Source organism: Pedobacter jeongneungensis, from assembly GCF_000633455.1.
GTDB lineage: Bacteria > Bacteroidota > Bacteroidia > Sphingobacteriales > Sphingobacteriaceae > Pedobacter > Pedobacter jeongneungensis_A.
This window is the reverse complement of sequence record NZ_AYMG01000027.1, coordinates 57,193-98,407: the sequence shown is the minus strand read 5'-3', so window position 1 is coordinate 98,407 and position 41,215 is coordinate 57,193. Positions and strand designations below refer to the sequence as shown.

Sequence of the window (41,215 nt, the reverse complement as noted above, 5' to 3'; positions counted from 1 at the left end):
AGCGCTTTTTTTGTTTGAGTTGCTCACGCTCGTTTCCAGACGAGTGTGTAATAGCACGGCATTTTATTTCAGTCAATGAGATACCAATGATAGGTTAGTTATTCAACTGCCCCATAATATTAGGGTAATCGGTAAGCACACCATCTACACCTAAATCCATAAAATATTTAAGCTCCTTAACCGTATTTACTGTCCAGGGGATAATTTTGATACCCATCGCATGGCAGCGGTCTACCAGGCCTTTACCAACCAATACCGAATAAGGACTATAAATGGTTGGTTTAAATCCTAATTTCTCAATATAATCTTCAAAAGGTTCTTTCTCGTCAATCAGTAACGAAGTTTGTATTTTAGGGTATTTCTCATGCAGGTACTGAAGCGTGCGCATATCAAACGATTCGATAATTACCCTTTTGCTTAACTTTTTGGCATTAATGACCTCCATAATCAGGTCTACAAACTCTGCAGGCTCAGGGTGGAATTCGTTATCTCCATTTTTAATCGTTTTTGTTTCGATACTGTACACTGGTTTAGCCAGTTTGTGTTCTTTCACATAGGCCTCTGTTGCGTCTATTGTTTCAGAGAGCAGGGGTTTGTAAGCCTTAAATTTCATCTGTCCCGGAAAACGGCTGTGCACCTTACTACCTACATCGAACTTTTTAACCTGCTCATAATCCATTTTGTAGATATTGAAATTCTTCTGGTCTTTTAAGGTAATGGCTTTTCCATTGGGCTGAAGCGAAATTTCGTTGTTAAAATAAGGTTCCTGCGAAAGTACCACCTGTTTATCTTTCGAAATAACAGCATCCATTTCTAAAGTGGTAACGCCTAAGTCTAATGCTTTTAACATGCCTTCGATGGTATTCTCGGGCATAATGCCACGTGCGCCGGCTTTACCCTGTAAATCGAATTTTTTCTTTTGGGCAGAAACATTTAAAAAGAATAAAGCGAGCGTAACGGATAAAAGTAATTTTTTATGCATGGGTTTTAAACGTAAAATAGGCTGTGTTATTTGTAATTATTTTTTTGAAGCGCAAAAATTGTACTGTTTTTAATGTTTGTTCCCGCTTTGCGCTATATCTTTCCGCTGCGCTGCAAGGATACCACTTCAATCGGGGCTAAACCCGAACTGTTATGCAGGTAAATGCAAAATGTAGACATAAAAAAAGGGCCCCTTTTTATCGATAGCCCTCTTTAATTCACATTTATATTTTATCTTTCTGCAGGTACAAAAGCCTGTACAATTAAGTTCCAGCTTGCATCTGCTGCTTTTTCGTATACGAAAACATAGTTAAAACTTTCGCGCAGGTCTGCTTTATAATCAATTGTTGCTACACCATAAGTATAAGCTAAATCACTACCGATTGCTTTATCTACGCCTGTGGTTTTTAAATTGATCTTACTGATCATGCCGTTATAAAACGCAATAATTTTTCCTTTTCCATCAATGGCTTCGTTACCTGGGAAAAGTAAACGTGCATCGTTGGTTAAAAAGCCGCCAAATGCTGCAATGCCATGTGTTTTTAAAAGCGTGTTTAATGTTTTTTCGGTAGTTAAGATGATGTCTTTACCGGCTTTAATCTCTCTTTCATTCAAGAATTTTGGTGCAACGTGGTCTTTTGGCTCCACAAATGATGGCGTAACACTGGCTAAAGGTTTGTTGCTTTCCGTTCCTAAATCGATCGCTAATTTCCATCTGCCGTTTTCTGGTTTCCAGATCGAAAGGTATTGACCATATTTTTTTTCCGAAGTTCCGATTTCGTAAGGGCCTGTAGTAAAACCTAAATCGCCACTACGCGATACCTTTGCCAAGTTTGGCGTCCAGGTAACATCATTTTCGGCACTTGACTTACCTGTATAAAAAGTTTTAGCACTAACAGGGTTTGGTCTGAATACTAAAGTACTGGCGGATGAATAATCCAGATATGCGTCTTTATCTCCATTTTTGGCAATCGACTTAGCGAAATCCTTTTCAGCATTTACTAAAGATTTGGTTGTCCCGTCACTCTTTTGGGCAAAAGCGCCTAAGGCTAAAAGCGAAGCTATTGCGGTTGAAAATAATTGTTTCATTACTATTTTAGATAATTTATTTGGCGAATATAAAAGTTTCTTTGGTGTATGGTCTTAAAAATAATTAACAATTACACATTGTTGCCATTTATTTTTCTCTGTAAATGGTTTCTAAAACCGTTTGTCCGGTTGCTTTTAACGTATTTTTATCAATATTCGCTAAATTGTCAAGCTGGGTATGCCAGTTGATGTAAAAACCACTGTTATCATTATAATGGATAATATCGATAGAAGGAATGCCCGCCTTGTTCATCCAAAAATGATCATCTACCAGTTTTCCGCTCGGGATTTTGGTGAAATAAGAGGAGTAACCAATCTCATTTCCGATGTCCCAAACTTTATCGGCCACAGTTGGAGCAGCCTGGCGTGAAATTTCGTCTTGGGTAAATTGTGCATTACCACCGCCAACCATATCCAGATTAATGCCATAAAGCGCTTTATATCCGGAAGCCATTGCTTTTTTTGCCCAGTATTGCGAGCCTAAACACCAGGTGGTTTCATCAGGCGTTTCATCGTTTGCCTTGCCATAATCTTCTAAATCCCACAGCACGAAATCTACGCCAACATTAGGCTGTTTTTGTTGAATCTGGCGTGCCATTTCTAAAATTACCGCTACGCCGCTTGCACCGTCGTTAGCTGCATCAAATGATTTTGTATGGTTTGCCGGATCAGCATCCTGATCTGAAAAGGGACGGGCATCCCAATGGGCTGTAATTAAAACTCTGGCCTTTTTATCTGGATTAAAGGTGGCAACAATATTTTTTAGCTGAAAACTTTTGCCATCATAAGTCTGCGTTTTCTCACCTTGTATACTTACGTTAGCACCGAAGGATTTTAATTTGGCAACCAAATAATCTGCGCATTTCTGATGTGCTGATGTGCCCGGAATCCGTGGACCGAAATCTACCTGTGCTTTTGTATAGGCATAGGCACTATCCGCATTAAAATCGGGGGATGATAATTTTACGGTAGTCTGTTCTCCATTTTCATCATCATTTTGTTTTGTTTTATTTTGGCAGGCCTCCAGTCCGATTAATGCCAAGAGCGGGAGTATTAATAATTTTTTATTCATTGTTATTCTAACGGAAAATTATTTAAAGTAGTCTAGGAGATATCGGAAACCTGATGTTCTAATTATTCAGCATTGGCTTAAACCGGTTATCTTTATTTCTTAAATCTAAACCGCCTTCGTAAACGGATTTTAAATTAATCAGGTAAAAACTCCAGCCATTGTGGCAGCCCAGACGGATGTTCCTTTTTGAATCATCATCTTCAGGGATATTCTTTTGGGTCAATTCTACAATAGTATACTCAAACTCTTCACGGAGTTTGATTTCAACCAAACAATCTCCTGCAAAAGTAAACTGGAAATAATCTGTTCCGTTTGCTTCGGTTACCGTTCCGTTTTCGATATCATCATACAGGTACCAGATCCATTTATACCGATCGCCTTTAAGTGCGTTCTGCGTTATGCTGAGCAATACTTTATTCTCGTCAGTGAAAGATGCATCGCTTAAAAACCATTTTTCAATTTCGCTAACTTTTGTCCAGGCATTGTATATGTCCTCAAGCTTTGCTTTAATGGCAATCCTGATCGTGAATTTGGTCCAATCGAAGTTTTCCATTGGCTAAATTTTGAGTGATTAATTAAATACTAAACAAACCGGCGCACCAACATCGATCCTTTTGCCGCTATCGGTTAATTTACCCGTCGTTTTGTTGCGGTTAAAAATAACAATGTTGTTGGTGTACTGATGTCCGATCAATAAGAATTTTCCGGTCGGGTCAATTGTGAAATTTCTTGGTCCCTTGCCCAAGGTACTTACGGTTTCAATAAATTTCAATTTTCCGGTAGATAAAATGGAAAATGCAGAAATGCTATTGGCATCGCCACGATTGGTTTCGTAAAGGAATTTTCCATCTGCCGAAACATGGATATCTGCACCGTCAACCTTGCCGGTAAAATCTTTTGGAGTTGTGCCAATTTCCTGGATTTTGGTTAAACTTCCGTTTGCATAAGTAAAGGCAGTAATGCTGCCATTAAATTCGTGTGCTAAATAGGCAAACTTGCCATTGGGACTAAAAGTAATGTGCCTTGGACCAGTACCGGCATTGGTTTTAAGTACCGATTTTACCGTTAATATTTTTTCTTTCGAGGTTGGGCTATAGTTGTAAATATAGGTTTGATCTTCGCCCAGGTCATTAACTATTAAGTATTTATGATCTGGAGTAAATTTAGTCATGTGCACATGAGCGCTTTCTTGTCTGCCTTTCGGATCGATGCTTTTTCCGGTATGTTTGATTATCTGCAAAGCATCTGTTAAAGACCCGTCAGTTTTTCGTGAAAATACAGCTAAACTACCACCACTATAATTGGCTACAATTACATTTTTTGCATCAACGGTAATAAAACAAGGGTCGGCACCGTGACTATCAACTTTGTTTAAAAAGGTTAAATCGCCTGTTTTTGCATCATATTTAAATGCGCTTACCGTACTGGTAGCTCCGGTTTCATTAACGGCATAAATAAACTTGTTATCTGGTGAAACAGCTACGTAACTTGGATTTGCCGTGTTTTTTGTAATGCTTTTTATGCTTGCTGCAGCTGTTAAAGTATTAAAGTTATAAGTGTAAATCCCTTCACTTTTCCCTGGTGCGGTGTAGGTGCCTACAATCAGATTGTAATTCGTTTTCTGAGCAAAAGCGAGGGTCGAAAGTATAGAAAGTATAAGCAATGAACTGAATTTTTTCATGAAAATATGGTATTGATTTTAACAAATATGGGGAAATAAAATATAATTAGCCACGGAAAGTTTGATGCTGTAGAAATCTTGTTTATTTATCCGTATCCTTTTAATCCCCGTTTTGTGAAAAAATAAATGGAAAGAATTTTGCCACGGATGCACAGAAAACACGGAAGATGTTTCTAATTATTAGAGACTGCTTCAATGGATACTTAACTCTGTGACCTTCGTACTTTTTCTCTGTGTACTTTGTGGTAAAAAAATAGCAATACAAAAAAAAGGCAGCCAATTGGCTGCCTTTATATACTATTTAATTAAATGTTTAATCTGAACTAACTCATGTTCTTCAAGATAGCGCCATCTACCACGCGGTAGGTCTTTCTTGGTTAAGTTGCCATAAACTACGCGGTCTAATTTTTCTACATTATAACCTAAGTGTTCAAAAATACGGCGAACAATCCTGTTTTTACCACTGTGGATCTGGATACCGATTTCTTTCTTGGTTCCACCTGTTACATAAGAAATGTTATCAGGTTTAATCAGGCCATCTTCTAATTCTAAACCAAAAGCAATTTTGTTTAAATCGCCTTGTGATAAAGATTTATCCAGTTCAACATTGTAAATTTTAGTGATACCGTTTTTAGGGTGTGATAATTTATCGGCTAAATCACCATCGTTTGTCATTAACAACAAACCTGTGGTATTGCGGTCTAAACGTCCAACCGGGTAAATACGCTCACGACTCGCTTTATCAACCAATTGCATTACCGTACGGCGTTCCTGTGGATCGTCGGTAGTGGTGATGTAATCTTTTGGTTTGTTTAATAAAACGTAAACTTTTTTCTCGCGTTTTAATAATTCGCCATTATAACGAACCAAATCCTTTGCAGGGTCAACTTTATGTCCCAGTTCGGTAACAGCTTCGCCATTCACGGTAATAATGCCGGCAATAATTAACTCGTCGGCTTTACGACGAGAGCAGATGCCTGCATTTGAAATATATCTGTTTAGGCGGATTAAGCCTTTATCTTCATTTGTTTTGCGGCCCTGAGTAATTACAGTGCGCTCCGGGCGGTTAAATTCTGTATCTCTTGGCTGTGCATCCTCGCGTTTTCTAAACGGACGGGTGTCGCCTTCCCTTGGCTCTCTGGGCTTTACATCTCTTGAACTTCCAGCACTTGGCTTGAAATCGTCTGATTTACCTCTTGATTTGTAATCTTTGTAGCCACCCTCTCTAGGTTTGAAATCTCTCGATCCACCATCTTTCGATTTGAAATCACGGTCGCCAGTTCTTGGTTTGTAATCTCTCGATCCGCCTTCTCTTGGTTTAAAGTCGCGGTCGCCAGTTCTCGGTTTAAAATCTCTCGAATCTCCATCCTTAGATTTGAAATCGCGTTCTCCTGTTCTTGGCTTATAATCTCTTGCCCCACCTTCTCTTGGTTTAAAATCCCTGTCTCCTGTTCTTGGTTTGTAGTCTCTTGATCCGCCTTCTCTCGGTTTGAAATCACGGTCGCCGGTTCTTGGCTTGTAATCTCTCGATTTACCTTCTCTCGGTTTAAAACCACGGTCTTCTGATGCTGCATCTTTTGATTTAAACTCGCGATCGCCGAATTTGAAACTCTGTGGTTCCGAATCTTTCGATTTGAAATCACGTCCGCCTGATCTTGGTTTGAAATCTTTTTTGTCTCCGAAAGATTTTGATTTGAAATCTTTACTGTCTGCGCTTCTGGGTCTGAAGCCTTCTTTTGAATCGGATGATTTTTTGAATTTGCTGTCTTTGTCGTCTGATCTCTTTCTGTCAGACCCGGCCGAACTACTTCTGCCTTCTGTTCTCCGACTGCCTGGTTTGGACTTGTCATCCCGACTGTTCCTGTTGTTTTTATTTATCATGATACGCTTTTAACGCATTAAAAATGCGGGCTGCAAATTTATGAAAAAATGATGAACATAACAATTTTAAGAGCTGAAAAATTAGATAAAAAAATAGCCTCTAATATAGGGAAAATTGTCTGAAAATCAAAAATTAAAATCCACGTTTAAAGCACTTTAAAGGCCGATTTTCGGGCTTATTTCTGTAACTGTTTGATAATGTGCTTATTATTTTTTACCTTTGCCAACGTTTTTATATAAGTTCACCAAAAAAAGGAGGAAAATGTTAAAGAAACACATCGTACCATTTGCGGTAGTGGCAACACTATTTATCTTGGCAAAAGTGTTCGCTTACCAAATGCCCTTAGCACAAAAAAGTCTTTTAAAAGAAGAAAAATTAAACACTACAATACCCAAATCTGATAGCCTAAAAGTAGAAAACGAGGAAGCCCCTCAATCTTTAATGGCACAGTTGAATTTTGCAGAAGAAACCCTGCCGTTAGGCGATAAAAAGGTAGAACGCAAAATGAAAAAAATTCTTGCAGCACACACTTACGGAAATACCCAAACCAATCGCCTGCATGCAAAAGCGGCAAAATGGTTTCCTGTAATTGAACCCATTCTCGCTGCTTATGGAATCCCGAACGATTTTAAGTATTTGGCATTGGTCGAATCTGGAATGGCAGAAGGGGTTTCTCCAAAAGGTGCAGCCGGAATCTGGCAGTTTATGCCTGGCACAGCCCGTACCTATGGATTAAGAGTAAATGGGAATGTTGATGAGCGCTATAACCTGCGCAAATCGACCATTGCAGCCTGTAAATACATTAAAGAAATGTATAAAGGTTTAGAAAGCTGGACATTGGTAGCTGCGGCTTACAATGTTGGCGACGGACGCTTACGCAAGCAGATCGATAATCAAAATCAGGATAATTACTACAAAATGAGGCTTAACCGCGAAACCGGTGGCTATGTTTATAAAGTAATTTCTATGAAACAGATTATGGAACATCCGAAACGTTACGGTTACGCAAAACCGCGTGTATTATTGGCCTACAACGCCGAATAATATATAATTAAGATAAAGACAAGCATTTGGTAAGGCGTCCCGGTTTTTAATCGGGACGCTTTTTTTTTGGAAAATGATTTCACAGATGGTTGGATTACACCGATTTGTTTTGCGGATCAATGTTTGTTTACCACAAGGTCACAAAGGCACGGAGTTATTTTATGCGTCATGCTAACCAATGAACCAGTTGCCAATGAGCTAATGAACATTTAGCCACAGATGCACGGATTAACACGGAGGTATTTTCTATATAACCAGTGAACAAATGACCAATGAACTATTGAACTAATAAACCAATTTCCTTTCTTTGCAATATGTTCAAACTGCGGATCAATAAAATCATTAATCAACCGGGCGATAATATTACTTTTCAATTTGAAGAGGTAGATGAATACCCTGCGTATTTGGCGGGACAGTTTTTATCATTGGTTTTTCAGGGAAAACATAAAGAGGTAAGAAGGTCGTATTCTTTTAGCAGTTCGCCGGATGTAAATGAACCTTTGGCTATTACGGTAAAACGGGTAGAGAATGGAGAGATTTCTAGATTTTTGCATCATAAAACTTCGGTAAACGATATTCTTTTGGCTCAGGAGCCGCAGGGTTTGTTTAGTTATTTGCCTGAAGAAAATTTAGAGCGCGATCTTTTTCTTTTTGCTGCGGGGGTTGGCATTACGCCTTTGTTCTCGATTATGAAAACGGCATTGGTGTGCGAGAAAAAATCGTTGATCACATTAGTATATAGTAACAGATCAAAAGAAGAAACTTTGTTTTTTGATGAACTGATTGAATGGCAACAGCAATACCCCGATAGGTTAAAAATTGTTTGGGTTTTTAGCAACAGCAAAAACTTAATGACAGCCAGGCTGAATAAATTCTACATCGAGAAATTAATCAAAGAACATTTACATTTCGATCGGGATAATGCGCTGTTTTATAGCTGCGGACCAATAATTTATATGGATTTATGTCGGATTACCTTATTGGGCATGGGTTTCGATATCAAACAGATTAAAAGGGAGACTTTTGTGCTGCCGGAAGATGAGGTTGATGAAGACGATAGTTCTGAAAAAATAGTCGATAAAAATACCTATTCGGTTATTTTAAACTTCAAAGGAGAATTGTACAATCTGGAAGTGCCCTGGCCAAAGCGGATTTTAGATGTAGCACTCGAAAATAAAATTAAACTTCCTTATAGTTGTCGTGGAGGGGTATGCAGTACCTGTGTAGCCAATTGTACCAAAGGTGCGGTAAGGATGGATTATAACGAAGTGCTTACCGATGATGAACTGGAAAGGGGTCGGGTGCTGGTTTGTACGGGGCACCCAACGGAGAATGGAACGACGATAGAGTGGTAGGTTAGTTCAATCGTTAATTGGTCATTTGTTCATTAGTCATTGGTTCAATCGTTCACAGGTTCATTGGTTAACGTGGCGTTTATAGTAGCATCGTCATCTCGAGCGGAGAGTAACGGAGCCGAAGATCTTTTAAATATGCTTATGGTAACAACCAAAACCGCCATCCGTTCCAGTATCGGTTATAATGGTCATCAAAAGTTTGGTATGGAGATTCCTGATCTAGATTTTTTGAAGTTAAAAAGTATTTAAAGGATGTTGCCTGATCAAAAAGCTGAATAGCGTTTGATTTTAGGTCATAAACAAAATAATTTTGATTTAGTTCTATATTGTATTTATCCAATTTACCGTATACGTAATCATCAGTGATGATAAATTCATATATATAGATCGCGCCATTATTTTTTGGTTTGACGTATGAAAGGAGATCAATTTGATGGATTTCTCTATGATGACCTATTGGAATTCTGGCACTATCTCCCAGTCCATGATCTCCCTTGTAAGAAAACATGAAGAAAAATAATCCGAAAGAGATAACTACCCAGCTTGATATCCATGTTAATGCTTGCCTTTTCTTGAAAAAATAAAGTAGGCTGCCTGGCTTTGGTTTTACGATACTCAATACACTGAAAAATATTATGGAAGAATAGATTGCGCTTTGAATTGAGATTTTAAATAATTCAAAGATAAAATGTATCAATACCATTTTCTGTAATTAGGTGCGTAAAGAATTTAAGTTAATGGGAATAATTTTATTTAATCGCCAGCTAATCCGAGTGGATTTTGAATAATGTCCCAGCTGTTCCACCTTAAATAGCGTCCCAGATAAATGCCAAAGCTTGCTAAGAATAAAAATGAAATAATGATCGCATTAACCCACTTTTGGTTTAGATAAATTGATAACTGCCTGTCAATATCCGTCAGGCTGATTAGGCCATACATCAACCCTGTCCATGCAAATGATAAAATAAGCACTAAATCAAACCATATAGGTGCCGTTCCGTTCAGTCTGAGATGAAATAAATCCGTTAGGATATATGGCGAATTTGGGAAAAACAATATCCATGATATAATTAACAAAACCAGTGGCAGTTTTTTGTTTAGGTTATAGATTAACATCAAAGAGCTAATGGCCCAGGGGATAATGGCCAGAAATAAATTCCAGTTCAAAAACAGGAAGACCTTTGTGTCTGTAATTAAAGATCTGGTTACAGATATTCCAAAGCAAAATAAAGTCATGGCAATTAAAAAGATGGTAATATTCAGCCTCCCGAGTATTTTGAGTTGATGTATCATTTGATTAGCGATCGTTATTTCTCTAAAAATACAAAACCGTTGGCTCATTATCAGCGTTTATCTGGTATGACGAAAACTTTTTTTACGCTTATCATCTGCCTCATTTGTTTACAATCCTTTGCTCAAGATTCAATAGCGGTAAAAAGAGAGTTTGCCAACAAAGAATATATTCATCTGTACAAAGAAAATGCCGATTTAGCCTATACAGCACCGGGTGGCGAATTAGGCGCTCCTTCTAAATATGTAATCAACGGTCGGCTTACCACTACATACATGCTTTTGGGTAGTTATAAATCGCCCATTGCCTTTGCCATTATCCCTGATTTTACGGTACGTGTACGGACAGAATTTTCTGCTGCTGTACGGACGCCGAGTTACCGTTTGGGCGGAGCGCTTTATGCGAGGTTAAATCCCGATCCCGAACATTATAAATATGCTGAACTGGCTTTTACACATCATTCAAACGGTCAGGATCAGAGTGCATTTAATCAGGATGGTACAATTAATACCCGTACAGGAAATTTTAATGCGAATTATTTAACGCTTTCTTACCGTTTTGGAGATTTTACACCAACTAGTGGCGATGAAAGCTATTATTCCTTCAATCATCGGCTTGGCTTGCAATGGTATAAATTCTTTAGGTGTGAGCCTGCACTTAATGAAGGTTTTGGATTTACAAGAGTGTTGTATGGTTTTTCATGGCGCCGGTATGATGAAATCGAAAAAAATGCCCGGAATAAACAAAAAGTAAAAACTGAAAAAGAAACCTGGCGTTTAAATACCGAGTTATCTTATGCCATAAATAAAATTCCATCGAAAAATTTCGCCAATATTCAGAAGAGGCTTAATGCTGAAATCAATTTCAATTACAGCTTCCCGTTTATGAACAATGTGTTTTTGATGGCGGCGGTAGGCTATTATGGCGAAGATAATTACAATATCTATTTTCAGGATCATTATAGTTATGTGCGCTTTGGCTTATCATCTGGTTTCCTTAGAAATAGAAGCCGACATTATGACAATTAATAGGTAATACAGATTGGTTTTGACTTTCTTTTTGATAAAATTTTTAGCATTTTTGCGGATTGAAATCCGGTCTTTTTTAAGACCCGGTTTTGGCCCCAACTTTAAATAAAATATGAGCAATAAATCTATCGACCTCGGCGAGCAAAAAGATGTAGAAGTATATGGTGCGAGGGTACATAATTTAAAGAATATAGACGTTAGTTTTCCGCGCAACCAACTGGTTGTAATTACTGGTTTAAGTGGCAGCGGTAAATCTTCGTTGGCTTTTGATACCATTTATGCGGAAGGACAGCGCCGTTATATGGAAACATTCAGTGCCTATAGCCGCCAGTTTATGGGCGGCATGGAACGCCCTGATGTGGATAAGGTTTCGGGATTGAGTCCGGTTATCGCCATTGAGCAAAAAACCACCAGTAAAAATCCACGCTCTACCGTAGGTACCATTACCGAAATTTACGATTTTATGCGTTTGCTCTATGCCCGTGTAGCCGATGCTTACTCGTATAATACCGGCGAGAAGATGGAGCGTATGAGCGAAGATCAGATACTGCAGAACATCTTTAATAAGTTTGATGGGCTTGCTGTAAATATCTTAGCTCCTGTAGTTAAAGGTAGAAAGGGACATTACCGTGAGCTTTTTGAGCAAATCCGTAAACAGGGTTATGTAAAAGTACGTGTAGATGGAGAAATAAAGGATATTACTGCTAAAATGCAGGTAGACCGTTATAAAATCCACGATATTGAAGTAGTGATCGATCGCCTGATCATTGACGTGAAAGATAAAAAACGCCTGCTCGATTCACTGCAGATTGCAATGAAAATGGGTAAAGGTGTAATCAAAATCAGCGATAAAGATAATAATGTAGCACATTTTAGTAAGTTTTTGATGTGCCCAACTACGGGTATTTCTTACGATGAGCCTCAGCCAAACAGTTTTTCGTTCAACTCGCCTTATGGCGCCTGCGAACGTTGTGATGGTTTGGGTTATATTTTTGTAGTCGATAAAGAATCGGTTATTCCGAATCCAAAACTGAGCATTTTAAATGGCGGTTTAGCCCCATTGGGCGAATACCGCGATATCTGGATGTTCCAGGTGTTAAAAGCTTTGGCTAAAAAATACAGTTTCTCGCTTTCTACACCCATCGAAAAATTAAGCGATGAAGTCATCAATATCATCTTAAACGGTTCGCCCGATCTGATCAAGGTTGAGGTAGAATACAATAAATGGAACGTTCAGAATTATAACATCACTTTCGATGGTATCATTAAAATGCTTGAAGAGCAGAACGAAAAAAGAAGCGAATCTGCATCAGATGATATGGACGAGTTCAGGAAACTGAAAACCTGTCCGGAGTGCCATGGTGCCCGTTTGAAAAAAGAGAGTCTGCACTTTAAAGTTGATGGCAAAAACATTTTCGAACTTTCATCGATGGATATCAACAACCTTCATCAATGGTTCGAAAAAGTTGATGAACGTTTGTCCGACCGCCAGAATATTATTGCCAAAGAAATTTTAAAAGAGATTAAAGCCAGGATCGGCTTTTTAACCGATGTAGGTTTAACTTATTTAACTTTAGACCGGACCGCCCGTACACTTTCGGGTGGTGAGGCACAACGTATCCGTTTGGCTACGCAGATCGGTTCGCAGCTGATGAACGTAATGTACATCCTCGATGAGCCAAGTATCGGTTTGCACCAGCGTGATAATGAACGTTTGATTAATGCACTTAAAAATCTCCGCGATCTGGGAAACACCGTTTTGGTGGTAGAACATGATAAGGATATGATTTTGGAAGCTGATTGGGTAATTGATGTTGGTCCGGGTGCGGGTATCCATGGAGGTACCGTAGTGGCCGAAGGAACAGCCGCACAGATCCTGAAATCAAACACCTTAACTGCCGATTATTTAAATGGTAAAAAGCAAATTGAAACACCAAAAATCAGAAGAAAAGGTAACGGGCATAAATTATCAATTGTTAAAGCTACCGGCCATAATTTAAAAGAGGTTTCAGTAGATTTTCCTTTGGGTAAATTTATTGCCGTAACCGGAGTTTCAGGTAGTGGTAAATCGAGCTTGATTACCGAAACTTTATATCCGATTTTAAACCACCATTTCTTCAGAGCCAAAAAAACACCTTTGCCTTACGAGAAAATCAATGGTTTAAAAGAAATTGATAAGGTGATCGAGATTGATCAGGCGCCGATTGGCAGAACGCCACGCTCTAATCCTTCTACGTATACCGGAGTTTTCTCTGATATCAGGAATCTGTTTGTTCAATTGCCCGAAGCGAAAATCCGGGGTTACAAACCCGGCCGTTTCTCTTTCAATGTTAAAGGCGGGCGTTGCGAAACCTGTCAGGGTGCAGGTTTAAAGGTAATCGAAATGAACTTTTTGCCAGATGTGCAGGTACCTTGTGAAGAATGCGGTGGAAGAAGATACAACAGGGAAACTTTAGAGGTTCGTTTCCGTGGAAAATCGATCAGTGATGTGTTGGATATGAGTATTGAAGATGCCTGTACTTTCTTCGAAAATATTCCGATCATCTATAGAAAAATCAAAACTTTAAAAGATGTAGGTTTAGGTTATATTACTTTAGGTCAATCGTCGGTAACTTTATCAGGAGGGGAGGCGCAGCGCGTAAAACTGGCCACCGAACTTTCTAAAAAAGATACCGGAAAAACCTTCTATATTTTAGATGAGCCTACCACAGGACTTCACTTCGAAGATATTAATGTGCTTTTAGGTGTACTGCAAGAACTGGTTGATAAAGGGAATACCATTTTGGTGATCGAACATAATTTAGATGTGGTTAAAGTTGCCGATTGGGTGATTGATTTAGGAGAAGAAGGCGGCGCTGGTGGCGGAAGGATTTTATTTGAGGGTACACCTGAAGGTTTGATCCAGAACCCAATTAGTTTAACCGGAAAATTTTTGAAAAAGGAAATGGAATGGAATCCACAGTCCGAAGTCGGAAGTCAGGAGTCCAAAGTCAAAACACCAAAGAAAAGCAAGGCTGGAAAGAAATAGGCTGCGTGGAGTCGTCATTCCCAACCCGATAGCTATCGGGTTGATTGGGAATCTTAATGCAAGCGCTTTAAGATTCCCGCCTGCGCGGGAATGACGATTAATCTAATGGAATCTATTAATGGTAGACTGTCGAAGGACCTATTTAAATTTATGTGTTTCGACAGACTCAACATGACATATTTATAAACTCATAACCTAACCCATTACCCATTTTACATAACAAAACATGCTTTTTACCGATACCCATACCCATTTATATTACGAGCAGGATGCCGAAAAACAGGCCCAGTTAATGGAGCGTTGTTTTGAAAACGATGTAAATCGTCTGTTTTTGCCCAATGTTGACGTGAAATCGATCGCAATGATTGATGACCTGGTGGCTAAATACCCTGAAAACTGTTTTGCAATGGCTGGCCTGCATCCCTGTGATGTAAAAGAAGATTACCTGACGCTGTTGGATGAAATTTATAAAAGTATTGCCGGGCGGAAAATTTATGCTATCGGCGAAATCGGTATCGATTTATATTGGGATAAAAGCACTTTGGCTATCCAGCAAGATGCCTTTCGTAAGCAGATTGCCTGGGCAAAGGAATTGGGTTTGCCGATTGTAATCCACTGCAGAGAAGCTTTTGATGAAGTTTTTGAAGTATTGGAAAGTGAACGTGATGAAAAATTACGGGGTATATTCCATTGTTTCACCGGAAATTTGGCTCAGGCAAAACAGGCTATTGACCTTAATTTTTATTTAGGCATTGGGGGTGTGGTGACTTATAAAAAAGCAGGTTTAGATCTGGTACTGGCAGATATTCCTTTAACTGATCTGGTTTTAGAAACCGATTCGCCTTATCTGGCTCCTGTTCCTTTTAGAGGTAAACCCAACGAGAGTAGTTACCTGGTTTATATCGCTCAAAAACTGGCTGATATTTATGGCGTTTCTATTGAAGAAATAGCAAATGTAACTACAGAGAATTCGAAAAAGATTTTTGGAGTATAATCAATTCGTCATTGCGGGAAGGCTTTATCAGCCATTAGCCTGCTCTGATTTTTGACACCTTTGCCAGACGCGATCGTCATGCTGAACTTGTTTCAGCATCTTTCCTGCTAGACAGACGCTGAAATAAATTCAGGGTGACAGCTTTAAGTTAAAAATGTCTGCAGTAAATCTGTTAAAGATATATTAATTGATAAAACTAAGTTTAATAGGAAAGTTCAAAAGAGTCGCATTTGTGTTGTTGTATTTATTGTAAAATTATGACGATAATTTTATCAAATTAATAATTAAATCTCCTTTTTAAATGTTTTTATTGCTAATTTAAAAATATCGCCCAATCATTTCTAAATTTTTAGTTTCTTTGCGCTGAGCAACCTTCACTAAACCAAATGACCAAAATACTTATTATCTATACCGGCGGCACCATCGGTATGGTTAACGATCCTACAAACGGGATGTTGATTCCGTTTGATTTCCAGCAGATAAAAGAAAACGTTCCGGAACTGGGCCGTTTAGATTACCAGTTAGATGTACACTCTTTCAATCCGGTTTTGGATTCATCAAACATGGATCCTGAAATATGGAAAACATTGGCCGAACTTGTTTATAATAAATACGATCAGTACGATGGTTTTGTGATCCTGCACGGATCTGACACAATGGCTTTTACCGCTTCGGCACTGAGTTTTATGCTCGAAAACCTCGATAAACCTGTTGTTTTAACCGGATCGCAGCTTCCTATTGGAGAAATCAGGACAGACGCCAAAGAAAATTTAATTACTGCTTTAGAGATTGCCGCCACCAAAGAAGATGGTAAAGCATTGTTCCCGGAGGTTTGCATTTATTTTGATGCACAATTGTTCAGGGGCAACCGTTCTATTAAATACAACAGCGAAAAGTTCGAAGCTTTCCGTTCGCCAAATTACCCGGTACTTGCAGAGGCTGGAGTACATTTACAGTTTCACAGAAATTATATTTTAAAAGCTACTGGCGGCGAGTTAAAATTACATACCAATTTTAATTCGAACATTGGTGTGCTTAAATTATATCCGGGAATCACCCCGCAGGCTGTTCAGGCCATCACCGATTCTAAAGTTGATGCCATTATTTTAGAAACCTTTGGTTCAGGCAACACCTCCACTGCACAATGGTTTTTAGATAGTTTGCGCCAGGCCATTTTAAATGGAAAAATCATTATCGATATATCTCAATGTAAAAAAGGCTCAGTACAACTTGGTCGTTACGAAACCAGTAGGGAATTGTTAAAAATGGGCATTATAAGTGGCTACGATTTAACTTTCGAAGCTACCGTAACCAAACTGATGTTCGTAATGGGCTTGGGTTTATCTGTTGAAGAAAGCCGCAAATTAATGGATGAATCTTTGCGGGGTGAGTTGACTAAAGACTAGAACCGAAAAGTATAAATTTCCAATTGCAAAATGATTTGGGCGTTCCCCAATCCCGTGAAATACGGGAAAGTGGCGGGCTTTTCAGGGCTGCGCTTCGCTCCGGTACCGATGAAGGATCAGTACTGAACCCTTACAATCCCTAACGCAAAACTCATCTTTTCAATGCATTAAGCATTTCCGAAACCTAAGTGGTCTCTATTAGAATAAGTAAAACTTCTGCAATTATGACTAACATCATTTCTGTTATAAGTATTTAGCCCTATTTTTGCTATGGAAGGGTATATGGCGAAAGGTTTATGGCGTAAGGTTATGTCTTGATACTTGATACTCAACAACTCGATACTTATTAACATGAAAATAGAACAAATATATACAGGTTGCCTGGCAGAAGCCGCTTATTACATCGAAAGTGATGGCGAAGCTGCGATTATTGATCCTTTAAGAGAAGTTGCTACCTATTTAAAAAAAGCAGAAAAAGCAGGTGCCACCATTAAATATATTTTTGAAACGCATTTTCATGCCGATTTTGTTTCCGGTCACGTAGATTTGGCAGAAAAATCGGGTGCAGAAATTATCTACGGACCAACCGCCAAAACTGAATTTAAATCGCATATCGCCAAAGATGGCGAACAATTTAAAATCGGTAAGGTAACCATAACTGCATTACATACACCTGGGCATACCTTAGAATCGACAACATATCTATTAACTGATGAAAATGGTAAAGACCATTGCATTTTTAGTGGTGATACTTTATTTATCGGTGATGTTGGCCGTCCGGATTTAGCCCAAAAAGGTCATTTAACCATGGATGATTTAGCCGGAATGCTTTACGATTCGTTAAATGAAAAAATAAAACCTTTGGCCGATGATTTAATTGTTTACCCGGCCCATGGCGCAGGCTCTGCCTGTGGTAAAAGCATGAGTAAAGAAACGTTTGATACCTTAGGACATCAAAAGCAGGTTAATTATGCCCTAAAAGCTGAAACGAAAGAACAGTTTATTGCTGAAGTAACAGATGGTATTTTGCCTCCGCCACAATATTTTGCTAAAAATGCCGCCATTAATAAAGGTGGTGTAGAAAGTATTGATGATGTTTACGAGAAGGGCTTAAATGCCTTAACCCCTCAACAATTTGAGGATCTGGCGAACCAAACCGGTGCCATTATGCTCGATACCCGCGATCCACAGGTTTTTGCAAAAGGTTTTATCCCAAATTCGATTAATATTGGTTTAAACGGTCAGTTTGCGCCATGGGTTGGCGCTTTGATTACCGACCTGCAGCAACCGATTTTATTAATTACCGACCAGGGTAAAGAAGAAGAAACCATTACCCGTTTAACCCGTGTAGGTTATGATAGTACCATTGGTTATTTGGATGGTGGTTTCGAAAACTGGACTGCTACAGGCAAAGAAATCGATACCATTGAATCTATTTCGGCCGAAACTTTTGAGCTGGCGGCATCAAATGGAGAAATTACGGCGCTTGATGTGCGTAAACCAGGCGAATATGAATCAGAACATTTGGAATTTACGCTGAGCCGCCCTTTAGATTTTATTAACGACTGGACTAGCGAGATTAATCCCAAAGCTACCTATTATATACATTGCGCTGGCGGTTACCGCTCTATGATTGCGGCTTCCATTCTAAAATCGCGTGGGGTAGAAAATGTAATTGATGTAGCTGGTGGTTATGGTGCCATAAAAAATACAGGTTTAAAAAGAACCGATTTCGCCTGCCCGAGTAAAGCAATGAAAGTATCATAGCTCGTCATTGCGAGGAGGAACGACAGCCTGCCCCGACTTTTCGGGGAAGCAATCTTACAGCGAAATAAAAATACCTGAATGTCAGACAATCAAAATCATTACGACGTATTAATTATAGGTGCCGGCCCGATAGGGATGGCCTGTGCAATTGAAGCCCAAAAAGCAAACTTAAGCTATGTTATTATAGAAAAAGGTGCTTTGGTGAATAGCTTGTTCAACTATCCGGTATTTATGACATTCTTTTCTACTTCTCAAAAATTAGAGATAGGAGGCGTGCCTTTTGTAACCATTAGCCCAAAACCCAATCGTAACGAAGCCGTAGAATATTATCGCCGTGTTGCCGAAAAATTCGATTTAAACATCAATCTTTTCGAAAGGGTACAGCAAGTGGTTAAGAGTGATGAGGGTGTTTTTGAAATTAATACTTCTAAAACCAATTATACGGCTGGTAATGTAATTGTGGCTACTGGGTTTTATGATGTTCCCTTATTAATGAATGTGCCGGGTGAGGATTTACCAAAAGTAACGCATTATTACAAGGACCCGCATTTATATGCCTTCCAAAATGTGGTTGTTGTTGGTGCCAATAACTCGGGTGTTGATGCCGCTTTAGAAACTTACCGCAAAGGTGCAAATGTAACCATGGTGGTGAGGAGTGGGGAGCTTGGTCCGCATGTTAAATATTGGGTTCGCCCGGATATACAGAACAGGATTAAAGAAGGTGAAGTTACTGCCCTTTTCGATTCTGAACTTGTTGAAATAAGGGAAGGTGAAGTAGATATTAAAACCCCGGAAGGGATAAAAACCATTCCGAACGATTTTGTAATTGCCATGACGGGCTATCAGCCAGATTTTTCGATGTTAAGAAAATTCGGTATCAACCTGCCCGAAACATTATGTCCGGTTTACAACGAAGAAACCATGGAAACCAACGTAAAGGGTTTATACCTGGCTGGTGTAGTTTGCGGTGGTTTAGATACGCACAAACTGTTTATCGAAAACTCTAGGATACATGCCGAAATGATTGTGAAGAATATTTTGGGTTAGTGTCTTACGAAGTTTTACTAAAGGATTAACGATGGAATAACTTCGTAAGTCTGTACTAAATTCCTAAAATCATTTCTTCGATTTTCCATATTGAAAGGCCGCACGCAACATTAATGCGATTATCAAAATTTGGATTACCAATAGTGCGTTAAATGGCGTAAAAACAGTTGCGGCAAATTCTCTTATTGCGTTAACTTCAGTTGGTTTGGCTTTTACTGATAGTGGTGGATAGACTGTCCATCCACTTTTCCAAGGATTAAAAAATGCTGCAATCAGGCTCATTTTGACTAATAATATATTAAAGCCTAAACCTAAAATTAAAAAGATACCGAGTGGTAATTTCCGATTGAAAGCGTGCCTGTTTTCTTTGATAAAATAGAATATAAAGGAAAAAACTACAAAAAAACAGATAAAAAAGTGCTGGTTCGCAATAACAAAATAGGTGTCATGCAGGTTAATGTCGATATCTTTTTCGAAAATAGCTTTTCCAAAAAAGAGTAGCCCGATAATTAGGGTAATTGCTATACAGCCTGTAACCCATAGAGTTTCTTGTAATATTGGTTTGATTTTCATGGAACGGGGTTTAGATTGATTTGTATAGTTAAGTTATTTAAATCGATCGTCATTCCCAACCCGATAGCTATCGGGTCGATTGGGAACCACGAAGTGCTCATGAATGCCTCTGAAAAAAGGAAAACCCATGAATAATCGTAATGCCAGGTGCTTTAAGATTCCCGCCTGCGCGGGAAAAACGACCTAGCTATTAAAGTCTGTTAATGGCATATAAATATATTTTATATATAGAAGGGTCGTCATTGCGAGGCACGAAGCAATCTTAATGCGATCGCTAGGTATGAAATTTAAAACCCACCCATTTTAGTAGGATTGCTTCGTGCCTCGCAATGACGATCTTGTGCGCCGTGTAATCTCAATTTCAATATTTTTGAATTAAAATTGATTTCTCGGTATGACACTTCTATTAAATCAATAAACATCAACCTTCAAAGTATGCTCCACAAAACTTACAATCGACTTTTCTACACCCGGCAAATCTTTAGATGTAATATAAGAGCCCATTACGTGGTTACCCGCATTTGGTATAGCATGCTTTCTTTTTAAATTATTCGGCGTGCCCAGTTCATCGTACATTTTCAGCATGGCATCTACCTTAACCACCGGATCCTGCTCCAGTTCATTTTTATAGTAATAAAGCAGTAAAACAGGTTGCTTTACTTTTTGAAAAGTGGTTTTGAGCATGCTGCTTTCGATAAATTCTTCCAGCTCAACCAGCGATTCGAGCCGGTAATTGGTGTACCAGTATTTTTTATATTCGTCGGTGCGGTCGTCCACTTTACGTTCATCGCCGCCTACAACTCTGCGGGCAATTTGTAAGCCCCAGGGATTATTTAAAAGCCAGGCATTTTTATCGTTAATGGCCACATTTGGCGACATTAAAATCAAACTGTTAATTTCCGGGTAGGTTGCCGCTAATTTTAAAGCCACCGTTCCGCCGGTAGAAGTACCCACTAAAATTACTTTTTTACCCAGTTTTTTACCAATGGCATAAGCCTGTTTACTGGTTTCCCAAAGGCGGTCGGCCGTAAAATATTGCATGGGCGCCAGGGTATCGATGCCGTGATCGGCTAAACGGGCAAGGTATAAATTGGCATGCAACTCTTTCGCTAAATTTAAATGTACCGGATTGCCTTCTGTTTTTGATGCCGAAAAACCGTGTAAATAAACAATGGCGTATTCGGTTTGCTGGTGAAGGCTATCGGCCCACACAATTTCGGCTTCGTTGCCAGGTTTTATTTTGTGCATGGATTCGATGCTGGCTACATAGCTGTCCAGGTCTTCCAGATCGGGGACTTTAGTCAGGTCCTCACTAAATACCGGTTTTTTGGGTTTTGGTCCCAATAAATAACCTGCAATAATGAATGCCGAAAGGCCTATAATTACTTTGTAGCGTTTTTTCATGCCATTAAATATTGGTTTAAATGTAAAATTTGAAATTAAATAAAGCTAATTATTTTGATGAATTAATTATCGTTTTGAGGGGCTTTTACCTGCACTACCCCATCATGATAAACCTGATAGCGCCAAATAGCCCACAGCCCGAAGGATGAGGGCGAGGACTATGGGCAATAGCAGGAGCACCAGATGTTAAAAATTGCTGCCCGTTACTTTTCAAATACTTAATATTACGCTTATACATTACCTTTTTATGGGAAATAAGCTTAAGTTTGCAATCAAAATTTTTCGACTTAATGCCGGGAATCGAACAGATAAAAACACCTATAGCTGCTGATATTAAAGCGTTTGAAAAAACCTTTAAGGAATCGATGCATAGCGACGCACCGTTGCTGGATAGGATTACCCATTATATTGTAAAGCAAAAAGGCAAACAAATGCGGCCGATGTTCGTGTTTTTTGCGGCTAAATTGTGCGGTGGAATTACCGAATCGACACATCGCGGTGCAGCTTTGGTAGAGCTTTTACATACGGCTACCTTGGTACACGATGATGTGGTGGATAATGCTTATGAGCGCCGTGGCTTTTTCTCGATCAATGCTTTATGGAAAAATAAAATTGCCGTTTTAGTTGGCGATTACCTATTGGCCAAGGGATTACTGCTTTCGGTAAACAATAATGAGCACCGTTTGTTACAGATTGTATCGGAAGCGGTGAAACAGATGAGTGAAGGTGAGTTGTTGCAGGTAGAAAAGGTACGGAGGATGGATATATCGGAAGATTTATATTTTGATGTAATCCGCCAGAAAACAGCTTCTCTAATTGCCTCTTGTTGTGCTGCGGGTGCGGCTTCGGCAGGTGCTGATGATGCAACGATAGAAAAAATGCGCTTATTTGGAGAAAAAGTGGGGATTGCCTTTCAGATTAAAGATGATACCTTCGATTTTGGAACTGATGATGTTGGGAAGCCTTTGGGTATTGATATTAAAGAAAAGAAAGTAACCTTGCCTTTAATTTATGCCTTAAATAAAGCGGAAAAAACAGAACGTAAAAAAATGATCAACCTGGTGAAAAACCATCAGGATGATCCGGTTAAAATTCAGCAGATTATTGATTTCGTAAATGCGCATGAAGGTGTTTATTACGCAAACCAGAAAATGTTGGAGTACCAGCATTCAGCATTTGAAATTCTGCATAGTTTTGATGCAGGTGAAGCCAGAACAGGTTTAGAACAGCTTGTACTATATACTACTGAACGTAAAAAATAATGGGTAACGAATTACTTTTTAGCTTAGGTTTCTTGCTTTTTATTGCATTAATCCTTGCTTTAGATTTAGGTCTGTTTAGCAGGAAAGAGCATGTGGTGAGCTTAAAACAAGCTGGCGTAATGAGTTTGATTATGGTGGCCCTGGCCATCGGCTTTTATTTTATATTGTTAACCGAAGGGCACCAGCTCCATGGGATTAAGGATTTCGCCCACCTGCAAGAAATCGTAACCAAGCATCAGCACCATATTAAGTTAATCCCCGGTGATTTTGAAGGAAGTTTGGCGGTTTATAAACAAAACCTCGGACTGGAATTTTTGACGGGTTATGTAATTGAATATGCACTTTCGGTAGATAATATCTTTGTAATCGTGCTTGTTTTTTCTGCTTTTGCTGTTGAAGAAAAATATTACCACAGGGTACTATTTTGGGGGATTTTGGGCGCCATTATTATGCGTTTCATCTTCATTTTTGTGGGGGCCGCACTAATTACAAAATTTGCCTGGATACTTTACATTTTTGGCGCTTTCCTGGTGTTTACAGGGGTGAAAATGTTTTTCAGTAAAGCGGAAGATGATAAAATTGATCCCGAAAACCATCCTGTGGTGAAATGGGCTTCGAAAATATTCTCGATCCATCCAAAATACGAGGGTAAAAACTTCTTTGTTAAAATAGACCATAAAACATTTGTTACACCATTATTTTTGGTGCTTTTGATTGTAGAGTTTACCGATTTGTTATTTGCAGTCGATTCTATTCCGGCTATTTTTGCGGTAACTAAAGATCCTTATATCGTATTTTTCTCTAATGTTTTTGCCATCATGGGCTTACGTTCCATGTTCTTTTTGCTGGTAAATATTATTCACAAATTCCATTATCTAAAAACAGGTCTGGCATTTTTACTGGCTTTTATAGGAGTGAAAATGTTAGGACATACTTATCTGGAGAAATGGGGTTTCACCACTGAGCATTCATTAATTGTAATTCTGAGTATCTTGGTGATCAGTATTGTGGCTTCTTTGGTTTTTCCGAAGAAGAAGGCACATGTAAAACCTTAGCTAAAGTTTTGTCATTCTGAGCGCAGCGAAGAATTTTTTTTATTGCGATAAGCGAGAAGATTCGTCATTGCGAGAAGGCTTTTTCAGCCGACGAAGCAATCTTTATAGCAAGGATCACTAGCATGAAAGATTGCTTCGTCGTTCCTCCTCGCAATGACGATTTTTCTATAAGAATCTATCAATAGTAGCGCAGCGAAGAATCCCCTACCTATGAAACAGATGCTTCGTGCCTCAGCATGACAGCATATTTAGGGTTGGTGCGAGAAAGAAATGTTCGCGCCAAAGCAAAATAAACGTTACAGCTAGCAATCTCAGGCTAAAATTTGTACTTTCAGCAGATAAACTAAACCTAATGAAATACCTTTTCTCTACCGTGCTTCTTTGTGCAACTTTATTTGCCAATGCACAGGATAAATTCGGAGATGTTTTTGCAAAAATCAACACCGATGTACAGCAAAACTCAAAAGCTTACCAAACCCTTAAATATGAAACCGAAACCATCGGTCACCGTTTAACAGGCTCTGCAAATGGGGCAAAGGCTGAACAGTATGCTTTCGATTTATTAAAATCTTACGGTTGCGATGTGAAATTTCAACCCTTTGAAGTAGAAAGCTGGGCCCGAAAAACCATCAGCGTAGAAATTGGGGCTGATAAAAATAGCCTTGTTAAAATGAAGGCCGTTACACTGGCACATTCGCCGGTGAGTGTGGATGTTACAGGTGAAATTGCATATGCAGGTAATGGACTGGAAGCAGATTATCAGGCCAGTCCAGAAAAGTTTAAAGGTAAAATTGCTTTGATTTATTTGGGTGTATTACCAGGCTCTCCTGCAGGAACAAAATCCTTGCACCGTTCGGAAAAGACCGCGATTGCAACAAAGTATGGAGCCATTGGTGTAATCATTATCAATACGGTAAAGGATGGTGTGCTTTTAACAGGAACCGCTTCTGTAACTGGAAAATTAATTCTAATCCCTGCAGTTTGTATTGGTTTGGAGGATGGAACGGCTCTGAAAGAGAAAATTAAGTCACAGCCGCAAATAGCGCATATTGCTATGACGAATTTCTCGGGTTTGATCAAAGCCCGTAATGTGGTGGCTACTTTTAAAGGAACAGAATTACCAAAAGATAAAATTGTTGTCGGCGGACATTTAGACAGCTGGGATTTAGCTACTGGCGCTATTGACAATGGAATCGGTTCTTTCGCCATTATGGATATGGCCCGAACTTTCAAAAAGCTGAATTTAAAAACCAAACGTACAGTAGAATTTGTATTGTTTATGGGTGAGGAGCAGGGATTGTTAGGCTCTAAAGCTTATATCGATCAGGCTAAAAAAGACAAAACCTTAAACCAGGTGAAGTTTATGCTGAACTATGACATGACCAACGATCCGAAAGGTTTCTCTACTTCGCGATCTGAAATGAAGGCACTTTTTACATCCTGGGGCGCTGATATTGTGAAAATTGATACAGGCTTTAAAAACTTGTTTAACGCTGGTGCTGGTTTACACAGTGATCATCAGCCATTTATGTTAGAGGGGATCCCTACTGGTGGTGGCTTTGGTGGTAAACTGCCAAATAATTCCGGGCCCTTTTATCATTCTGATGGTGATAGTTTTAAACTGGTTGATGAACAACAGCTAAAAAATACGGTGCGCTACAGTGCCATGTTAACCTATGCTTTAGCCAATACACCAAAAATTCCGGTAGGTGTTCAGGGAGAGGAAGAGTTAAGGGCTTTCTTAGAATCGCAAAACTTAAAAGAACCTTTAACTATTGCGGGTGAGTGGCGGTGGAAGTAACCTTCGGGTTGAATACACCGATTTAGAGATTGCACTGATTCGCAATAGATCAATCCTTTGTGTCTGTCGTAATGGAAAAATTTTATTGACGATGCTAACATTCTGGTACAGGGATTAACTTAATGTTAATTGATATATTTTTTTACAATTGGTGTTAAGCTTGCACTTTGTCTTTGACTATGTGGTTGAATATCATATATTTGTTTTCGTGCCAAACAGAAAAACATTGTCAAAATGAACAGAAAACGGAATAAAACAACCGTAATTTTTGTAAGTAAAAATCAAAATTCGAGCAAGCCTATCCAGGTTCCAACCGCTTATATCGTCCATTGGAAAAAATATATTTTAGGTATACTGGGGTTATTTTTAATCCTCGTGGGCAGTATATTTTATCTTGTCCGAAGTAATGCCAATACCGAACTGACTAAGAATAAACTTCAGGCAGCGCTTCTAAAAAGCAAAGGCCAGTTATCGGTTATTGACACTTCTTCTCTTAAAAAACATTATCAATCGATAGATAAGAAATTACTGACGATTAATAAATACCTTAAAGCGCGTGGACTAAAGCCGATTTTAACAGGTAATGAAGGTGGAGAACAAAGCGATGATGTTTTATCGAATGAAGAAATTAGCGAATTTTATGATAATTACCTGAGTAAAATTACTTACAATGTGGCTTATACGCCAATGGGTTATCCACGTTTGGGTACCATTACATCCGGTTTTGGTCATAGAGAAAATCCTTTTACCGGAGAAAATGTAGAAACCCATAAAGGATTGGATATCAGGGCAAATTATGGCGACCCGGTTAAATGCACAGCGAATGGTAAAGTGATTTTTGCAGGTAAACGTGGTGCTTATGGCAATTGTATCGTCATTAAACATGGAAACGGCTTTGAGACCTATTACGGTCATCTCTCCAAAATTTTGGTTGAAGAAGGCGAAAACGTTATTGCTGGCAATAATATTGGCAAAGTAGGCTCAACCGGACGTTCAACAGGTCCTCATTTACATTACGAAGTACACCAAAACGGTAAAGTTATCAATCCAAGATTCTTTTTAACCTTGTAAACATGTTTAAGAAAAGCAACCAGATAAAAGACCTCAATCAGCAAGAAATTTCTACTCTAATCGGCCTTGGTTTTACCATTACCGGCGAATTAAAAGGAAAAGCAGTAATCAGGATAGATGGAACGGTAATTGGAAACGTTAATGTTGAAGGCGGTATTGTTTTAGGCGAAAAAGGGATGATTAAAGGTGATGTTCAAACCGATTCTGCTATTATTTACGGTACGGTTAACGGAAATGTAAAAGCCCTGAATCTCGAAATAAAAAAGACAGGCAAGGTTAACGGCGATATTAAAACAGAAGCCATTGAAATTGAGATGGGTGCACAATATAACGGTAAGCTCGAAATGCACCAATCTGGTAAAACTGAGGATAAAGTAGCGGTAAAGGCTTAGTCGGGATCAAAGGTTAAAGTATCGATTTTCAATTTAGCTTGTTTTGCTAAATATTCAATCATTTTATTTTCCTGCCTGATCACACCAATTCCATCAAGTGTATTCCAAGAGGTGCCATCGTTAAATTTAATATAATGATGAGGTTCTAACCTTTGACCATTATCATATTTAATCATCTCAATAAAATGAATTGATTTTATATCGGCAATGAGCTGTGTTTTTGGCTTAATACTCCAAAATTTATTAAATACAATTTTATCGGGGTAAATTTGAACGGCATATTTAACCCCGAAAAACAGTAATGCAGCTGAAAAAGTAATTATTAAAGTTGATAGCGGGCGTATGATTATGCGACCATCAAACCGATGTTTCATATTGGTGTAAACCAGGTATTCCTCATACCGTTCTCTGAGCAGGAACCTATAGGTAAGATCCATGGGAATTGCTACCAAACCAAAGGCAAAGATGCCAGCAATGCCGTACCAAAAAAAATGGTTAGGGTAAAAGTGGAATAAACTTGAATCTTTTTGTTGGGTACTTTCAGACAAGAAAATCAATAGATTACCTAAAAAATAACCTATTATGCCGATATAGGAGAATAAAGGTATGATAGCAAAAACCTCCCATTTTGCATATTGTTTTCCAAGATATTCAAAGTTTACCTCAGCATATTTTTGTGGCCTTTTATATGGGAAAAAGATGGCTAATAAGATAAAAATAATTGAAATAGCTAATTCAATAGGAGCGTGCATTAGAATATAAATTATCCGCTAATATAGCTTTCCAATTGAGAAATGGTCTGTTTTTGGTCGGCAATAATAAATTTTACCACATCTCCGATGGATACCATTCCTTTTACTTCACTGCTTTCTACAATGGGTAAATGGCGGATGTGTTTGTCCGTCATCAGTTCCATGCAATGATCAATGCTGTCGCTAAACTTGATGGTAATGGGGTTAGCGGTCATGGCTTCTTTAATCAGGGTATCTTTTGATGATTTCCCTTGCAGGATGATTTTTCGGGCATAATCGCGTTCCGTGAAAATACCCCGAAGCTGCCCGTCTTCCATCACCAATACGGCACTGATATTTTTTTCTGTCATTACTTTTAAGGCATCCAGAACAGAAATATTTTCCGATACGGAAATAATGATAGCCTGTTTGGTGTCTAGCAAGTGTTTTACGCTTTTCATAATTGTTAATTTGGTTATAACAATTTAAGAAATAATTAGCTGTAAATCAAAGTTTTATTTTAATACTTTAAAGAAATCAAGTTTTTTAATATACATTGTGTCATGTCAAACTTGACTTCTTTGGTATTTTACGCAGGACCTAATTAATCTAAACCTGACAGAAACGCCAGCCTCCGATTTCTTCTATCGGAGCTATAGTGAATGGCAGGAAGGAACCCAATCTAAGTATTACAGGTTTTGCTTTTCAAATAAATTTTATCTGACCAATAATAAATATTTTACTGATTTTTAAGTGGTTTTGCATCAATAGTAGTATGCAAAGAACCACCAGGCGAATTCTTGGCTGAGGCAAGGTGTCCTGTCGTAATTTTACCAACTGAGAAAGATCTCCTTATCAGGCAATTAAATCTTAATCTCGAATTAGTAAAATTAGAGGACCAGGTAAGGTTTAAATCTTTAACTGGCCCATTTTTGTCGAAATCAAGCTGTACACCAGAACTAATATTACTTCCGGAAATTTTATTGGTTTGAGTTGATCCGTCTGGTTTAGTAAAACTTACTTCAGCTTCAAAATTTTCGGGAAGCGATGCAGGTATTATCCAATTGTTTTGTCCATCAAGGTACCCAACCTGAACTTCGTAAGCTATAGTTACATAACTTGATTCATAGGGATATTTTTTGCAGCCCAACAGGGAGATTGCAATTAAGAGGAGCGTTGTATTTTTTTTCACGGTCGAAATTACTAATAAATTACCTGCTCATCCAAGTTTGATCTGGGAGTCCAGTAGCAATTATTGCATTAATAATATCATCGATAAACGCAATGTCTTTTCAATATTATATTTTTTTAACTATGGCTTATTGCCAAACACTGTAACCATTACTTACCATATTGGTTACATCCTTTTTTAAGGAGACAAACTGCCCGGCTTTTAATGAAAATTTAGTGTAACTGTAAGCGAGTTTAGGTGCTTCAACATCATCAGTAATCATAGTAATAAAATATTCGCCCGGAGGTAATTCTATATTGGTGCTGGTGACGTTCGAATAAGTATAATCGGCCGCGAATGATGTTTTTGAAACATTATCATAAGCCAGGTTTTTTTCGGTCAGGCCATTATATTGAAAATTTTTCCCCTCCGCTTTCCAAACCAGAACTGTAGCTACATTAAATGCCTTAATATACGTTGAGCCACCCGAACCCGGATACGTTTTGGTGAAATCTAAATCAAAGCCTTGTCGATTCACAACAGGATTATTTTTTCCACATCCGAATAGTACCGTTACAAAAAAAATCAGGAGTATATTTTTCATGTTGTAAATATATTAAATAGGCTTTATCAATCTCTAAAAGCTTTTGTAAAAATCATTGGCCTTTATCACTGGCCATTTTACATTTAACAAACAGCTTATAATTTGGCTTTCACAAAGGGATGCCGTAACTTTGCATCACATTTAAAAACAAATAATTATGTCATCAGTAGAGACAACTTACATTCCTTACAAAGTTAAGGACATTTCACTGGCAGAATGGGGCCGTAAAGAAATCGAATTAGCCGAAGCAGAGATGCCAGGTTTAATGAGTTTACGTAAAGAATTCGGTCCAACACAACCGTTAAAAGGTGCGCGTATTGCAGGCTGTCTGCACATGACCATCCAAACGGCTGTATTAATCGAAACATTGGTGGCCCTGGGTGCTGAAGTTACCTGGTCATCTTGCAATATTTTCTCTACACAAGATCACGCTGCTGCTGCAATTGCTGCTGCGGGTATTCAGGTTTATGCCTGGAAAGGTTTAAACGAAGAAGAATTCGACTGGTGTATTGAGCAAACTTTACACTTCGGTGCAGATCAACAACCATTAAACATGATTTTGGATGATGGTGGCGATTTAACCAATATGGTTTTCGATCGTTTCCCTGAGTTAATTGCAGATATTAAAGGTTTATCAGAAGAAACTACTACTGGTGTTCACCGTTTATACGAAAGAATGAAAAACGGAACGTTGCACTTACCTGCAATCAACGTTAACGATTCAGTTACTAAATCAAAATTCGATAACAAATACGGTTGTCGCGAATCATTGGTTGATGCAATCCGTCGTGCTACCGATGTAATGATGGCTGGTAAAGTGGCTGTTGTTTGCGGTTATGGCGATGTGGGTAAAGGTTCTGCAGAATCGTTAAGCTCACAAGGTGTACGTGTTATTGTAACTGAAATTGACCCAATCTGTGCTTTACAAGCTGCAATGGAAGGTTACGAAGTTAAAAAACTAGCTACAGCCATTAAAGAAGCTGATATCGTGGTAACTACTACAGGTAACTGTGATATCGTTCGCGAGCAACACTTCAGGGCATTAAAAGATAAAGCGATTGTTTGTAACATCGGTCACTTCGATAACGAAATCGATATGGCCTGGTTAAACGGTGCTTATGGCGATACCAAAGTGGAAATTAAACCTCAGGTTGATAAATATACTATCGACGGTAAAGATGTAATCATCCTGGCTGAAGGTCGTTTAGTTAACTTAGGTTGTGCAACTGGTCACCCAAGTTTTGTTATGAGTAACTCATTTACCAACCAAACTTTGGCTCAATTAGAGCTTTGGACTAACACTGGTGCCTATGAAAACAAAGTTTATACTTTACCTAAGCATTTAGATGAAAAAGTAGCACGTTTACACTTAGAAAAAATCGGTGTAGAGTTAGATGTTTTAGATCAACACCAGGCTGATTATATCGGCGTACCGGTAGAAGGTCCTTTCAAAGCAGATACATACAGATACTAATTCAGTTTGCAGTTTTTAGTTAGCAGTTAACTAAAAATCATAATATAGAAGGGATGTGCAATTTGCATATCCCTTTTTTATTCCCCTCTCCCAGAGGGGTGCCTGTTAGGCGGGGTGTCCCAAAGTCTAAGTGTTTTTAGACACTCAAACAATTTCCAAAATATTTGAAAACGCACGTTCAGTGCTCATCTGAGACATCAGTCCTGCTATTCATTCCAATCTTTTTGTTGTTCTTCGACTACGCTCAGAATGACAACAAAAAGGATTTCCATTTCTATCAGGTTTATTTTACAAAATGTGTGGTTCTTTTGCCGCTGAAATCCTACATTTGAAAAAACACAAACGATGAAAAAGTTAATATTTGCGCTGATACTAGGTTTATTTTCAGTTTCTGTAAATGCCCAAACTGCATCTCAAAAAACAGCAACTGCAAAAGTAATAACCAAACAGGTGGTCGATATTGCCTGTGGTGAATGCCAGTTTAAAATGAAAGGTAAAGATTGCGAATTGGCGGTTAAAATTGATGGCAAACCTTATTTTGTTGATGGCAAAGGCATTGATGATTTCGGTGATGCCCATGGCGAACATGGTTTTTGCAATGCCGTAAGTAAAGCAGAAGTTACCGGCGAAATCGTAAACAACCGCTTTAAAGCCAAAGAAATAAAGTTATTGCCAGTTAAGAAATAGTAATATATCAACCACAAAGACACAAAAGCATAAAGAAATTAAAAAATTGTGTCTTAGTGCCTTTGTGGTCTGCTTGCTAATTTTAACTTTTCACCCTTTGCCTCTTTCTTAGCATCCTTTGCGGTTAAAACGTAGGTTATTCAAATTCCTTTTCTAAACCCTGCCTTAAATCGAAAAGCAACCATTGTTTATTTTTCACGTCAGCTTGTTTCGTTTTTAGTAACTGGATAAAATCCTTTACGCCGATTTCTTCGTTCCCGTTACCATGAATAAGAACAATGCTACCCGCATTCGGCTGTTGTCCTTTAGCTAACCAGGCATCGCTTCCAACGGGAATTAATCCGTAAGCTTCGATTTTTTCAACAATTGCTTTATCTGATACCAATCCCGGGAAACGGAAAAATACAGAAGGGGTTAAACCGTTTTTAAGCATCAGTTTTTCGTTTTCCAATACTTCTATATCTAAGTTGGTTCCCGGAGCCAGAAGGAAATTTTCAGCCAAAGGCAGTTTATTTACTTCATGGTTGTAGGTATGGTTCACCCACGTAATATTCAGCTCCTTTTTATCCACGAGACTTTTTAGCCAGTTCAGGTCATCCGGGTGTTTTAACATCCATTTACCCGAAACGGAAACTGCTAATGGGGCGGGCTGCTCTGTCTTTTTAAATTCATCAAAAACCGATTGGAAAATAATCCGGTCTAAAGCCTTATGCGACGGACAAAGATCGATGGTTAAGGTAATGCCTTTTTCATTAGGGATGGCGTGATCAATCCCTGCGTTTTGTAACTGCAGATCTTTAGCAGCGGCGGCTTCTATTGATTTTATATAAGCCGTGTTCTTAAAAATCGCCAATACATTCGAATACTGAAGACTGCTTGTGGTATAATTACTGGCTAGATCTACTTTAGTATCTAAAGTTTCAGGATTAACCAGTAATAAATATTTTTGGTTATTTGCCGAAAAACTTCTGAGCGCAATCAACTTCTCATTATTACCTGTTGCTATGGCAAAACTTACCTTATAGCGTTTAATATCTTCAAAATTTTGTGCAAAAGTTTGAATTAAAAAAAAGCAGCTGCAAAAAATAGTGATGAGCAGACGTTTAGATAATTTCATGTTTCCTTATTTAAAATCTTTCTAATTTAACGCAAATCCGTTATCTTTACAAACATCGCCATGAACAAAGAAAAAGCAAAATTATGGTTTAAAAGGGTGGGGCTGGTTGGGTTTTTATTCTTCCTGATTAAAGGATTAATATGGCTTGTTGTGTTCTACTTTATCGGCAAAAACGTTTCTTAACAAGGTTCATTAGTTCACTGGTCATTTGTTCATTTGGCTGTGCCAATCGTATAACATATCCAGACTTTTTCTTAATGTCCTTAATTTCTTAATGATCAGATTTACCTAAATGTAAACAACATATTTGCCAGAAAATTCCATACAAAGACAATTACAATAGCGAAAAACTTTGCTACGTAAAAGTTTGTTCCATTTTTCCGTTGGTGAAAAAGATAAATGATGAAGGTGTTTAAACCCAAGCCGACTAAACTTACTACTAAAAACTTACTGAATTCTGTTGCCCAATGCACGTTGGTACTCTCGAATGTCCATACCCGGTTAATGAGGTAATTATTGGTTACAGCCAAGGTAAATCCAATGGCGTTAGCAATGTATTTGTTGATTTTGATTTTCTCTTTACACAGCCAGGTTGCACCAAAATCGATTGCCATTCCTAGGAAACCTGTTAATCCAAATTTTAAAATGCGGAAAAATAAATCCATGCTAATGTATTTTAACCAAATAAAAATGCGCTATAATCTGCGGACGTGTTTTGGCATTGATGAATTTACCTGTTAATTTGGTAATGTGGTAATATTCAAATGATTTTAACAATTCGACGTGGTATTCGGTTTTTAATCTTTCAAGTTCCGATTCCGGGGTGTAAATCACAAGATCTTTTTCATCTTTAGATTTATTCAGCTCCTCGTAACTCCAAAAGTATTTCGGTTCGCCATTGGCATAAAAATCGAATGAGTATGCATCCGGATGCATCAATACTGCAGCTTTGGCCTTAGGGTAATTTTCTTTTAACCATTTACCAGCCTGCATGCCAGATTCGTATTTTAAAACCGATGGATAGAAAAATGCAGAAAGAAAAATCATTAAACCAACCGAAATCATAGTACTTCTTGCCAGCAGATTTTCAGTTTTTAATCCTTTGAAAATTAAAAAGGATACGGTCAGTAAAATAACTAAAACCGCAATTGCTATATAATTATTTGTAAAACCAAAAAAGACAGCAACAGCAGATAGAATCAAAACAATTAAAACTGCCAGTACATTTTGAATGGTGAAAAATATTTTTAAACTTTTCCCCTCCAGTTTCTGTAAGTACAAAGCCGTAATGATGGCAAACTGTGGCAAAATGATCAAAATATAATGAGGCAGCTGGAATTTCGAAAGTGAAAACAATAGAAAGGTAATTGCTGCACTGGTCCAGATCATGATACTTTCTGCTGGTAAATCAATCCTGTTTTTCTTTTTGAAAAGGTTAACTACCGCAGTATAAAACAATATCGACCAGGGTAAAAAGGCCCAAAGCGTGGTGTGTAAAAAGAAAGAAATATCACCTTTTCCTTTTATCGGCCCATTATTAAAGAAGCGGCCAAACTGGCTATCCCAAAAGAAGAATTTTAAACCAGAAACTCCGGTTTTTCCAAACACCACCTTCTCCGGGTGTAAATCGAACTGAACATATAAAGTATAGAGTTCGGGAATAATAAAAATAAAAATCAATGCAATGGCAATCCACCATTTTGGTTTTAATAACTGCTTAAATTGTTTCGTTAGTAGCCAGTAAATGATAAACCCACCAAAAACGGGGATCAGCACAAATATGCCTTTAATCATAATCGCACATGCGGCGAAAAACGAACCCGCAACAACATGCAAAAAAGAATCTTGATGTGCTTTATAATAATGATAAATAGCAGCTAAAGTAAAGGTGGTAATGTAAACTTCTGCACGCACATCGAAAGTAGAAATGAGGATGTGCAGCGAGCTTAAAAAAATCAGGGCGCTAATCAATCCTGTTTTTTCATTGTAAATGTCTTTTGCCAGTTTGTAAAGGTACCATGCACCCAATAACCCAAATAAAAAGGAAGGGAGTTTATAAGCAAAAGCAGTAATCCCGAAAACCTTGAATGAGGCAGCGGCCAGCCAAAAAGTTAAATGTGGTTTATCCAGCCAATCTGCACCGCGAACATAAATGCTAACCCAGTCATTCCGAAGCACCATGTTTTTGGCAATGGATGCATAAAGTGCCGAATCGGGTTCCATTACCCCACCAAAAAGAGCCAATACACTAACCAATGCGATCAGGGCAATTAAGATTTTATACAGGGTGGTGTCTTTCAAGTTCATTTACAGGAAGCAAATATGAGCAAAAAAAAGTCAAATTTTTTTAAGGTTTAAGATTAACAGGGGCAAAGCCCTATCTTTGCTTTATGACAAAGTTATCTGTTAACATCAATAAAATTGCTACGCTCCGCAACAGCCGCGGGGGTAATAATCCTGATTTAGTTAAAGTTGCATTAGATTGCGAACGTTTCGGCGCGCAGGGAATCACGGTACACCCACGCCCTGATGAACGCCATATCCGTTATCAGGATGTGTACGATTTAAAAGCTGTTATTGCTACAGAATTCAATATTGAAGGAAATTGTAAAGAAGATAAATTTGTTGATCTGGTTTTGGCCAACAAACCTGCCCAGGTTACTTTGGTGCCTGATGCTGAAGGGCAGATTACTTCCAATCATGGTTGGGATACCATTAAACATAAAGATTACCTGAAAGAAATGGTTGCTGTTTTCCAGAAGGAAGGCATCCGGGTTTCTATTTTTGTTGATCCGGTAGTAGAAATGGTTGAGGGCGCAGCTGAAACCGGGACAGACCGTATCGAATTATATACCGAGGCCTATGCGCATAATTATTTCGCTGATCGCGAAAAGGCAATTGTTAATTATATCGCGGCTGCCCATCACGCCAATACTTTAGGCTTGGGGATTAATGCCGGCCATGATCTGGACCTGCACAACCTGCATTATTTTGCTCAAAGTATCCCAGGTTTACTGGAAGTTTCCATAGGTCATGCTTTAATTAGCGATGCGCTTTACTTAGGTTTAGAAACAACCGTTCAGAAATATTTACAACAACTGGCTTAGTTTTTAACCACAAAGTACACTAAGAAGTGCACAGAGAAACAGAGCCTCTGCGCACTCGGTGAAAAACTCTTTTTCTCTGTGGTTAGATAATATAAATATGTTAAAAGGAATTCTCCTTGTTTTTTTTGGTGCCTGTAGTTTTGGTATCCTCTCTACTTTTGTTAAACTGGCTTATCACGAAGGTTATACTTTAGGTGATGTTACCGGTGCCCAGGCTTTTTTCGGAGCTGTAATTTTATGGGTTTTATTTTTCTTCCAAAGCAGAACTGCAGGTTATAAAGCCAAAGCGGTTCCTGCTAAAACACCCTGGTGGAAAATGATAATCGCAGGAACCTGTACAGGTTTGGTGAGTATTTTTTATTATCAATGCGTAAAGTTGGTGCCTAATTCGGTTGCCATTATTTTATTGATGCAGTTTATATGGATGAGCATTTTAATGGAATACCTCATTTTTAAGAAAAAACCAACTGGTTTGCAATTTTTGGCAATTCTATTGGTTTTAGGTGGGACGGTGTTGGCCAGCGGAATGGTAGAAACCAGCATCGGAAGTATGGATTTAAAAGGCATTGGTTTCGGTTTACTCGCTGCACTTTGTTATGCAGGTTTTTTAATATTGAGCGGTAGAATCGGGAATGAATATGCGCCCTTAAAAAAGAGTGCCCTGATGATTACCGGGGCCTGTATATTGATCTTCATCATCTTTCCACCAACATTTTTGTTTAACGGCGCTTTGGGTGGAAGTTTATTAAAATGGGGTTTGATTATCTCAGTTTTCGGTACCGTAATACCGCCATTATTTTATGCCGAAGGCGTGCCGAGAATTGGTACGGCCATTAGTTCTATTTTAAGCGCGGCAGAATTACCAGTTGCGGTAATGATGGCAGGGTTTGTACTGCAAGAGCAGGTTTCATTTTTGAGGTGGGTTGGCGTTGTGGTGATATTATCGGCGATGGTTTTACCTAACCTGAAATATTTGAAAAAAGGTAGAGGGTTGGAAGGTTGAGTGCATAAGGTTAAAATTTGAGCTAAATAATCTTCTGACTTTCGGACTCCCAACCTCCGACTTACAAAAAAAATAAATATCTTTAAAAAGCATAAAGCATTTACACATGAAAAAACTTACCATTTATATTTTATCCTTTATTATCATTGGCTTAGCGGCATGTAAAACCAAAACCACCATCAATCAGGATGAAGCCGCTGAAGTGATTACCAGTTATCTAAAAGCCAATCCGGAATATAAAACCACCAGGTTTAAGTTTGGCGAGATGAAATTCAACAGTACAAACGACATGTTCGAGCTTGGGAAATATAAATCTTTGGCCAGCAAAGGTTTGGTTACCTTAAGCTTAAAAGAAGCCAAGAAGAAATTCCTTTCGAAAGATAGCAGTTTTGTTTATCAGATTACCTTAACCGATAAAGCAAGTCCGTTGGTATTAAAACAGGATGGCGACAGGGCCACGGTAAAAGTGGTAGAATATGTGTTATCTGACGAGAAACCAGTTGATTTTGCGCAGGTAAACTCCAGCACAGCAAAAGTTACGGTATCGTTAAAAATGAATACGACCGATTTCGAACCATTTGATAAAGAAGCAAATAAAAACAGCAACTTCATTACTAAAACTTATAAATTAAAGTTGAGTAAAGATGAAGGTTGGAAAGTGCAGAATTAGGTTGAAAGACTAAAGCTAAAAGACTAAAGCTGAAAGACCAAAGGGGAAAGCCTGAATGCCTCCTGCAGCTTGGGTTTATTGCATTCCCTTTATTTATAAACCCGACAGCAGTTGAAATCCTTTTTGCTTGCAGCAACCCTGAATTTACTGTCATGCTGAGGCACGAAGCATCTGCAGCCGATGAAACAGATGCTTCGTGCCTCAGCATGACATGATCTCAAAAAGATTGAAACGAATGGCGGGAACAAACTTAAATTTTAGCACAGCCACTGCTTTCCAAATAATCAAAATATTGGCTCAAAATTGAACAAACGTTTGTCTTGATTTTAAGCAGATAATCTACCAATTTTGTCGCTTTTAAGCATAAATAAGACGCCTTTTTTACACTGATTGATAGTGAAATACAGCTTCATTTTTGTTACCTTTGCACGCAAATTTATTATTCATACCGCATGAGCTTAAATATCCATTACAAGGAAGATTTTCAAAATCGTCATATTGCGCCAAATGAGGCAGATACAGCCGAAATGTTGCAAACTGTTGGCGTAAATTCTATCGATGAGCTGATTGAACAAACTGTTCCAACGGCAATTAGGTTAAAACAGCCTTTAAATTTGCCCGCAGCGAAATCAGAAACTGAATATCTTGGTGCTTTAAAACAAACTTCATTGTTGAATAAAGTTTTTAAAAGCTTTATCGGTCAGGGTTATTACGATACCATTACCCCGGGTGTAATTTTACGTAACGTATTCGAAAACCCAGGATGGTATACACAATATACGCCATATCAGGCAGAAATTGCCCAGGGCCGTTTACAGGCTTTATTAAATTTCCAGACCATGGTTATCGATTTAACCGGAATGGAAATTGCCAATGCATCTTTATTGGATGAAGGTACTGCTGCTGCTGAAGCCATGTTTATGCAATACAGCTTGCGTAAAAACCAGGCAGCTAAAAAATTCTTCGTTTCGGAACTTGTTTTTCCTCAAACGATCGATATTTTAAAAACACGCGCCAATCCTTACGGCATTGAACTGGTTATCGGAAGTCATATAGATTTCGTTGCTACCGAAGAATTTTTCGGTACAATTGTTCAGTACCCTGCAGGAAACGGTGAAGTTTTCGATTATAAAAACTTTGCAGCTGAATTACACAGCAAAAATATTAAATTAACGGTAGCTGCCGATATTTTAAGTTTAACCTTATTAACGCCTCCGGGTGAGTGGGGAGCTGATGTGGTAGTAGGTACTACACAGCGTCTGGGTATACCAATGGGTTTTGGTGGACCGCATGCTGCATTTTTTGCAACTAAAGAAGAATATAAACGTAACATCCCTGGCCGTATTATCGGTGTAACCATCGATAGCCATGGCGATTACGCTTTACGTATGGCTTTGCAAACCCGCGAGCAACACATCCGTAGAGATAAGGCAACTTCAAACATTTGTACTGCACAGGCATTGCTAGCTATTATGGCTGGTTTTTATGCTGCCTATCATGGTCCGAAAGGATTAAAAGCCATTGCAGAACGTACACACGGTTTAGCTATCAGTTTAGCCTCTACATTAAAAAGTTTAGGTTTCGAACAGTTAAATTCTGCTTATTTCGATACCATCCGTTTCGATTTGGGCGATTTAAAAGGCGGTATCCATTCTGGATGTATCGATAACGAAATCAACTTAAATTATGTTGGTAACGTAGCAACCATTTCGTTCGACGAAACCAGCACTTTCGAAGATGTAGCTTTAATTGCTAAAATCTTTGCAAAGGTTAAAGCCATTGCAGCTGATCAGGTTGAGGTGGTTGAAAATGTAGAAACCGTTATTCCAGCTACGTTACAACGTACTACGGCTTATTTAACCCACCCAATTTTTAACTCGCACCACTCAGAACACGAGATGTTGCGTTATATCAAATCGTTAGAAGCAAAAGATTTATCGCTTTGCCACTCAATGATTGCTTTGGGTAGTTGTACCATGAAATTAAATGCTACCGCAGAAATGATTCCGGTTACCTGGTCTCACTTTGGCCGCGTGCATCCATTTGCACCTGCCGATCAGGTATTGGGTTATTATTCGGTTTTTAACGAATTGGATAAATGGTTAAGCGAAATTACCGGTTTTGCGGCAATGAGCTTACAGCCAAACGCTGGTGCTCAGGGCGAATATGCCGGTTTAATGGTTATCCGTGCTTATCACCACGATAGAGGTGATTTTCACCGTAACGTAGCGTTAATTCCTGCTTCGGCTCACGGAACAAACCCTGCTTCTGCTGCAATGGCCGACATGAAAATTGTAGTAGTTAAATCTTTAGAAAACGGTAACATCGATGTTGAAGATTTAAAAGCTAAAGCAGAATTGCATAAAGACAACCTATCGTGTTTAATGGTAACTTATCCATCTACTCACGGGGTGTTCGAAGAAAGCATTATCGAAATCTGCGAGACCATCCACGCTAACGGTGGACAGGTTTATATGGATGGTGCAAACATGAACGCACAGGTTGGATTAACAAGTCCGGCCAATATCGGTGCCGATGTTTGTCACTTAAACTTACACAAAACATTCTGTATCCCTCATGGTGGTGGTGGTCCTGGTATGGGCCCAATTGGTGTGGCTAAACACCTGGTTCCTTATCTTCCAGGTCATGCTGTGGTTGATATCGATAAAGGAAAATCTATTTCTGCAGTTTCATCTGCACCTTGGGGTTCGGCTTCAATCCTGATCATTTCTCACGCATATATCGCGATGATGGGTGCTGAAGGTTTAACCAATGCTACCAAATATGCCATTTTGAACGCAAACTATATGAAAGCGCGTTTAGAGCAACATTACCCAGTGCTTTATTCAGGCGCTCAGGGCCGTTGTGCACACGAGATGATTTTAGACTGCCGTGCTTTCAAAGCTTTCGGAATTGAAGTGACTGATATTGCAAAACGATTAATGGATTACGGTTTCCACGCACCAACAGTTTCGTTCCCGGTTGCGGGTACTTTGATGGTTGAGCCTACAGAATCGGAGCCTAAACATGAGTTAGATCGTTTCTGTGATGCATTGATCGCGATTAAAAACGAAATTACTTCGGTAGAAAACGGTACTTTAGATAAAACGGATAACCCGTTAAAAAATGCACCTCATACGGTTTCGGTAATTACCGCTAACGAATGGGATCATGCTTATAGCCGTCAAACTGCTGCGTTTCCACTTCCTTATGTATTAGAGCATAAGTTCTGGCCATCGGTTGGTCGTGTTAACGATAGTCATGGCGATAGGGCATTAATCTGCGCTTGTCCGCCGATAGAGAGTTATTTGGAAGAGATCGTTCCTTAAGCTCCCTTTTCGTCATTGCGAGGAGGTACGACGAAGCAATCTATTTAGATAAATTATCTGCAAGTTTTATGGATTCATTTCATAAAACTTGCAGATTTT

General features: G+C 38.7%; 37 protein-coding genes. 20 read left to right on the top strand and 17 right to left on the bottom strand.

Features of this window, described 5'->3' with window-relative positions; translation table 11 throughout:
* Positions 1-94: 94 nt before the first annotated feature.
* The 6 genes from U859_RS0122915 to U859_RS0122890 form a co-directional block, all read right to left on the bottom strand.
* A complete protein-coding gene (locus U859_RS0122915) occupies positions 95-982 on the bottom strand; it encodes a glycerophosphodiester phosphodiesterase family protein (protein ID WP_025145615.1) in 888 nt (295 codons plus the stop codon).
* 230 nt (positions 983-1,212) lie between these two features.
* Entirely contained in the window at positions 1,213-2,070 is an 858-nt protein-coding gene (locus U859_RS0122910; protein ID WP_029986083.1) for a nuclear transport factor 2 family protein, read from the bottom strand.
* Positions 2,071-2,158: 88 nt separating this feature from the next.
* Complete coding sequence (locus U859_RS0122905) at positions 2,159-3,142, bottom strand: M28 family peptidase (protein ID WP_029986082.1); 984 nt, start codon at positions 3,140-3,142, stop codon at positions 2,159-2,161.
* Between the two features lie 58 nt (positions 3,143-3,200).
* Positions 3,201-3,695: an SRPBCC domain-containing protein gene (locus U859_RS0122900; RefSeq protein ID WP_025145612.1), complete on the bottom strand. Its 495-nt coding sequence runs from the start codon at positions 3,693-3,695 to the stop codon at positions 3,201-3,203.
* Between the two features lie 18 nt (positions 3,696-3,713).
* A complete protein-coding gene (locus tag U859_RS0122895) occupies positions 3,714-4,823 on the bottom strand; it encodes a lactonase family protein (protein ID WP_025145611.1) in 1,110 nt (369 codons plus the stop codon).
* 297 nt (positions 4,824-5,120) lie between these two features.
* Positions 5,121-6,704 (bottom strand): pseudouridine synthase, encoded by a 1,584-nt coding sequence (locus tag U859_RS0122890; protein WP_025145610.1) that lies wholly within the window; start codon positions 6,702-6,704, stop codon positions 5,121-5,123.
* A gap of 262 nt (positions 6,705-6,966) precedes the next feature.
* On the opposite strand from U859_RS0122890, the gene U859_RS0122885 reads away from it, so the two are divergent.
* Positions 6,967-7,749, top strand: coding sequence for a lytic transglycosylase domain-containing protein (locus U859_RS0122885; protein WP_025145609.1), 783 nt, complete (start codon positions 6,967-6,969; stop codon positions 7,747-7,749).
* Positions 7,750-8,063: 314 nt separating this feature from the next.
* Complete coding sequence (locus tag U859_RS0122880) at positions 8,064-9,104, top strand: ferredoxin--NADP reductase (RefSeq protein ID WP_025145608.1); 1,041 nt, start codon at positions 8,064-8,066, stop codon at positions 9,102-9,104.
* A 139-nt stretch (positions 9,105-9,243) separates the two neighbouring features.
* Here U859_RS0122880 and U859_RS0122875 read toward each other — a convergent pair whose 3' ends face one another.
* A complete protein-coding gene (locus tag U859_RS0122875; protein WP_162800019.1) occupies positions 9,244-9,723 on the bottom strand; it encodes a hypothetical protein in 480 nt (159 codons plus the stop codon).
* Positions 9,724-9,857: 134 nt separating this feature from the next.
* On the bottom strand, positions 9,858-10,397 hold the full coding sequence (locus U859_RS0122870; protein WP_029986079.1) for a DUF1361 domain-containing protein: 540 nt from the start codon (positions 10,395-10,397) through the stop codon (positions 9,858-9,860).
* 66 nt (positions 10,398-10,463) lie between these two features.
* On the opposite strand from U859_RS0122870, the gene U859_RS0122865 reads away from it, so the two are divergent.
* From U859_RS0122865 to U859_RS0122840, 6 genes are all read left to right on the top strand, one after another.
* Positions 10,464-11,423 carry a hypothetical protein gene (locus U859_RS0122865; protein ID WP_025145606.1) on the top strand — a complete coding sequence of 320 codons (960 nt, stop codon included), beginning with the start codon at positions 10,464-10,466 and terminating at the stop codon, positions 11,421-11,423.
* Positions 11,424-11,535: 112 nt separating this feature from the next.
* Positions 11,536-14,451 (top strand): excinuclease ABC subunit UvrA, encoded by a 2,916-nt coding sequence (gene uvrA / locus U859_RS0122860; RefSeq protein WP_025145605.1) that lies wholly within the window; start codon positions 11,536-11,538, stop codon positions 14,449-14,451.
* 226 nt (positions 14,452-14,677) lie between these two features.
* Entirely contained in the window at positions 14,678-15,445 is a 768-nt protein-coding gene (locus tag U859_RS0122855) for a TatD family hydrolase (RefSeq protein WP_025145604.1), read from the top strand.
* Between the two features lie 386 nt (positions 15,446-15,831).
* Positions 15,832-16,851: an asparaginase gene (locus tag U859_RS0122850; RefSeq protein WP_025145603.1), complete on the top strand. Its 1,020-nt coding sequence runs from the start codon at positions 15,832-15,834 to the stop codon at positions 16,849-16,851.
* Positions 16,852-17,202: 351 nt separating this feature from the next.
* On the top strand, positions 17,203-18,618 hold the full coding sequence (locus U859_RS0122845; protein ID WP_025145602.1) for an MBL fold metallo-hydrolase: 1,416 nt from the start codon (positions 17,203-17,205) through the stop codon (positions 18,616-18,618).
* Between the two features lie 78 nt (positions 18,619-18,696).
* Positions 18,697-19,665 (top strand): YpdA family putative bacillithiol disulfide reductase, encoded by a 969-nt coding sequence (locus tag U859_RS0122840; protein WP_025145601.1) that lies wholly within the window; start codon positions 18,697-18,699, stop codon positions 19,663-19,665.
* A 69-nt stretch (positions 19,666-19,734) separates the two neighbouring features.
* Here U859_RS0122840 and U859_RS0122835 read toward each other — a convergent pair whose 3' ends face one another.
* Together U859_RS0122835 and U859_RS0122830 are read right to left on the bottom strand one after the other, a co-directional pair.
* Positions 19,735-20,238 carry a hypothetical protein gene (locus tag U859_RS0122835; protein ID WP_025145600.1) on the bottom strand — a complete coding sequence of 168 codons (504 nt, stop codon included), beginning with the start codon at positions 20,236-20,238 and terminating at the stop codon, positions 19,735-19,737.
* A gap of 411 nt (positions 20,239-20,649) precedes the next feature.
* Positions 20,650-21,642 (bottom strand): alpha/beta hydrolase, encoded by a 993-nt coding sequence (locus tag U859_RS0122830; RefSeq protein ID WP_025145599.1) that lies wholly within the window; start codon positions 21,640-21,642, stop codon positions 20,650-20,652.
* A gap of 290 nt (positions 21,643-21,932) precedes the next feature.
* On the opposite strand from U859_RS0122830, the gene U859_RS0122825 reads away from it, so the two are divergent.
* The 5 genes from U859_RS0122825 (at position 21,933) to U859_RS0122805 (ending at position 27,223) form a co-directional block, all read left to right on the top strand.
* Positions 21,933-22,904 (top strand): polyprenyl synthetase family protein, encoded by a 972-nt coding sequence (locus tag U859_RS0122825; RefSeq protein ID WP_025145598.1) that lies wholly within the window; start codon positions 21,933-21,935, stop codon positions 22,902-22,904.
* Entirely contained in the window at positions 22,904-23,959 is a 1,056-nt protein-coding gene (locus U859_RS0122820) for a TerC/Alx family metal homeostasis membrane protein (protein ID WP_025145597.1), read from the top strand. Before U859_RS0122825 ends, U859_RS0122820 begins: the two co-directional genes overlap by 1 nt.
* A gap of 352 nt (positions 23,960-24,311) precedes the next feature.
* The gene (locus U859_RS0122815; RefSeq protein WP_025145596.1) at positions 24,312-25,760 is read left to right on the top strand and encodes a M20/M25/M40 family metallo-hydrolase; all 1,449 of its coding nucleotides are present in this window, start codon (positions 24,312-24,314) and stop codon (positions 25,758-25,760) included.
* Positions 25,761-25,994: 234 nt separating this feature from the next.
* Positions 25,995-26,831, top strand: coding sequence for a M23 family metallopeptidase (locus U859_RS0122810; protein WP_025145595.1), 837 nt, complete (start codon positions 25,995-25,997; stop codon positions 26,829-26,831).
* Positions 26,832-26,833: 2 nt separating this feature from the next.
* Positions 26,834-27,223 (top strand): polymer-forming cytoskeletal protein, encoded by a 390-nt coding sequence (locus tag U859_RS0122805; protein ID WP_025145594.1) that lies wholly within the window; start codon positions 26,834-26,836, stop codon positions 27,221-27,223.
* On the opposite strand, the gene U859_RS0122800 is transcribed toward U859_RS0122805, so the two are convergent.
* The 4 genes from U859_RS0122800 to U859_RS0122785 form a co-directional block, all read right to left on the bottom strand.
* Positions 27,220-27,975, bottom strand: a complete 756-nt coding sequence (locus tag U859_RS0122800) for a hypothetical protein (RefSeq protein ID WP_025145593.1) — start codon at positions 27,973-27,975, stop codon at positions 27,220-27,222. The genes U859_RS0122805 and U859_RS0122800 overlap by 4 nt on opposite strands.
* An 11-nt stretch (positions 27,976-27,986) precedes the next feature.
* On the bottom strand, positions 27,987-28,415 hold the full coding sequence (locus tag U859_RS0122795; protein ID WP_025145592.1) for a CBS domain-containing protein: 429 nt from the start codon (positions 28,413-28,415) through the stop codon (positions 27,987-27,989).
* Between the two features lie 278 nt (positions 28,416-28,693).
* Positions 28,694-29,146: a hypothetical protein gene (locus U859_RS0122790; protein ID WP_025145591.1), complete on the bottom strand. Its 453-nt coding sequence runs from the start codon at positions 29,144-29,146 to the stop codon at positions 28,694-28,696.
* A gap of 127 nt (positions 29,147-29,273) precedes the next feature.
* Complete coding sequence (locus U859_RS0122785) at positions 29,274-29,729, bottom strand: hypothetical protein (protein ID WP_025145590.1); 456 nt, start codon at positions 29,727-29,729, stop codon at positions 29,274-29,276.
* A 157-nt stretch (positions 29,730-29,886) separates the two neighbouring features.
* On the opposite strand from U859_RS0122785, the gene ahcY reads away from it, so the two are divergent.
* Together ahcY and U859_RS0122775 are read left to right on the top strand one after the other, a co-directional pair.
* On the top strand, positions 29,887-31,203 hold the full coding sequence (gene ahcY, locus U859_RS0122780) for an adenosylhomocysteinase (protein ID WP_025145589.1): 1,317 nt from the start codon (positions 29,887-29,889) through the stop codon (positions 31,201-31,203).
* Positions 31,204-31,548: 345 nt separating this feature from the next.
* Positions 31,549-31,890, top strand: coding sequence for a DUF6370 family protein (locus U859_RS0122775; protein WP_025145588.1), 342 nt, complete (start codon positions 31,549-31,551; stop codon positions 31,888-31,890).
* Positions 31,891-32,026: 136 nt separating this feature from the next.
* On the opposite strand, the gene U859_RS0122770 is transcribed toward U859_RS0122775, so the two are convergent.
* The gene (locus U859_RS0122770) at positions 32,027-33,007 is read right to left on the bottom strand and encodes a polysaccharide deacetylase family protein (RefSeq protein ID WP_025145587.1); all 981 of its coding nucleotides are present in this window, start codon (positions 33,005-33,007) and stop codon (positions 32,027-32,029) included.
* A gap of 60 nt (positions 33,008-33,067) precedes the next feature.
* Between U859_RS0122770 and U859_RS32540 the strand changes: the two genes are divergently transcribed.
* Positions 33,068-33,190: a hypothetical protein gene (locus U859_RS32540; RefSeq protein ID WP_262496812.1), complete on the top strand. Its 123-nt coding sequence runs from the start codon at positions 33,068-33,070 to the stop codon at positions 33,188-33,190.
* A gap of 101 nt (positions 33,191-33,291) precedes the next feature.
* Here U859_RS32540 and U859_RS0122760 read toward each other — a convergent pair whose 3' ends face one another.
* Both U859_RS0122760 and U859_RS0122755 read right to left on the bottom strand, forming a co-directional pair.
* Positions 33,292-33,672, bottom strand: a complete 381-nt coding sequence (locus U859_RS0122760) for a GtrA family protein (RefSeq protein WP_025145586.1) — start codon at positions 33,670-33,672, stop codon at positions 33,292-33,294.
* A gap of 1 nt (position 33,673) precedes the next feature.
* Complete coding sequence (locus tag U859_RS0122755) at positions 33,674-35,314, bottom strand: ArnT family glycosyltransferase (RefSeq protein WP_025145585.1); 1,641 nt, start codon at positions 35,312-35,314, stop codon at positions 33,674-33,676.
* An 83-nt stretch (positions 35,315-35,397) separates the two neighbouring features.
* On the opposite strand from U859_RS0122755, the gene U859_RS0122750 reads away from it, so the two are divergent.
* From U859_RS0122750 to gcvP, 4 genes are all read left to right on the top strand, one after another.
* Positions 35,398-36,114 (top strand): pyridoxine 5'-phosphate synthase, encoded by a 717-nt coding sequence (locus tag U859_RS0122750; protein WP_025145584.1) that lies wholly within the window; start codon positions 35,398-35,400, stop codon positions 36,112-36,114.
* 97 nt (positions 36,115-36,211) lie between these two features.
* Positions 36,212-37,117: an EamA family transporter gene (locus U859_RS0122745; RefSeq protein ID WP_029986074.1), complete on the top strand. Its 906-nt coding sequence runs from the start codon at positions 36,212-36,214 to the stop codon at positions 37,115-37,117.
* A 106-nt stretch (positions 37,118-37,223) separates the two neighbouring features.
* Positions 37,224-37,787: a hypothetical protein gene (locus tag U859_RS0122740; protein WP_025145582.1), complete on the top strand. Its 564-nt coding sequence runs from the start codon at positions 37,224-37,226 to the stop codon at positions 37,785-37,787.
* A gap of 452 nt (positions 37,788-38,239) precedes the next feature.
* The gene (gcvP, locus tag U859_RS0122735; protein ID WP_025145581.1) at positions 38,240-41,116 is read left to right on the top strand and encodes an aminomethyl-transferring glycine dehydrogenase; all 2,877 of its coding nucleotides are present in this window, start codon (positions 38,240-38,242) and stop codon (positions 41,114-41,116) included.
* Positions 41,117-41,215: the final 99 nt, after the last annotated feature.

What these genes read in the sequence shown, in the direction of transcription:
- U859_RS0122870 (WP_029986079.1), bottom strand. Translation starts at nt 10,397, where the DNA reads ATGATACATCAACTCAAAATACTCGGGAGGCTGAATATTACCATCTTT.
- U859_RS0122900 (WP_025145612.1), bottom strand. Translation starts at nt 3,695, where the DNA reads ATGGAAAACTTCGATTGGACCAAATTCACGATCAGGATTGCCATTAAA.
- U859_RS0122740 (WP_025145582.1), top strand. Translation starts at nt 37,224, where the DNA reads ATGAAAAAACTTACCATTTATATTTTATCCTTTATTATCATTGGCTTA.
- ahcY (WP_025145589.1), top strand. Translation starts at nt 29,887, where the DNA reads ATGTCATCAGTAGAGACAACTTACATTCCTTACAAAGTTAAGGACATT.
- U859_RS0122745 (WP_029986074.1), top strand. Translation starts at nt 36,212, where the DNA reads ATGTTAAAAGGAATTCTCCTTGTTTTTTTTGGTGCCTGTAGTTTTGGT.
- U859_RS0122815 (WP_025145596.1), top strand. Translation starts at nt 24,312, where the DNA reads ATGAAATACCTTTTCTCTACCGTGCTTCTTTGTGCAACTTTATTTGCC.
- U859_RS0122820 (WP_025145597.1), top strand. Translation starts at nt 22,904, where the DNA reads ATGGGTAACGAATTACTTTTTAGCTTAGGTTTCTTGCTTTTTATTGCA.
- U859_RS0122830 (WP_025145599.1), bottom strand. Translation starts at nt 21,642, where the DNA reads ATGAAAAAACGCTACAAAGTAATTATAGGCCTTTCGGCATTCATTATT.
- U859_RS0122865 (WP_025145606.1), top strand. Translation starts at nt 10,464, where the DNA reads ATGACGAAAACTTTTTTTACGCTTATCATCTGCCTCATTTGTTTACAA.
- U859_RS32540 (WP_262496812.1), top strand. Translation starts at nt 33,068, where the DNA reads ATGAACAAAGAAAAAGCAAAATTATGGTTTAAAAGGGTGGGGCTGGTT.
- U859_RS0122850 (WP_025145603.1), top strand. Translation starts at nt 15,832, where the DNA reads ATGACCAAAATACTTATTATCTATACCGGCGGCACCATCGGTATGGTT.
- U859_RS0122855 (WP_025145604.1), top strand. Translation starts at nt 14,678, where the DNA reads ATGCTTTTTACCGATACCCATACCCATTTATATTACGAGCAGGATGCC.
- U859_RS0122835 (WP_025145600.1), bottom strand. Translation starts at nt 20,238, where the DNA reads ATGAAAATCAAACCAATATTACAAGAAACTCTATGGGTTACAGGCTGT.
- U859_RS0122890 (WP_025145610.1), bottom strand. Translation starts at nt 6,704, where the DNA reads ATGATAAATAAAAACAACAGGAACAGTCGGGATGACAAGTCCAAACCA.
- uvrA (WP_025145605.1), top strand. Translation starts at nt 11,536, where the DNA reads ATGAGCAATAAATCTATCGACCTCGGCGAGCAAAAAGATGTAGAAGTA.
- gcvP (WP_025145581.1), top strand. Translation starts at nt 38,240, where the DNA reads ATGAGCTTAAATATCCATTACAAGGAAGATTTTCAAAATCGTCATATT.
- U859_RS0122795 (WP_025145592.1), bottom strand. Translation starts at nt 28,415, where the DNA reads ATGAAAAGCGTAAAACACTTGCTAGACACCAAACAGGCTATCATTATT.
- U859_RS0122775 (WP_025145588.1), top strand. Translation starts at nt 31,549, where the DNA reads ATGAAAAAGTTAATATTTGCGCTGATACTAGGTTTATTTTCAGTTTCT.
- U859_RS0122880 (WP_025145608.1), top strand. Translation starts at nt 8,064, where the DNA reads ATGTTCAAACTGCGGATCAATAAAATCATTAATCAACCGGGCGATAAT.
- U859_RS0122755 (WP_025145585.1), bottom strand. Translation starts at nt 35,314, where the DNA reads ATGAACTTGAAAGACACCACCCTGTATAAAATCTTAATTGCCCTGATC.
- U859_RS0122905 (WP_029986082.1), bottom strand. Translation starts at nt 3,142, where the DNA reads ATGAATAAAAAATTATTAATACTCCCGCTCTTGGCATTAATCGGACTG.
- U859_RS0122750 (WP_025145584.1), top strand. Translation starts at nt 35,398, where the DNA reads ATGACAAAGTTATCTGTTAACATCAATAAAATTGCTACGCTCCGCAAC.
- U859_RS0122910 (WP_029986083.1), bottom strand. Translation starts at nt 2,070, where the DNA reads ATGAAACAATTATTTTCAACCGCAATAGCTTCGCTTTTAGCCTTAGGC.
- U859_RS0122800 (WP_025145593.1), bottom strand. Translation starts at nt 27,975, where the DNA reads ATGCACGCTCCTATTGAATTAGCTATTTCAATTATTTTTATCTTATTA.
- U859_RS0122805 (WP_025145594.1), top strand. Translation starts at nt 26,834, where the DNA reads ATGTTTAAGAAAAGCAACCAGATAAAAGACCTCAATCAGCAAGAAATT.
- U859_RS0122785 (WP_025145590.1), bottom strand. Translation starts at nt 29,729, where the DNA reads ATGAAAAATATACTCCTGATTTTTTTTGTAACGGTACTATTCGGATGT.
- U859_RS0122915 (WP_025145615.1), bottom strand. Translation starts at nt 982, where the DNA reads ATGCATAAAAAATTACTTTTATCCGTTACGCTCGCTTTATTCTTTTTA.
- U859_RS0122895 (WP_025145611.1), bottom strand. Translation starts at nt 4,823, where the DNA reads ATGAAAAAATTCAGTTCATTGCTTATACTTTCTATACTTTCGACCCTC.
- U859_RS0122770 (WP_025145587.1), bottom strand. Translation starts at nt 33,007, where the DNA reads ATGAAATTATCTAAACGTCTGCTCATCACTATTTTTTGCAGCTGCTTT.
- U859_RS0122825 (WP_025145598.1), top strand. Translation starts at nt 21,933, where the DNA reads ATGCCGGGAATCGAACAGATAAAAACACCTATAGCTGCTGATATTAAA.
- U859_RS0122840 (WP_025145601.1), top strand. Translation starts at nt 18,697, where the DNA reads ATGTCAGACAATCAAAATCATTACGACGTATTAATTATAGGTGCCGGC.
- U859_RS0122760 (WP_025145586.1), bottom strand. Translation starts at nt 33,672, where the DNA reads ATGGATTTATTTTTCCGCATTTTAAAATTTGGATTAACAGGTTTCCTA.
- U859_RS0122845 (WP_025145602.1), top strand. Translation starts at nt 17,203, where the DNA reads ATGAAAATAGAACAAATATATACAGGTTGCCTGGCAGAAGCCGCTTAT.
- U859_RS0122885 (WP_025145609.1), top strand. Translation starts at nt 6,967, where the DNA reads ATGTTAAAGAAACACATCGTACCATTTGCGGTAGTGGCAACACTATTT.
- U859_RS0122810 (WP_025145595.1), top strand. Translation starts at nt 25,995, where the DNA reads ATGAACAGAAAACGGAATAAAACAACCGTAATTTTTGTAAGTAAAAAT.